Origin of the sequence: Rathayibacter sp. AY1A2, from assembly GCF_002930935.1 — a bacterium.
Taxonomy (GTDB): domain Bacteria; phylum Actinomycetota; class Actinomycetes; order Actinomycetales; family Microbacteriaceae; genus Rathayibacter.
This window is the reverse complement of record NZ_PSTP01000015.1, coordinates 1-56032: the sequence shown is the minus strand read 5'-3', so window position 1 is coordinate 56032 and position 56032 is coordinate 1. Positions and strand designations below refer to the sequence as shown.

The window sequence follows — 56032 nt, the reverse complement described above, 5'->3', positions numbered from 1 at the left end:
CGACGTCGTCACGCGCATCGAGCGCGAGGCGCTGATGGCGATGCTCCAGCTTCCGCAGGCGATGGGTCCGGAGCTCCTGGCCCGGGCGGCGCACGCGGCGGTCACCAACGAGACCCTCCGCGTGGTCCGCGACGCCGTGGTCGCGAACCTCGAGCGGGCGGAGGACCGCGACTGGGTCGAGCACGTCGCCGACGACGTCCCCGGCCCCTTCGCCTCGCTGGTGCGCCAGCTCGCGGTGGCGCCGATCCCGGCCGCCGACGAGGAGGGGCTCGCCCGCTACTCCCGCGACGTGGCGATCTCGCTCATCGAGCGCGATCTGCTCCGCGAGATCGCCGAGCTGCGCGGGGCGCTCCAGCGCGCGTCCGCCGATCCGGTGATGGCGCGCGCGGTGCAGGTGCGCCTGGTCGAGCTCGAGCGCGAGAAGCGGGCGCTGCGCACGGAGTGAGCGTGTTGCGGTCGTGTGAAGAAATCGGCCGCACGCCCGTGCCGGTTCGGAGAGCGCTTCCAACTGTGTTACCCATGAGGAACAGCAATGCGGGCGTCCAGTGTCGTGACGCCACAGCCCACAGGAGATCTGTGTGCCGAGAGTCCGCGCGCCCGGAGCGCGCCCGCATCCCATCCTTGACAGGAAGAGGCAGACGGAGATGAATTCCGCATCCACTCGCGGCACCCGTGCACTGGCCGCCGCCGCAGGCTTCGCCGCGGTCGCGCTCGTGCTGACGGGCTGCGCCGCCGGCGGGAACGACTCGTCCGGCGGAAGCGCCGGAGGGGCCCTGACCATCGGCACCACCGACAAGATCACGACGCTCGACCCCGCGGGCTCCTACGACAACGGCTCGTTCGCCGTGATGAACCAGGTGTTCCCGTTCCTGATGAACACCCCCTACGGCAGCCCGGACGTCGAGCCCGACATCGCCGAGTCGGCGGAGTTCACCGCTCCCACGGAGTACACCGTGAAGCTGAAGGAGGGACTGAAGTGGGCCAACGGCCACGACCTCACCTCCTCCGACGTGAAGTTCTCCTTCGACCGCCAGGTCGGCATCGCGGCCGAGAACGGCCCGTCCTCGCTCCTGGCGAACCTCGACAGCGTCGCGGCTCCGGACGACACGACCGTGGTCTTCACGCTCAAGTCCGAGAACGACCAGACCTTCCCGCAGATCCTCTCGAGCCCCGCCGGCCCGATCGTGGACGAGGAGGTCTTCTCGGCCGACGAGCTGACCGCGGACGCCGACATCGTCTCGGGCGACGCCTTCGCCGGCCAGTACACGATCGCGAACTACGACGTGAACAACCTCATCCAGTACAAGGCGTACCCGGACTACCAGGGCGTTCTCGGCGAGGCGAAGACGGACACCGTCAACGTCAAGTACTACGCGGACTCGTCCAACCTCAAGCTGGACATCCAGGAGGGGAACATCGACGTCGCGTTCCGCAGCCTCTCGGCGACGGACATCGACGACCTCCGCGGCAACGACACGGTCAAGGTCGTGGACGGCCCCGGCGGCGAGATCCGCTACATCGTCTTCAACTTCGACACCCAGCCCTTCGGCGCGACGACCGGTGAGGCCGACAGCGCCAAGGCCCTCGCCGTGCGCCAGGCCGTCGCCGACCTGATCGACCGCGACGAGATCGCCGACCAGGTCTACAAGGGCACCTACACCCCCCTCTACTCCTACGTCCCCGCCGGCCTGACCGGCGCGGTCGAGCCGCTCAAGTCGCTCTACGGCGACGGCAACGGCGCGCCCGACGCGGACAAGGCGAAGGCGACCCTCGAGGCCGCCGGCGTCACCGCTCCGGTCACCCTGAACCTGCAGTACTCGAACGACCACTACGGTCCGTCCTCGGGCGACGAGTACGCGCTGATCAAGGACCAGCTGGAGTCGACCGGCCTCTTCACCGTGAACCTGCAGACCACGGAGTGGGTGCAGTACTCGAAGGACCGCTCGAGCGACGTCTATCCGGCGTACCAGCTCGGCTGGTTCCCCGACTACTCCGACGCCGACAACTACCTCTCGCCGTTCTTCATCAAGGAGAACTTCCTCGCGAACCACTTCGACGACGCCGAGGTGCAGAGCCTGATCGCGCAGCAGGTCTCGACCACCGACGCCGACGCGCGCACCGCGCTGATCGAGCAGATCCAGGAGAAGGTCGCGGCGCAGCTCTCGACCGTCCCCTACCTGCAGGGCTCGCAGGTCGCGGTCGTCGGCAGCACCGTGAGCGGAGCCGAGGACACCCTCGACGCCTCGTTCAAGTTCCGCTACGCGGCACTCAGCAAGGGCTGATCCACCCCCCTCGCGGCCGGCGCCTCCCCGACAGGAGGCGCCGGCCGTTCTCCACGAAAGGCATCACGTGACGACAGCCACGACGGCTGCGGCGACGGCGCCCACCCGGCGACCGCGCGGCTCCGGGGGCGGACTCGGGCGCTACCTGCTCGTCCGCTTCCTGCTCATCATCCCCACCGTCTTCATCCTCGTGACGCTGGTGTTCCTCCTCATGCGCAGCACGGGCGACCCGATCACGGCGGCCCTCGGCGGCCGCCTGACCGCGGACCAGCTCGCCGAGCGCGTAGCCGCCGCCGGCTACGACCGGCCGCTGATCGTGCAGTACCTCGAGTACCTCGGCAAGCTGCTGACCGGCGACTTCGGCACCACCCTGAGCGACAACCGCCCCGTCACCGAGGTGCTCCTCACCTACGGCGCTGCGACGGTCGAGCTCGCCTTCTACGCCCTGATCGTGGCGTTCCTGGTCGGCATCCCGCTCGGGATGCTCGCCGCCTACCACCGCGACCGCACGCCCGACGCGGTGCTGCGCATCTTCGCGATCCTCTGCTACGCGACCCCGGTGTTCTTCGCGGGCCTGCTGCTGAAGCTGGTGTTCTCCGTCTGGCTGAAGTGGTTCCCCGTCGCCGGGCGCGCCTCGACGAGCACCGAGCTCTCGCTCCAGTTCCTCGAGAACAAGACCGGCATCTATCTGATCGACGCGATCCTGACCGGCGACCCGGCCGCGATCTCGGACGTGCTCTCTCACGCGGTGCTCCCCGCCGTCGCGCTGGGCCTGCTCACCGCGGGCATCTTCCTGCGCCTGGTGCGCACCAACGTGATCGGCACGCTCGGCACCGACTACGTGGACGCGGCGCGCTCGCGCGGCGTCAGCGAGTTCCGGCTCGTCCGCACCCACGCCTACCGGCCGGCGCTGATCCCGATCATCACCGTGATCGGCCTGCAGATAGCCCTGCTGCTCGGCGGCGCCGTCCTCACCGAGACCACCTTCGAGTGGAAGGGCCTCGGCTTCCAGCTCGCCGAGTACCTCCAGGCCCGCGACTTCGTGGCCGTGCAGGGCATCGTCGCCCTGCTCGCCGTCATCGTGGCGCTGACCAACTTCATCGTCGACGTCATCGCGGCGCTCATCGACCCGCGAGTGAGGTACTGAGCATGAGCACCACCTCCCCGGCGCGTCCGCGCCGCCGCCTCGTCGACCGCCTGCCGGTCGTCCACCAGCTCCGGCAGAGCGTCGGCCTCCAGCGGGGGATGCTCGTCACCGGCCTGATCATCACCGGCGCGTTCCTGCTGGTGGCCCTGTTCGCGCCCCTCATCGCGCCCTACGGCTACTCGCAGCTGCGCTCGGGCGGCGAGTCGTTCGGCGCGCAGGAGCCGCCGAGCGCGGAGCACCTGCTCGGCACCACCGTCGGCGGCTACGACGTCCTCTCGCGAGTGATCTGGGGAGCGCAGACCGCGTTCCTCGTGATCGTCGTCGCCGTGGTCCTGTCCATCTTCCTCGGCGTCTTCCTCGGCCTCGTCTCCGGCTACCTCGGCGGCTGGCTCGACCGCGTGCTCGTCGTGATCTGCGACGCGATCTACGCGTTCCCGACCCTGCTGCTGGCGATCGTGATGTCGATCGTCATCTCCGGCGGGCAGTCGAACCTCTGGGCCGGCATCTTCGCCGCGGCGGTCTCGATCACCGTGGTCTACATCCCGCAGTACTTCCGCGTGATCCGGGCCGAGACAGTGCGGATCAAGGGCGACGCCTTCGTCGAGTCGGCGAAGGTCATCGGAGCGTCGACGCCGCGGATCATGTTCCGCCACGTCCTGCGGAACGCGACGCGCACGCTGCCGCTGATCTTCACGCTGAACTCCTCCGAGGCGATCCTGACCCTCGCCGGCCTGGGCTTCCTCGGCTTCGGCATCGAGCCGACGTCGGCCGCGGAGTGGGGCTACGACCTCAACAAGGCGCTGTCGGACGTCACGAGCGGCATCTGGTGGACCTCGGTCTTCCCGGGCCTGGCGATCGTGCTCGTGGTGCTGGGCATCACCCTCGTGGGCGAGAGCCTGAACGATCTCGCCGACCCGCGCCTGCGCGGTCGGCGCGCGGTGGCCGCCGGTGCCGGCGACGTCGCCGCGACGTCCGTCGTGCCGGGCGGCGTCCTCGCCGCCGACGGCCTGGAGACGCCGGGGCACGACCCCGTCGCCGGAGTGGAGGAGACGCGATGAGCGACCAGCGCATCGTCCGGGACGCCTCAGCGCGTCCAATCGTGGACATCACCGACCTGGAGGTCGCCTTCGCGAGCGACCGCGGCGCCGTCCGCGCCGTCGCCGGCGTGAGCCTGCGCGTCGAGCGCGGCGAGGTCCTGGCGATCGTCGGAGAGTCCGGCAGCGGCAAGACCGTGACCGCGAAGACCATCCTCGGCCTCCTGCCCGAGACGGCCACCGCCTCCGGAGTGGTCCTGCTCTCGAAGAAGGACGGCAGCGCGGCGACCGATGTCGTCTCCGTGCCGAAGGCCCGCCTCCGGGAGCTGCGCGGCACCGACGTCGCCATGGTCTTCCAGGAGCCGGGAACCGCCCTCAACCCGGTCTTCACGGTGGGCTGGCAGATCGCGGAGGGACTGCGCGCTCACGGCTCCGTCTCGAAGAAGGAGGCGCGCAAGCGCGCGATCGACGTCCTGCGCACCGTCGGCATCCCGGAGCCGGAGAAGCGGGTCGACTACTATCCGCACCAGTTCTCGGGCGGCCAGAAGCAGCGCGTCGTCATCGCGATGGCCCTGGTTCTGGATCCCGGCCTGATCGTCGCGGACGAGCCGACCACCGCGCTCGACGTGACCGTGCAGGCCGAGATCCTCGACCTGCTCCGCCGGTGCCGCGACGAGTTCGGCACCTCGATCGTGCTGATCACCCACAACATGGGCGTCGTCGCCGATCTGGCCGACCGCGTCGCCGTGATGTACCAGGGCGAACTGGTCGAGGAGGCGACGGTCTCCGAGCTGTTCTCGGCGCCGAAGGCCGAGTACACGAGGAAGCTCCTCGCCGCCGTCCCGCACGTGGGTCAGGGCGTCGAGCGCGCCCGCGTCCGCGCCGTCGAGCGCGCCGAGGCCCCCGAGGCCGAGACGCTCGTCGCCGCCGAGGGCCTGCGGATCCAGTACCCCGGCCGGCTCGGCCGTCCCGGCTTCGTCGCGGTCGACGGCGTCTCGCTGCGCATCCGCGCGGGCGAGGTGCTCGGCCTCGTCGGCGAGAGCGGCTCGGGCAAGACCACCATCGGGCGCGCCATCGCGGGCCTGACGCCGGTGACCGGCGGGTCGCTGAAGGTCCTCGGCAAGGAGATGCGCGGCATCCGCGAGCGAGCCTTCCGGCCGGTCCGCGGCGACATCGGCTTCGTGTTCCAGGACCCGGCGTCGAGCTTCAACCCGCTGCTCACCATCGCGGAGTGCGTCGCCGAGCCGCTGATCGTGCACGGACGGGCCGGCGACGCCGCCGGGGCGCGCTCGCGCGTCGACGAGCTCCTGGAGGCGGTGCAGCTGCCCCGCTCCTACGGTGACCGCTACCCGCACGAGCTCTCCGGCGGCCAGCGCCAGCGCGCCAGCCTCGCCCGGGCCCTCGCCCTCGAGCCGAAGCTGCTGATCGCCGACGAGCCCACCTCGGCGCTCGACGTGTCGGTGCAGGCCCGCGTGCTCGAGCTGTTCGCCGAGCTGCAGCGCGAGTTCGGCTTCGCCTCCCTGTTCATCAGCCACGACCTCGCCGTGGTCGACCTGCTCGCCGACCGCATCGCGGTGCTCTACCGCGGCGAGCTGGTCGAGGAGGGGACGGGGGCCGAGGTGCTCGCTGCGCCGAAGCACCCCTACACGCAGCGCCTGCTCGCCTCCCTGCCCGTGCCCGACCCGGTCGAGCAGGCCTCGAGGCGCGAGCTCCTGCGCAGCATCGTCGAGGCGGAGCGCCGGGCGTGAGCCGGACCGCCGAGGATCAGGCCCCCATCGTCGTCGACGACCTCAGCGTCGAGTACCCGCCGCGCGGCATCAGCCGACGGTGGACGGCACTGCGGGGAGTGAGCCTCCGCGTGGAGCCGGGGGAGGTGCTCGGGATCCTCGGCGGCAGCGGCTCGGGCAAGTCCACGCTCGCGCGCGTGCTCGGCGGCGACGGCCTGGGGCACGACGGCGGCCGCACGCGTCCGGTGATCATCGGAGGGGACGCGACGGTCGCGGGGCACCGCCTCCGCTCGCTCCCCGCCCGCGAGCTCAAGCGCTTCACCGTCGACGTCGCGCATCTCGCGCAGGACGCCGGTGCGGCCCTCCGCCCCGAGCTGACCGTCTCGGAGCTGATCGCCGAGCCGATCTTCCTCCGCGACCGCCACTACAACCCGAAGGCCGCGGCGGTGCGGGTGGCGACGCTGCTCGACTCCGTGCACCTGCCGCTGTTCCTGCTCGACCGCTACCCCTACGAGCTCTCCAGCGGCCAGCGCCAGCGCGTGGCTGTGGCCCGCTCGCTCGTGCTCGGGCCGAAGGTGCTGATCGCCGACGAGCCGACCTCGGGCATCGACGCGACGGTGCGCGAGTCGATCGTGGACCTCCTCGCCGACCTGCGGCGCCGGGAGGGCTTCGCCGCCGTCGTGGTCAGCCACGACATCGACGTGCTGAGCCGGGCGACCGACCGGATCGCCGTGCTCGTCGGCGGCGAGGTCGTCGCGTACGGGCCGCTGCTGGAGGTTCTGATCGAGGCCCGGCACCCCTACGTGCGCGAGCTCGGAGCGGCCTTCGCCGAGTACGAGCGCTTCGACGCCTCCCGAGCGCAGCGCGTCGAGGCGGCCGACCAGTGACCGTCCCGCGCGTCGCGGTGCTCCCGCGGCCGAAGCCGGTGTTCGCCGAGGCGGTGGAGTCGGGCGGTGGAGTGGTCGTCGGACTCGACGAGAGTCCGGACGCGCTGCTCTGGCTGTCCTACGGCCGCACGGACGAGCTGGCCGCTGTGCTGGAGGAGCACCCGTCGATCCGCTGGGTGCAGCTGCCCTGGGCCGGCGTCGACGTCTTCGCGCCCGTGCTCGCCGCGTCCCGCGCGGACGTCGTCTGGACCAGCGCCAAGGGCGCCTACGCGGAGCCGGTGGCCGAGCACGCGCTCGCGCTGGTGCTCGCCCTCCTGCGCTCGCTGCCGGAGCGGGCGCGCGCCGTGTCGTGGGGGCCGAAGAAGGCGGTCACGCTGCACCGCGCCTCCGTGGTGATCGTCGGAGCAGGAGGGATCGCTCGCGAGCTCCTGCGGCTGCTCGCCGTCTTCGACTGCCGGGTGACGATCGTCCGCCGCGGAGACGAGCCGGTGGAGGGCGCCGCCCGCACCCTGCCGGCGTCGCGGCTCGCCGAGGCCGCGGCGGACGCCGACGTGCTGGTCCTGGCCGCCGCCGCCACCGCGGGCACGGAGCGGATGGTCGACGCGGGTCTGCTCGCGCGGCTCCCCGCCCACGCCGTGCTCGTCAACGTCGCCCGGGGGAGCCTCGTCGACACGGACGCGCTCGTCGCGGCCCTCGCCGAAGGCCGTCTCGCGGGCGCCGCGCTCGACGTGACGGACCCCGAGCCGCTGCCGGACGGGCATCCGCTCTGGAGCGAGCCCCGGTGCCTGATCACGCCCCACAGCGCGGACACCCCCGAGATCACCGCGCCGCTCCTGGCCGAGCGCGTGCGCGCCAACGTGGCCGCCTGTGCCGCCGGCGGGCCGTTCGTCGGCCGCGTCGACCCGGGCTCCGGCTACTGAGTGCGCGCCCGATTTTGCGTTCGCGGAGAGTTTGCTAAAGTAGTACCGCGCTGATCGCCTCCGGGTGGTCGGATGATCCTCGATAGCTCAATTGGCAGAGCAATCGGCTGTTAACCGGTAGGTTCTTGGTTCGAGTCCAAGTCGGGGAGCGAAGGGTCCGGGACTCCACTCTCGGGCCCTTTTTTCGTGCCCGCGAGCGGTCGCCCTCGAGGGCCCACCCGCTCGGACCGACGATCGGAGGGGCGATGCGCGAGGACGTGCTCGCTCTCCTGCGCCGCCGCCCCGACGTCGAGGCGGCGGATCTCGTCGCCGTCGACGCCAGTGACCGTCTGCTGCTCGACCTCGCCGCCGATCGCGGCCGCCTCGCCGTGATCGGGGACGCCTACGGGGCACTGAGCCTCGGCCTCGCCGCCGACGGCCGTGCCGTACGCGTCGTGCAGGACTCGATCACCGCCGAGCGCGCTCTCGCGCAGAACCTCGAGACGGTGCGGGGATCGGGCGTCGATCTCGCGCCGATCGAGATCGTCGACTCCGTCGCGGAGGCCGTCCGCGACGCCGACGCGGTGCTCCTGCGCCTGCCGCGCTCGCTCGACGCGCTGGCCGCCGTCGCGGCCGGGACCGCACTCGCGAACCCGGCGGCGACCCTGATCGGCGCCGGCCGCATCAAGCACATGACCCGCACGATGAACGACGTGCTCGCCGTGCGCTACGAGCGGATCGACGTCTCCCTCGCCCGGCAGAAGTCGCGCGCCCTGCTCGCGAGCGGCGCGCTCCCCGACCAGCCGCCCGCGCCAGGGCCCGAGCGGCGCCGTCTGGACGAGCTCGACCTCGAGGTCGTCGCACTGCCGGGAGCCTTCGCAGGTGCACGACTGGACCTCGGCACCCGCGCCCTCCTCGCCGCCCTCGATCTCGACTCCCTCCCCGCGGGCACCGCACTCGACCTCGGCTGCGGAACCGGCGTGCTCGCCGCCGTGGTGGCTAGGGCCCGCCCCGACCTCGCCGTGATCGCGACGGACACCTCGCGTGCCGCGGTCGAGTCCGCCCGGGCGACCGCGGCGGCCAATGGGCTGGCCGTCCGCGTCCTCCGCGACGACAACGCCTCGACTCTGGAGGCGTCCTCCGTCGACGTCGTGCTCTGCAATCCGCCGTTCCACTCCGACGGAGCCGTCACCGACCTCGTCGCCCGGCGCATGCTGCGCGCGGCCGGCCGCGTGCTGCGCCCCGGAGGCGTGCTGTGGACGGTCTTCAACTCCCACCTCGCGCATCCGGCCGAGCTGCGCCGCGCGGTCGGGCCGACCTCGGTGGTGGCGCGCGACCGCCGCTTCACCGTCACCCGCTCCGTGCGCTCCGACGGCTGAGTCCGGCTCCGCAACCCCCTCCGCGGCCTCAGGTCCGCTGTCCGCGGCGCGGGTACGATCTCTCTCCGGCGCTCCTGTGCCGAACCCGTCCCGTCACCCCGGAGGCCGTCGTGCTCGAAGTCGTCCTCGTCCTCGCCCTGATCGCGGTCGTCGTGCTGTGGCGTCGCGCCGTCGGCGCCGAGCGCCGTGCCGCCGAGAGCCGTGCGGAGGAGGCGGCGCGCGTCGTCCGCCTCGAGCTGGCGGTCGGCGAGCAGGAGGCGAGGCTCCGCATCGTCGGCGAGCTCGAGCAGCTCGCGGTCCGCAGCGCCGCGCACGTCGTCGAGGAGGCCGAGAGCGTCCGGCTCACGATCGACCGCGACCCCGCCGCAGCCGCGCGGTCGGCGCAGCGGGCAGTGCGGGCGGCCGAGGCCTCGCTGGCGCAGCTGCGCCGCATCGCGACCGTCGCCTCCGTCGATCCGGGGGAGCTGCCGCGCACCGGCGGCTCCGTCCCCCTGATCGAGGGCGCCCGCGAGCGAGGCCTGAGCGTCCGCGAGGAGTCGTTCGGCGAGCCGTTCCCGCTGCAGGACGGCGCCGAGGTGGCTGTGCTCCGGGTGCTCGAGTACGCCTTCGACTCGGCGCTGGAGACCGGCGGCGCGGGGACCGAGGTCCGCATCAGCTCCCGATGGACGACCACGGGCCTCCGGGTGGAGGTCGACGACGACCGCGAGCAGCACGGCGCGGCGGAGCAGGACGCCAGCGCTCTCGAGGCGGACCTGCGCTCGCTCACCGAGCGCATCGACAGCCCCGCGCTCGCCGAGCTGCGCGAGCGGGCCGCCCTCTTCGGCGGCGACGTGACCGAGAAGCGGACGCCCGGCGTCGGCCGGAGCGTCACCGCCTCGTTCCCCGCGATCCGCCACCACAACGGCGTGCACGGGGTCGACCTGGCCTGAGTCAGTCCTCGAGGTGCTCCACGCCGGGCAGCCACGAGACGCCGGGGCCGCCCCAGCCGCGCTTGCGGGTGATCTTCGCGACCGGCTTGTGATAGTCGTGCTCGAGACGGTCGATGTAGAGCACGCCGTCGAGGTGGTCGAACTCGTGCTGGAACACGCGGGCGAACCAGCCGTCCGCGACGATCTCGAACGGCTCCTGCTCGAGGTCGACCGCGCGGAGGATCGCGCGCTCGGAGCGGCGGAGCGGGAAGCGCTCGCCGGGGAAGGAGAGGCACCCCTCCGACTCCGTGTCCTCGTCCGCCTCGCCGAGCGGGGTCGGCGTGACGAACAGCTCGGGGTTGATCGCGACGCCGCGGCGGGGGGTGCCGTCGTCGTCGGCGTAGTCGTAGACGAACAGGCGCAGCGGGACGCCGACCTGCGGGCCGGCGAGGCCGACTCCGGGGGCGGTGTCCATCGTCTCGAACATGTCGGCGACGAGGGTGCGCAGCGCATCGTCGAACTCGGTGACGGGGGCGGCGGGGGAGTGCAGGACGGGGTCGCCGGCGATGCGGATGGGGAGGACGGCCATGGGGGACAGGGTACCGCGGGGCCGTCGACCGGGTCCGCGAGGATCATCCGCTGGGCTCAGCCCCTCACCCGTGCGTCGGAGGACTCCCGGAGGCGTTCTGGGTAGGGTCGACCCCATGCCCGCCGATCTCGCCGAACTCCTCAACGACCCGGCGAAGTTCATCGGCATCCCGATCGCTCTCGTGGGCGCGGTGTTCCTCTCCCTCGGCGCGCAGTTCCAGCACCGGGGAGTGGCGAAGGTGGAGCGGTTCTCGAAGCGCTCCGGCTCCTCCGGGCTCAGCGGCGGCCAGCTGGTCGCGCTGCTCTCGCGCCCCTCGTGGGTGATCGGCACCCTGCTCCTCGGCCTCGCGATCGTCTTCCAGCTGACGAGCCTCGGCTTCTCCCCGCTCATCGTGGTGCAGCCGCTCGGAGCGGTGGCGCTCGTGATCACCGCGGTCGTCAACGCGCGGGTCAGCCGGGTGCGCCTGAACGCGGCGTCGATCCGGGCGATCGTGCTCTGCGTCGGAGGCGTCGGCACGTTCGTCCTCGTGGCGGCGTTCAACGCGGTCGACAAGTCCATCCAGACGCCCGAGCTCATCACGATCCTCGTGATCCTCGCCGTGGTGCTCACGGTCTTCGTCGTCGCCTTCCGCGTCTTCCGCCGCGGAGCGAAGGCGATCTTCTACATCGTGGGCGCGGGAGTGGTCTACGGCTTCGTCGCGACTCTCGCGAAGGTCGTGCTCAACCGCATCAAGTACGGCGAGTTCGACCCGCTGACGGTGGTCTGCATCGTGGCGCTCCTGGCCGCGACCGCGCTCGGCGGGTACTTCGTGCAGAACGCCTACTCCTCCGGCCCGCCGGACCTCGTCGTCGCGGGCCTCACCGTCATCGACCCGCTGGTCGCGGTCGCGATCGGCATCGTCGTGCTCGGGGAGGCGCAGTACGCGGCCCCATGGGCGATCCCGCTCTTCATCGCGGCCGGGGCCGTCGCCATCTACGGCGTCTTCCTCCTCGCCAAGCACCACCCGCAGGCGCGCTGACGGCGCGGGATCCCGAGTGGTGAGGACTCCTCTGCCTACAATGGGTCCGCGCCGAGAGCCACGAAACCGACCGACCTCCGCCGATCGCTCCCTTCTCTCCCCGAGCGGCACGACACCGATAGGACCTCCCGTGTCAGATCCCCGCGACGCGTCCCGACCGGGATCGCCCGACTCCCGACCGCTGACGGTCGTGATCGGCTGCGACACCTTCGCTCCCGACGTGAACGGAGCCGCGAAGTTCGCCGAGCGCCTCGCCGCCGGTCTCGCGCAGCGCGGCCACGAGGTCCACGTCGTCGCCCCCTCGGCCGACGGCTGGAGCGGCACCCGGGTCGAGACGCACGAGGGCCAGCGGATCATCGTGCACCGGCTCTACAGCTGGCGCTGGTACCCGCACGACTGGCTGCGCTTCGCGATGCCGTGGCGCATCCGGCAGAACAGCGCGCGCATCCTCGACGAGGTGAAGCCCGACGTCGTGCACTTCCAGTCGCACATCATCGTCGGCCGCGGCCTCGGGATCGAGGCGGCCAAGCGCGGCATCCGCATCGTCGGCACGAACCACTTCATGCCCGAGAACATGCTCGAGTTCACCCTCCTGCCGAAGGCCGTGCAGGCCAAGGCCGTGGCGATGGCGTGGCGGGCCGCGCGCCGCACCTTCGGCCGGGCGGAGGCGGTCACCACGCCGACCCGCAAGGCCGCGCAGTTCCTCGAGAAGTACACGGGCCTCCGGGGCGTCCACGCCATCTCCTGCGGCATCGACGCCGACAACTACACGCCCGACTTCTCGGCCCGCGCCGGCGACTCGATCCTCTTCGTCGGCCGCGTGACCGGCGAGAAGCACATCGACGTCCTGCTCCGCGCGGTGGCCCTGCTCGATCCGGCGCTCGACGCGAAGCTCGAGATCGTCGGCGGCGGCGACCAGATGCGCAACCTCCAGCAGCTCGCCGCGACCCTCGGCATCACCGACCGCGTCCGCTTCACCGGCTACGTCTCGGACGCCGAGCTCAAGGAGGCGTACACCCGCGCCACCGTGTTCGCCATGCCGTCCATCGCCGAGCTGCAGAGCATCGCGACGATGGAGGCGATGGCCTCGGCCCTCCCCGTCGTCGCCGCCGACGCGATGGCCCTCCCGCACCTCGTGCACGACGGCGAGAACGGCTACCTCTTCGCGCCGGGCAGCGCCGAGGCCCTCGCCGAGCGCCTCACCGCCGTGCTCACGGCCGACCAGGAGGACCTCGAGGCGATGAAGCGCGCCTCCCTCCAAATCGTCGCCGCGCACGACATCAACCGCACGATCAGCACCTTCGAGAGCCTGTATCGTGGGGAGCCGGTGGCCGATCCGGCCTCCGACGCAGCGTCCGCACCCGCCGCCACCTGACGGCCGCTCGGACGGGCGCCGCGGGGCGTTAGCTCAGCCGGTCAGAGCAGCGGACTCATAATCCGTCGGTCACGGGTTCAAGTCCCGTACGCCCTACTCCGCTCCACCCGCGGTGGTTCCTCCTCTCCAGCGCCGGGTCGGGCCTCCACCTGATGTCGTTCTCGTCGGAGCGGACGGTCCGGCCCCTTCAGGCCGACGGGCCGTGCCTCAGGACGCCGCCGACGCGGTCCTCGCCGGCACGCCGACCGCGGACGAGTCGGAGGCGACGTCGCGGACGACGACGGCGCCGGCTCCGACCCGCACACGGTCGCCGACGGTCACGTCCCCGACGATCGTCGCGCGGGCGCCGATGTAGACGTCGTCGCCGATCACGGGCGTCCGACCCTTCGACTCGCCGATGGTGACGCCGTGGTAGATGAACGCGTTCCTCCCGATGACCGTGCGCGGGTGCAGGATCACGCCGCGGCCCCAGTGGGGGAGCCGCAGGCCTGGCCCGACCTGAGCGGTCGGCGGCAGCTCGGCTCCGACGATCATGCGGGTCCAGACGAGATCGACGAGGCGGTAGACGAGGTGGAGGGGGAGCCGGGTCCTCCGAGAGCTCGAGTACTGCCCGAGTCGGAGGACGAGGACGGTGAGCCGGTCGGAGGCGTGGCCCTTGGCGGCCAGGTCCGCGCGGACGACGGCGCGGAGGTCAGCGAGATCCATGCTCCCAGTCTGAGTGGGAGCCTCGCGGGTGAGTCCGGGCCGTCGGAGATCGTCCGGGGCGTGGCGAGCATCCGCGAGCGGACGACACGGTGGCTCGATGCGCTAGCACGTCCCGACGCGCCGCGCCCGTACTGGCCGGTCTCCGCTCGACGTGATTGCCTGAACCCGTGCCTGATCTTCCGATGTTCCCGCTCGGCTCCGTGCTCCTGCCGCACATGCCGCTCCCGCTCCGGCTGTTCGAGCCGCGGTACCTGCGGATGCTCGGCGACGTCCTCGAGGACGAGACCCTCGCGTTCGGCGTCGTGCTCATCGAGCGCGGCCAGGAGGTGGGCGGCGGCGACCAGCGGTTCGCGGTCGGCGCCCGCGCGCGCATCCTGAACATCGACGGGGCGGAGTCGTTCGTCACGCTCGACTCCGTGGGCGAGGAGCGCTTCGAGGTCGTCCGCTGGTACGAGGACGACCCGTACCCGCGCGCCGAGGTCCGCCTGCTGCCCGATCTGGAGTGGGACGAGAAGCACGCCCCCGCGCTGGCTGCGGCGGAGTCGGCGGTCCGCACGGCACTGGCGGTCGCGAGCGAGTTCGTCGAGCAGCGCTACGGCGCGGTCGTCGAGCTCGCCGAGGATCCGGCCGCGCACGCCTGGCAGCTCGCCGGCGTCGCACCGGTCACCGAGCTCGACCGCCTCGCGTTCCTCCGCAGCTCCACCATGGAGGAGCTGCTGGAGTCGGTCCGGGAGCGCTCCGCCGAGGCGACCGAGTCGTTCCGCGCCGGCTGGGCCTGAGCCCGGTCCCGGCGTCCCCCGACGAGCCCGTCAGTCCTCGAGACTGACGCCGCGCTCCTCCGCCAGCTTGACCAGGTCGTCGACGACCACGAGCGCCATCCGCACCGAGCGGTCGCGGCGGTACTCCTCGTCGTCCGGGTCGATCCGCGAGGTGCGGTCGAGGGTCTCCTCGATCGACTGCGCGAGCTCGCGCCACGCGTCCTGACGGGCGTCGTCGACGAGCGTCGCGAGGTACTCCTCGTCCTGCGCCCGCCTGTGGAGGGAGTCGGCGACCAGGAGCGAGAGCCGCTCGCGGTGGTCGAGGTTGTCGACGTCGGCCGAGCGGTAGTCGTGCACGTGGTCGGAGCGGCCGCCCACCGAGGTCACGTCGGCGGCGATGCCGCGCAGGCGCTCAGCGGCTGCCTCGGACTCGCGCGCCAGCTTCTCGAGCTCCTCCGCGGCGACGACGGAGTAGCGGCCCGAGTCGAAGGGGACGTCAGCACCGAGGCCGTCCATCAGCACACGGTTCTTCACGGCCATCCGGCTCGCGTACTGCGCGAGCATCAGGCCCTCCTCGGCGGCCTCCTCGACGGAGGCGGGCTCGCGCGACGGGTTCTCATCGGGGTCGTACGGCTCCATCTTGAACCTGCGTCGACGCCGGAACCACACGTGCGTCACCTACATCCCGGAGCAGGCGCCCCGCCCGCCGGAGCACCTCTTCGAGAGTACCCGGCGGGCGGGCGCCGTGGTCGGCGGCTCAGGCCTCGCGCCAGTCGTCCTGCCGGAGGTGGGAGCCGGCCTGCGGCCCCATCTGCAGCATCCCGCCGTCCACGACGTACGAGGATCCGGTGATGGAGGAGGCGGCGGGAGAGGCCAGGAAGGCGACCACCGCCGCGATCTCGCGGGCGTCGCCGGGGCGGCCGAGGGGGATGCCGGGGCGGTCGATCGTGACGGGGTCCACGTTTTCGGCGTCGTTCATCGGCGTGGCGATCTCTCCGGGGGCGACGGCGTTGACGGTGATGCCGAGGGAGCCGAGCTCGAGTGCGGCGACCTTCAGCAGGCCGCCCAGCCCGTGCTTGGCGGCGGTGTAGGCGACGGAGCCGACCCGCGGCTGGTGCTCGTGGACGCTGGTGACCGCGATGATCCTGCCGCCCGTGCCCTGGGCCGCCATGCGCCGCGCGGCGCGCTGGAGGCAGACGAACGCTCCGTCGAAGTTCAGGGCGACGGTCGAGCGCCAGCTGTCGAGGCTCTGCTCGAGGAAGGGCTCGCCTCCGCCTCCGCCCGCATTGCTGACGGCGACGTCGAGCCCGCCCAGTCGATCCGCGAGGTCGTCGATCACGTCGCCCGCGCCCTCCAGATCCGTCGTGTCGAGGCGCGCGATCTCGGCGCGCCGACCGAGGGAGCGCACCTCCTCCGCCGTGCCCTGCGCGCCCTCCTCGTCGCTGTGCCAGGTGATGCCGACGTCCATGCCCGCCTCGGCCAGTGCCACCGCGGTCGCCCGGCCGATGCCGGAGTCCGAGGCGGTCACCAGTGCACGGGTGGGCCGGAAGTCTCGAGGTCCCTGGGTCATGTCGTCTCCTGTCTCGATCGGGCCGCCGATCCGGCGGACACGGGTCGATCCCATCAGCGGATCCGGCGCGCTCGGGAGCCGGTTGACAGGTCCGGGCTCGCGCGAGCCGCGTGGCGGTGTCCCCGCTGAGCGCCCCGATCGCGTTGACTGGGCGGATGGATCACCGGCGCATCTCGGTCGTCGTCCCCGTGAAGGACGACGCCCGCCACCTCGAGCAGCTGCTCGAGCTCCTCCGCGAGCAGACGCTCGCTCCGTTCGAGATCGTCGTCGTCGACGACGGGAGCACCGACGACAGCGCCGCCGTCGCGCGAGCGGCGGGCGCGCGGGTGGTGCGGCACGACGGAGCCGGGATCCCGGCGAGCACGGCGCACGGCTTCGACGAGGCACACGGCGACGTCCTCGCACGGCTCGACGCCGACTCCCGCCCGGGACCCGACTGGCTGGCGCGCCTGGCCGGCCACTTCGCCGATCCCGAGGTCGGAGCGGTGACCGGTCCCGGACGCTTCGACGAGCTCGGCCCGATCGCCCGGGTGATCGCGCGGGTCGCCTACATGGACGCCTACTTCGTGCTGATGGGGTCGGCGCTGGCCAACTGGCCGCTCTTCGGCTCCAACTGCGCCGTCCGCCGGTCGGCGTGGGAGGAGATCGCGGAGGAGATGCACCGGCACGACGCCTACGTGCACGACGACGTCGAGATCAGCGTGCACCTGGGACTCCGGCACCGGATCGTGCTCGACCGCCACCTCGAGGTCGGCATCTCGGCCCGCCCCTTCGGCGCCTTCGCCGACATGCTCCGCCGGTTCGACCGCGCTCTGCACACGCTGGCGCGGCACCCCGGGATGGGGTCGTCCCTGCAGCGCTGGACGCACCGGGTGCGCCGCACCCACCGCGACCGCCTGCGAGCGACGGCCGCGGCGCGCCGCTCCGGCTGACGACGAGAGCCGACGGCGCCGCCTGACGGCTAGGGCTGGGCCGCGTCCGGCCGGGCCGCGTCGGGCTCGGCCTCCGCCGCCCGATCCTCTCCGGGCGCGGTGCGCCCCTCCTTAGGCATCGCCCAGACCGCGGCGAGCATGCCCACGGCGAGGACCGTGAGCGCGATGCAGACGAAGCGGGTGCCCTCGGCGAGGTCCGCCGGTGCGGGGACGCCGCCGCCCGCCTTCGCGTTCACGATCGCGCCGAACACGGCCACGGCGACGGCGCTGCCGATGTTCCGGGCGAAGAAGTTGGTCGAGGAGACCACTCCGCGCTCGTTCCAGTCGACGCTCGACTGCGCCCGGATCAGCGTCGGAGTCGCCACGAGCCCCATGCCGGCGCCGATCAGCACGCAGAAGCCGGCGATCTCCCACAGCGTCGAGGAGGCGCCGAGCAGGACGGTCAGCGCCGTGCCGATCACGACGAGCCCCGCTCCGAGGAAGCCCGTGTTGCGGAAGCCGATGCGCAGGTAGAGCCGGCCCGACAGGCTCGCCGCTACCGGCCAGCCGAGCGTCATCGCCGCGACGGCGAAGCCCGCGCCGAGGGCGGAGCTGCCGAGCACGCCCTGCGCGAAGGTCGGGAAGTACGAGGTGACGCCGAGCGTGATCGCGCCGACGGTCACCGAGACCAGGCTGGTCGAGATCAGCACGCGCCGCGTGAGGACCCAGAGGGGGAGCACCGGGGCGGCAGCTCGCCGCTCGATCGCGACGAAGCCGGCGAACGCGAGGGCCGAGACGACGAACACGCCGACTCCGGCGGGGGAGAGCCACGGCCAGGCGCTGCCGCCCTCGAGCAGCCCGAGGATGAGCAGCGCGGTGCCCACGGCGAGCACGGAGGCGCCCGCCACGTCGATCCGCTGCTTCTCGCCCCGCGTGGTCTCGCGGAAGCTGCGGATCAGGAGGAACGCCGCCAGGAGGCACAGGGGGATGTTGACGAGGAAGATGCCGCGCCAGGCGCCCAGGTCCGAGAGCACGCCGCCGAGGGTCGGCCCGACGACCGAGGAGATGCCCCAGACGCTCGCGAGGTAGCCCTGGGTCTTCGCACGCTCGGCGACCGTGTAGATGTCGCCGGCGATGGTGATGCCCATCGGTTGGATCGCTCCGGCCCCCAGGCCCTGCAGGGCTCGGAACGCGATCAGCGCGGGCATGCTCCAGGCGAGGCCGCACAGGAGCGAGCCGACCAGGAACAGGGCGATGCCGATCAGCATGATGGGCTTGCGCCCGATCACGTCGGCGAGCTTGCCGTAGAGGGGGACCGAGACGGCCTGGGCCAGCAGGTAGATCGAGAACAGCCAGGGGAACTGCTCGAAGCCCCCCAGGTCGGCGACGATGGACGGCACGGCCGTCGAGAGGATCGTGGCGTCGAGGGCGACCAGAGCGGTCGAGATCATCAGGGACAGCAGGATCGGGCCGCGCTCCGAGCGCAGTCCGACACTCGCGCGGGTGGGGGCGTCGGTCACTCTGCCCAGGCTATTACGTAGCCGGGGGATGGAAGCGGGGAGGAGAGGATCCGCTCCGGGGCTCGGTAGACTGGTGGCATGGAACTCGTTCTCTGGCTCGTCGTGTCCGCCATCGCCGGTGTCGGCCTCGTCTCCGGAGTCGCGGCTCTCATCGCCATGACGCGGGCGCCCTGGTCGGCCGACAAGTAGCCGCCCGGCCGGCCTCGCGCCGGCACTACTCGTAGATCCGCACCACGCTCCACTGCGGCTCCGTCGACGCGACCACGTCGAGCATGAACGCTCCGCCGGTCGCGAGGTCCGTCGCCTGGAAGCGCCAGCCGCCGATGCTCACCGGTGTGCGCCCGAACGTCGGCGGGAACCCCTCGAGGGGCGCCCACCACTCGCTCGTGCAGGTCCACACCGTCGGCCGGTCGGTCACCCGGTAGCTCCCGCCCCGCCACTCGAGCGCGATCGGCACTCCCTCGCCGTCGGTCGAGACCAGCGCCGTCTCGTCGATCACCGCCATCGTCGTGCTCCCGTTCACTCGCCGGACCCGGTTGGCCGTTCGAACATGTGTTCGATAGTCTGCGAGTGTACGCCGCGGCGCTCGTGCTCGCCACGGCCGCGGATCGACCGGTGGGAGGCGCGATGATCGAGTGGAGTCCGCTCCAGATGCTGCGCAGCAGCGGGCAGGACGAGTGGGTGATGGTCGACGCCCTGCGCACAGGCCGGATCGGCCTGGTGCGCCGCATCGAGACCGGCCCGTACCGCGAGACCTGGTTCCGCGCGGTGACCTGGGCGGCCGAGCCGGAGAGGCGGACGCTCGTGGGCTACTCCCGCTCGATGGACACCATCGCGGCCGCCCTATGGGCCCATCAGCCGCCGACGGCGCAGGAGAAGCCCTTCCCCGGCTACCCGCCCTCGCGGCCGTCGCCGTGACTCCTTCAGCGAGAGGGGGCCCGGCCGTCCCCGCGACGGCGGCCTCCGTGTCCGCCACGGGGGAGAATGGCCCGATGCTCCTCGCACTCGTCGGCGGCCCCACGGGGGCGTGGCGGGCGGTCGACCCCGTCGGCGGCGCCGAGGCCGGGAGCGGCAGGGGCCCGGCCGAGCTGGCGGCGTTCGTCCGGGAGCGGGAGCCGGAGCGCCCGCGCTGGGTCTGGGACGACACCGCGCGCTGGTACCCCGCACTGCTGTCGGCCGGCGTGGTCGTCGCCCGGTGCCACGACCTCCGGCTGGCCCGCGCGATCCTCCGCCGCTCGGTCTCCGCCGCCGCATCGGCTCTCGCGCGCTCGCCCCTCGACCCGTGGGACGCGGGAGCCGCGGCCCCCGCCGCGCAGGACACGCTGATCGGGTTCGAGGAGGCGGCGGGCGGCTCCGACGAGCTCGACCCCGTCCTCGAGCTGGCCCGGCAGGAGGAGGCGCTCTCCGGCGTCGCCGAGGCCGGCCGGCTCCGCCTGCTGCTCGCCGCCGAGTCCGTCGGCGCCCTGATCGCTCGCGAGATCGCCCACGCGGGGCTGCCGTGGCGCGCCGATGTGCACGACCGGGTGCTCACCGGGATGCTCGGCCCCCGCCCGCTCTTCGGCGGCCGCCCGGCCCTGCTGGAGGCGCTGGCCGTCCGTCTGCGCGACGAGCTCGGCGCGCCCGAGCTCAATCCCGACTCGCCGGCCGAGCTCCTCAAGGCGCTGCGGCGCGCGGGGCTGCCGGTCGAGTCGACGCGCTCCTGGGAGCTGCAGTCCCTCGAGCACCCCGCGGTGCCGCCCCTCCTGGAGTACAAGAAGCTCTCCCGGCTGCTCACCGCCAACGGCTGGGCGTGGCTCGACGCGTGGGTGCGCGACGGCCGGTTCCGGCCGGAGTACGTGGTGGGCGGCGTCGTCACCGGCCGCTGGGCGACCTCGGGCGGAGGGGCGCTGCAGCTGCCGCGGCAGATCCGCGCCGCGGTCACCGCGGATCCGGGCTGGAGCCTCGTGGTCGCGGATGCCGCGCAGCTCGAGCCGCGCATCCTCGCCGCGCTGTCGGGCGACTCGGCCATGGCCGCCGCCGGGCGGGGCCGCGACCTCTACCAGGGCATCGTCGACGCCGGCGTGGTCCCCGACCGGCCGAGGGCGAAGGTCGCGATGCTGGGGGCGATGTACGGGGCGACGAGCGGCGAGGCCGGGCGGCTGCTCCCGAGGCTCGCCCGTGCCTACCCGCGCTCGGTCGCGCACGTCGAGGCGGCGGCTCGAGCGGGCGAGCGCGGCGAGAGCGTCTCGACGTGGCTCGGGCGCAGCTCGCCTCCGGGCCCCGAGGGGCTCTCGGCCGATGCGGCCCGGGCACGCGAGTGGGGACGCTTCACCCGCAACTTCGTGGTGCAGGGGACCGCGGCCGAGTGGGCGCTCTGCTGGATGGGCGAGCTGCGGGCGCGACTGCGCGCCGAGGGCGGCGCGGTCGGCCGGGCGCACCTCGTCTACTTCCTGCACGACGAGGTGATCCTGCACGCTCCCGCCGACGTCGGCGAGCGGGTCGCCGCGATCGTCCGCGAGGCGGCGGTGCGCGCCGGACGCTCGCTCTTCGGAGAGGGCGAGGTCGACTTCCCGGTCACCGTCGCCGTCGTCGACTCCTACGACCAGGCGAAGTGAGACGCGGGATCAGTACCAGTGCGGCGAGCGGTTGTTCCAGCTCGACCACGCGTTGCAGGGCGAGCCGTAGGCGCTCTTGATGTACGAGAGCCCCCAGTCGACCTGCGTCGCCGCGTTCGTCTGGTAGTCGGCTCCCGAGTTGGCCATCTTGCTCGCCGGGAGGGCCTGCGGGATGCCGTAGGCGCCGGAGGAGCGGTTCAGCGCGTTCCAGCGCCACCCCGACTCGCCGTTCCACAGCGGGATGAGGCACCGGTCGACCTGGTCGGCGCCCCAGCCGAAGCGGCCGACGGCGGTCCGGGCATAGGCCTGGGCCTGCGCGGGGGAGAGGCCGTCCGTGCGTCCGGCGTAGGTGCCGAGGGCGGCGATGGTCTTGGCGGAGCTGTTGCGCGCGCCGGTCGGGTCGTCGTCGCCGAGTTCGACCGGGCCGCCTCCGCCACCTCCGCTGTTGGAGGGCGCTGCCGGAGCAGCGGCCGCGGCGGGAGCCGACGCGGCGCGCTGGCGGGCGGCCTCGGCCTCGGCGGCGAGGCGGGAGAGGCGCTGCTGCTCCTCGAAGGCCGACTTCGCGTCCTGGCCGTCGGCGTACTCCCGCTCGATCTCGGCGGTGGTGTTCTTGAGCGAGGCGAGCTGGGTGTAGAGCTCCTGGCTGTACTTCTCCTGGTCGGCGACCTTGGCGTCGGCCTCGGCCTGCGCGGAGCGGGCGGCCGAGAGCGCGTCGGCCGCGGCGGTGGCGAGGGAGACGCGCTCGCCCCGGGCCTGCTCGGCCTGCGCGGCGAGGGAGACGGCCTGGTTCTCGGTCGACTGCGCCGCGGTCTGGAGCCGGCTGGTCTGCTGGGTGAGCTGCGTCATGGTGCCGAGGCGGTAGAGCAGCTCGCTCGACTCGTCGCCGCCGATGAGGAGGTTGAGCGTCGCATCGGTCCCGCCGTTGCGGTAGAGCTGCGCGGCGAGACGGCCGGCCTGCTCCTTCGCTGCGTCGGCGTCCGAGCGGGCGGCGGAGGCGCGCTCCTCCAGGGCGCTCACGCGCTGGGTCGCCTCGTCGAGAGCGCTCTGCGCGGCGTCCGCCTCGGCGGCCCGGCTGATGGCGGCGTCGGTGAGGGCGGCGGCCTGGTCGCGCAGGTCGGCGAGGAAGGCGGTGATGCGGTCGACCTCGGCGGCGGTGGCGCTCTCGCTCGACTTCGCGGCCTCGACATCGGACCACGAGGGGTAGTCGGACGGGTCGTAGGCGGCGGACGCGGAGAGCGGGGCGGCGAGGGCGGCGCACAGGACGAGGACCGTGCCCGCTCCGGCGGCGACGAGGCGCCGGCGCGCCCGGGAGGGGACGCGGAGACCGAGGGGGGTGCGGGACATGCGAACCACCCTAGGCGACGGCACCCGCGCCTGTCTCGTCCTAGCTCGAGGCTCGACGGCCCCGGCGGGGACGCTCGAGAGCGTATCCGCGGACGCCCCGTCCCGGCCCGTCGCCCGTGAGCTCGTCGCGGGCCGCCTCGAGGAGGCGCCGCAGGGCCTCCTCCCGCACGCGGGCGGCGATCGCGGCGAGGCGGCGCTGCGGGTGCGCGTCCTCCTCCTCCGCCTGCTCGTCGGCGGTGGCGGGCAGCGAGCTCTCGTACGCGTCGAGGACGGCGGCGAGGTCGGCGCCGGACATGCTCGAGGCCAGCAGCACCCGGTCGAGGACGTCGTCCCAGTCCTCCTCCGGGGACGCTCCGTCACCCGTCAGCCAGGCGGCCGCCTCCGCGCGGCCATCGTCGGTGAGCGCGTGCAGGGGGAGGCCGTCGTCGGTGGACCCGGCCGAGACGACGAGGCCCCGCTCGCGCAGGCGCTCGAGCGTCGAGTAGATCTGGCCGACGTTGACCCGGGGCCGGTGCGCGGCACGGTCGAGGAGCTCGGCGTGCAGCTGGAGGCCGTAGGCGGGGCCGAGCGTGAGCAGGGCGAGCAGGCCGTCGCGGACGGACACGGTGCTCCTCCCGGCGGGCGTCTGGCGGTGTGCGGCGTCCGGCGGCGCGGACGACCCGAGTATAGGCAGGAGCCGCCCACGGCCGGTCGAGCAGGCGCGGCGAGCCGCCTTGACGGAGGTCCGCCGCTCCTGCATGATCGGGCGTGGTGGCACGTCCACCGTCATAATCGAAGAAGGCGCACCGCAGAGTGTTCCGTGGTCCGGGTCGTTGGGGAAGACGCACCGGGACGAACGGAGGACACCATGGTGGCGCAGCAGACTCGGGGTGTGCTCTTCGTGCACTCCGCCCCCCGCGCGCTCTGCCCCCACCTCGAGTGGGGGACAGGTCGCGCCCTTGGTCGTGCCGTGAACTTCGCCTGGATCGAGCAGCCCGTGCTCCGCAGCACACTGCGCGCCGAGTTCGCTTGGGAGGGCCCGGTCGGAACCGGTGCCGTCATCGCGTCCGCTCTCCGCGGCTGGGCCGACGTCCGCTACGAGGTCACCGAGGAGCCCTCTCCCGGCGTCGACGGCGGCCGCTGGATGCACACGCCCGAGCTCGGCATCTTCTACGCCCAGACCGACAGCGCGGGCAACACCGTCGTGCCCGAGGACCGCATCCGCTCCGCCATGGAGCTCGCCGGCGCCGATCCCATCGAGCTGCACCGCGAGCTGCGCCTCGCCCTCGGCCAGGCCTGGGAGGACGAGCTCGAGCCCTTCCGCTACGGCGGCGACTTCGCCCCCGTCGTCTGGATGCACGGGGTCGGCTGAGCTCATTCGACGCCGCTCCTCGCGCGGCGTCGCGCAGTCGGCTCGGTCGGGTGGTCGGGTTCCGTGGAGCGGCCGGCGTCCGGCGACGCCGATCCGCTGGCACGCGGATCGGCGGATACGCCTCGCGGGGACCGCTCGCTCCCGCCTCCCTGAACCAGGCGGCCAGCGGACCCCCCGTTCCGGCAGAGGTCCGCCTCGAAGCCGCGTCGTCACCTCGCGGTTGCCGCTCGCTGGCACGTCGACCAGACGGTCGGCGGAGCACCGCGTTCCGGCGGAGGGCGTCGGAAGACTCGCGGAGCCGCCCGCACCTCTGTCGCGCACGACACCGACGGTCCGAGTATTGGCGAGTCGCACGCTCCCCACGAGCGAAGCCGCCCTGATCCGAGCATCCGACCCGAGTCGCGGCGAAGCCCGCGCTCCCCTCGAGCACAGCTGCTTGAACCGAAGCTTTCTACCCGAGTCGCGGCGAAGCCCGCGCTCCCACCCGGACAGCTTCCGCGATCGGAGTATCCGACGCGAGTCGCGGCGAAGCCCGCGCTCCCACCCGGACAGCTTCGTTGATCCGATCATCCGACCCGAGCCGCGGCGAAGCCCGCGCTCCCCACCAGCACGGCGTGCTCACCAGCCCGCACCAGACGGCGGCGCAGCTCCCTCGCGGCACGAGGCGTATCCGGGGATCCGCGTTCCAGCGGATCACCGTCGCCGCACCGCACCGGCCCTCGGGAACCCCGCCCCCCTCCCCAGCGGACGCGCCTGCGCCGCGCAAGGAGCGGCGCAGCCCGCTTACCGCACGGTGTAGCGGGGCTACGCCCCGCTACACCGTCCGGAAAGCGGCAACAGCATTGTGCCCCCCGAACCCGAACGAGTTCGAGATGGCGACCAGCGGTCCGTCGCCGAGGGCGCGGGGGCTGGTGACGACGTCGAGGGGGATCTGGGGGTCCTGCTCGAAGAGGTTGATGGTGGGGGGTGCGGTGCGCTCGTGGAGGGCGAGCACGGTGAAGATGGCCTCGAGCGCGCCGGTGCCGCCGAGGAGGTGGCCGGTGGACGCCTTGGTCGCGGAGACGGCGATGTTCGGGAGGTGGTCGCCGAAGACGCGCAGCAGGGCGCGGTACTCGGCGATGTCGCCGACCGGGGTGCTCGTCGCGTGGGCGTTGACGTGGGTGACGTCGGTGAGCGCGGCTCCGGCCTGCTCGAGGGCGCCGATCATGGCGCGGGCGGCGGCGGAGCCCTCGGGGTCCGGCGCCGTGATGTGGTACGAGTCGCTGGTGACGGCGCCGCCGGCGAGCTCCGCGTAGATGCGGGCTCCGCGGGCGAGGGCGTGCTCCTCGGTCTCGAGGATGAGCGTCGCGGCGCCTTCTCCGAGGACGAAGCCGTCGCGGGAGACGTCGTAGGGGCGCGAGGCGGTCGCCGGGTCGTCGTTGCGGCGCGAGAGGGCCTGCATCGACGCGAAGGCGGCGATCGGGAGCGGGTGGACGACCGACTCCGTGCCGCCGGCGACGACCACGTCGGCGAGGCCGAGCTGCATGTGCTCGTAGGCGTTCGCGAGGGCCTCGGTGCTGGAGGCGCAGGCCGACACGTCGGTGCGGGCGTAGGCGCGGGAGGGGATGGCCATGCTGATCGCGGCGGCGGCCGCGTTGGGCATGAGCATCGGGATGGTCATCGGGAGGACCCGGCGGGGACCGCGCTCGCGGAGGGTGTCCCACGCGTCGACGAGGGTCCAGAGGCCGCCGATGCCGGTCGAGTAGTCGACGCCCACGCGGAGCGGGTCGACGTCGGTGATGCCGGAGTCGGCCCAGGCCTCGCGGGCCGAGATGAGCGCGAACTGGCTGGAGGGGTCGAGGCGCTTCGCCTCGGGGCGGGAGAGCACCTCCTCCGGGCGGACCTTGGCCTGGGCGGCGAAGGTGACCGGGATGTCGTACTGGGCGACCCAGTCCTGCTCGAGGGAGCGGACGCCTGATTCGCCGGCGAGGAGTGCGTTCCAGGACTCCCGGGCGGTCCCGCCGAGGGGAGTGCTGGCACCGATTCCGGTGACGACGATCTTCTTGGTCATGACGAGCTTCTCTGTTCCGTGTGGGTGGGTGCCGGGCTCACCCCGGCCGACGATCGCCGGCCGGGGTGTCCGCCACGAGGACGGGGTGCGCGGGCGACGACTACTCGGACGCCTTGACGATGAAGCGGACCGCGTCGCCGACCGTCTTGAGGTTCTTGACCTCGTCGTCGGGGATCTTCACGTCGAACTTCTCCTCGGCGTTGACGACGATGGTCATCATCGAGATGGAGTCGATGTCGAGGTCGTCGGTGAACGACTTGTCCATCTCGACGGAGTCGGTGGCGATGCCCGTCTCGTCGTTGACAAGCTCGGCCAGGCCGGCGAGGACTTCTTCGTTGGACAGTGCCATGGTTCTCTCCTTGGGGGTTCTTCGGGTGTTCGTCAGTGACCGTAGGTCAGTTTAGGGGTGGGGTCGCGCCGGTCACGGGAGCACCACGACCTGCGCGCCGAACACCAGTCCGGCGCCGAAGCCGATCTGCAGCGCGAGTCCGCCGTGCAGCTCCGGGTGCTCCTCGAGCAGGCGGTGGGTGGCGAGCGGGATCGACGCGGCGGAGGTGTTGCCGGTGGTCTCGATGTCGCGGCCGATAGCGACGGTCTCGGGGAGCTTCAGCTGCTTCGCGAGCTCGTCGATGATGCGCATGTTCGCCTGGTGGGGGATGAACGCGGCGAGGTCCTCGGGCTGGACGCCCGCCTCCGCGAGCGCCTGCTTGGCGACCTTGGCCATCTCCCAGACCGCCCAGCGGAAGACCGACGGGCCGTCCTGGCGGAGGGTGGGCCATTCAGCGGTGCCGTCGCGGTAGGCCGCGAGCGGGTTGTCCATGCCGACGGTGTCCCACTTGGAGCCGTCGGATCCCCAGACGGTCTTCGAGATGCCGGCGGTGTCGCTGGGGCCGACGACCGCGGCGCCCGCGCCGTCGCCCAGGAGGAAGGAGATGCTGCGGTCGGTCGACTTGACCAGCTCGGACAGCTTCTCGGCTCCGACGACAAGCACGTACTCGGCCAGGCCGGAGCGGATGAAGGAATCGGCCTGGGCGATCCCGTAGGTGTAGCCGGCGCAGGCTGCCGAGATGTCGTACGCCGGGGCGGGGTTCGCCCCGATGCGGTCCGCGAGGAGCGCGGCCAGCGACGGGGTCTGCACGGTGTTGCTGATCGTGGAGACGAGCACGACGCCGATCTGGTCCGGGCGGATGCCCGCCTTCTCGATCGCCTCGAGGGAGGCAGTGGTCGCGAGGTCGACCGCGTGGATGTCGGCGGAGGCCCGGCGGCGCTCGATGATGCCGGTGCGCTGGCGGATCCACTCGTCGGAGGAGTTGATCGGCTCGATCAGGTCGTCGTTCGGGACGACGAGGTCGCCGCGGGCCGCGCCGATGCCGAGGATCCGGGTGTAGGCGCTGCCGCTGGACTGGGTGAGGGAAGGGGTCGTCATGGGGTCTCTCCTGCTAGGCGGCGTGCTCGTCGAGGAAGGCGCGGGCGGCGTCCACGTCGTCGGGGGTCGTGATGGCGATGCTCGGCACGCCCTTGAGGCCGCGCTTGGCGAGGCCGACCAGCGCGCCGGCGGGTGCCAGCTCGATGATCCCGGTGACGCCCGCGTCGGCGAAGGCCGCCATGCAGAGGTCCCAGCGGACGGGGGAGGCGACCTGGCCGACGAGCAGCTCGAGGAACGCGGCACCGGAGTCGACGACCGACCCGTCGCGGTTCGTCCAGAGCCGGAGCGTCGGGTCGGAGGGGGTCAGCCCGGCGGCGACGCCGGCGAGGGAGTCGCGGGCGGGCGCCATGTAGCGGGTGTGGAAGGCGCCGGCCACCTGCAGGGGGATCACGCGGGTCCCGCGGAGCGGCTCCGCCTTGAGCGCCTCGAGCGCGTCGACCGCGCCGGCGACGACGATCTGCCCGCCGCCGTTGTAGTTGGCCGGCTCGAGGCCGAGCTCGTCGAGACGGGCGATCAGGGCCTGCTCGTCGCCGCCGAGGACCGCGCTCATCGCGGTCGGTTCGGCGGCGGCCGCAGCGGCCATGGCACGGGCGCGCTCGCGGACGAACACCAGCGCGTCGGCCTCGGTGAGGACCCCGGCTCCGGCAGCCGCGGTGATCTCGCCGACGGAGTGGCCGGCGATGCCCGCGATGCGCTCGCGCCGTCCGCCCTCGAGGAGGGCGGCGAGGCTCACGAGTCCCGCGGAGACGATCAGGGGCTGGGCGACCGCGGTGTCGCGGATGGTGTCCGCGTCCGAGACGGTGCCGTGCGCGGCGAGGTCGATGCCGACCGCCTCCGAGTGCGCGGCGACCTGCTCGGCCACGGAGGGGATCTCGAGCCAGGGGGCGAGGAATCCGGGGGTCTGGGAGCCCTGACCCGGGGCGACGACGACGATCACGGTATCCAGTCTTCCGATCTGCGCTCGCACGTGCGGCGCGTGGAGCCACTGACAAAGCACAAAGAGCTTGTCGCGGGTCTACAAGTGTTCAGGGGCGGGAGGGATTCGGCGAGCAGACGGCCTCAGCGGCGGGACGGCTTCCGGCGGACGGCGCCGTCCGGGTCGCTCATGGAGCCGAGGATGAGGGCGGACTGGAGGATGAGCGCCTCGCGGGCGCCCGTCGCGTCCCAGCCGATCACCTCGGCGACCCGCTTGAGGCGGTAGCGCACCGTGTTCGGGTGCACGAACAACTCGCGGGCGGTCGCCTCGAGGGAGCGGCCGTTGTCGAGGTAGGCCCACAGCGTGGTCAGCAGCTCGGTCGAGTGCTTCTGCAGGGGCCGGTAGATCTGCGTGATGAGGCTCTGGCGGGCGAGCGGGTCGCCGGCGAGGGCGCGCTCGGGAAGGAGGTCGTCGGCGTTGACCGGTCGCGGCGCGTTCCGCCAGGAGCGGGCGACCGCGAAGCCGGCGAGGGCCGCGCGGGCGCTGCGGGACGCCTCGACCAGGGTCGGCACCTCGTGGCCGAGGACGAGGTGGCCCGTTCCGAAGCCGGGCTCGAGCGCCTCCGCGATCTCGAGGAACGCGACCGGCGGGCCGGTCTCCTCCGTGGCGTTCTCGCTCGGCTCGGCGCGGCCGATGACCAGGACGAGCCGGCTGCCCTGCACGCCGATCAGCACGTCGGCGTCCATGTGCCGGGCCGTGCGGCGCAGCTGGTCGACGTCGAGCATCTTGGGGGCGGTGCCCACCAGGACGGCGACCTCGCCGTGGCCGTGCCAGCCGAGGGCGGCGATCCGGCTGGGCAGCTCGTCGTCGGCCTCGCCCGTGAGGATCGAGTCGACGACCAGCGCCTCCAGGCGCGCGTCCCAGAGGCCTCGGGCCTCGGCGGCGCGCGCGTAGACGTCGGCCGCGGCGAAGGCGATCTCGCGCGAGTAGAGGAGGATCGCCTCGCGGAGGTCCTCCCCGCCGTTCTTGATCCGGTCCTCGACGACCTCGACCGTCACCTTGATCAGCTGCAGCGTCTGCGTCAGCGAGACGGAGCGCAGCAGCTCGCGGGGAGCGGCTCCGAACACGTCCGCCGCGATCCACGGCGTGGCCGACGGGTCGTCGAACCACGAGATGAACGAGGTGATGCCGGCCTGGGCGACGAGGCCGACCGCCGAGCGCCGACCCGGGGGCATGCTGCCGTACCAGGGCAGCGTGTCCTCGAGGCGCTTGATCGTCTGCGTCGAGAGCTCACCGGCGAGGGTGCGCAGCCAGGCGAGGGTCTGCTCCTTCGTGCGGGGAGCGCCCGGCCGGGTGGCCGGACGCTCCGCCGCAGGAGCAGGACCCCGCGCACTCGACGGTGCGGGTTCCTGCGAGAGCACGGACTCGTCCGTCAGCTCTCGCCGCCCGCGTTGCCGGTGGTGCCGGCGTTGACGTCGAGGAGGCGGTACTTCTCGATCGCCTGGACGGCGAGCGAGGGGTCGACCTCGCCGCGCTTGGCGAGCAGCTGCAGCGTCCGCACGACGACCGAGGGGCCGTCGATCTGGAAGTAGCGCCGCGCCGCCGCACGGGTGTCCGAGAACCCGAAGTCGTCCGCGCCGAGCGTCGCGAAGTCGCCCGGGATGAACTGGCGCAGCTGGTCGGGGACCTGGTGCGAGAAGTCCGAGACGGCGACGAAGGGGCCCTTCGCGTCGGCCAGCTTCTGCGTCACGTACGGCACCTGCTCGGCGTCCTCGGGGTGGAGGAAGTTGTGCTGCTCGGCCTTGATGCCGTCGCGGCGCAGCTCGTTCCACGAGGTGACCGACCAGACGTCCGCCGAGACGCCCCAGTCCTCGGCGAGGAGCTTCTGCGCCTCGATCGCCCACGGCACGGCGACGCCCGAGGCGAGGAGCTGGGCCTTCGGCCCGTCCCACTGACCCCAGGAGATGCGGTGGATGCCGCGGACGATGCCCTCGACGTCGACGTCCTCCGGCTCCTTCGGCTGCACGATCGGCTCGTTGTAGACCGTGATGTAGTACATGACGTTGGGGTCGGTGTGCTTCCCGCCGTACATGCGCTCGAGACCGGACTGCACGATGTGCGCGATCTCGTACCCGTAGGCCGGGTCGTAGCTCACGACGGCGGGGTTGGTCGCCGCGAGGATCGGGGAGTGCCCGTCCGCGTGCTGGAGGCCCTCGCCGGTCAGCGTGGTGCGTCCTGCGGTGGCGCCGATCATGAAGCCGCGCGACATCATGTCGCCGGCCGCCCAGATCGCGTCGCCCGTGCGCTGGAACCCGAACATCGAGTAGAAGACGTAGACCGGGATGAGCGGCTCGCCCTGCGTCGAGTACGAGGTGCCGATCGCGGTGAACGCCGCGAGGGCGCCCGCCTCGTTGATGCCGACGTGGAGGATCTGACCCTGCGGGCTCTCCTTGTAGGCCAGGAGGAGCTCGCGGTCGACCGACGTGTAGTGCTGGCCGCGCGGGTTGTAGATCTTCGCGTTCGGGAAGAACGCGTCCATGCCGAAGGTGCGCGCCTCGTCCGGGATGATCGGGACGACGCGGTTGCCGAAGTCCTTCGAGCGGAGGATGTCCTTCAGGATGCGGACGAACGCCATGGTGGTGGCGATCTCCTGCGTCCCGGAGCCCTTCTTGCCGACCGCGTAGGCCGAGTCCTCGGGGAGGTTCAGCTGCGTGTACTTCGAGCGGCGCTCGGGGAGGTAGCCGCCGAGCGCGCGGCGGCGCTCCTGCAGGTACTCGATCGCCTCGTCGTTCTGACCGGGGTGGTAGTACGGCGGGAGGTAGGGGTTCTCCTCGAGCTGCGCGTCCGTGATCGGGATGCGCATGGTGTCGCGGAACGACTTGAGGTTGTCCAGCGTCATCTTCTTCATCTGGTGGGTCGCGTTGCGGCCCTCGAAGCTGCGGCCGAGACCGTAGCCCTTGATGGTGTGGGCGAGGATGACGGTGGGCTGGCCCTTGTGCTCCGTCGCGGCCTTCATGGCCGCGTAGATCTTGCGGTAGTCGTGGCCGCCGCGGCGCAGGCCCCAGATCTGCTCGTCGGAGTAGCCCTCGACGAGCTTCTTGGCGCGCGGGTCGCGGCCGAAGAAGTTCTCGCGGACGTAGGCGCCGTCCTCCGTCTTGTAGGTCTGGAAGTCGCCGTCGGGCGTCTTGTTCATCAGGTCGAGCAGCGCGCCCTCGGTGTCGCGGGCGAGCAGGTCGTCCCACTCGCGGCCCCAGATGAGCTTGATGACGTTCCAGCCCGCGCCGCGGAAGTACGACTCGAGCTCCTGCACGATCTTGCCGTTGCCGCGGACGGGTCCGTCGAGGCGCTGGAGATTGCAGTTGACGATGAAGTTCAGGTTGTCGAGGCCGTCGTTCGCGGCGACCTGGAGCTGACCGCGCGACTCGACCTCGTCCATCTCGCCGTCGCCGAGGAACGCCCAGACCTGCTGGTCGGAGGCGTCCTTGATGCCGCGGTTGGTGAGGTACTTGTTCGCCTGCGCCTGGTAGATCGCGTTGATCGGGCCGAGGCCCATCGACACGGTCGGGAACTGCCAGAACTCCGGCATGAGCCGCGGGTGCGGGTAGCTGGAGAGCCCGCCGCCCCGGTGCGACTTCTCCTGGCGGAAGCCGTCGAGCTGGTGCTCGCTCAGGCGTCCCTCGAGGAAGGCGCGCGCGTACGGGCCGGGGGAGGCGTGGCCCTGGATGAAGACCTGGTCGCCGCCGCCCGGGTGGTCCTGGCCGCGGAAGAAGTGGTTGAAGCCGACCTCGTACAGCGAGGCGCTCGACGCGTACGTCGAGATGTGGCCGCCGACCCCGATGCCGGGACGCTGCGCGCGGTGCACGAGGATGGCCGCGTTCCAGCGGATCCACGCGCGGTAGCGGCGCTCGACGTCCTCGTCGCCCGGGAAGTCGGGCTCGTTCTCGGGCGCGATGGTGTTGATGTAGTCCGTGGTGGGCACCATCGGCACGCCGAGGTGGAGCTCCTTGGAGCGCTTGAGGAGGCTGAGCATGACGTCGCGCCCGCGACCCCGGCCCCGCTCCTCGACGAGCGCATCGAGCGACTCGTTCCACTCCGACGTTTCCTCGGGGTCCGAGTCCACGTGACCGACGGAATACGGGTCCTGATCGTTAACAGTCACCCTCGACCTCTCTCTGGGGGCAGATCGTGCCCGAGACATCACTCTCATGAAGCGGTGCGGATCCGCGGATCCGGGGCTCGGATGACGAGCCGCGCGCGGGCACCTCCGTCAGCCTAGCGATTCCCGTGCCCCGAACCTGGAACCGCACTGTGGCGATCCACGACGGATGGGCGCCGGCGACTGTAGGAGAGCGCCAGACGGGACGCTCCGACCGGCCCGCGATCGGGGGAGACGGGCTGTTCCTTGGAGTCTGCGCGGAGCGGGTCTAGCATTGCCCCTCGTGCTCGCGCGACTCTCGTGCGCACGGAAGGACATCGGACCGATGGCTCTCGAGAAGCTGACCCTGGCTCCCGACTTCGAACTCGCGAACCAGTACGGCGAGCGCATCCAGCTGGGCGACTTCCACGGGCGGCGCAACGTCGCCCTCGTGTTCTTCCCCCTCGCCTTCTCCGGCACCTGCACGGGCGAGTTCTGCGCGCTGCGCGAGAACCTCTCCCTCTTCGAGCACGCCGACGTGGAGCTGATCGGCATCTCGGTCGACTCCAAGCACACGCTGCGCGCCTGGGGCGAGAAGCAGGGCTACGACTTCACGCTCCTCTCCGACTTCTGGCCGCACGGCGACGTCGCCAAGCAGTACGGCGTGTTCACCGAGGCGAAGGGCTACGCGACCCGCGCGACCTTCCTCATCGACAAGGCCGGCGTCATCCGGGACACGTTCATGACCGCCCCGGGCGAGCCGCGCTCGATCGACGCCTACCGCGCCGCGATCGACGCGCTCGCCCCCGCGCGCGTCTGACCCTCCGGAGGCGGACCGCCCCGGTCGTCAGCTGAGGATGTTGACGGCCCGCGAGATCACGAGGGCCAGCAGGACGAATCCGGTGAACGCCTCGGCGATCATCAGGAGCTTCATCCGGCTCGACAGCGGCATCGTGTCGGTCGGGCTGAACGCCATGGTGTTCGTCGTCGAGACCGCGAGGTAGTCGACGAATCCGGGCCGCCAGTCGGCGCGCTCGGAGGAGGTCGCGGCGACCTCGGGCGCGGTGTCGCGGTAGGTGTCCTGCGGGAAGGCGAAGTCGGCCGCCGGCAGCTCGGTGCGGGGGAGCGTTCCGCGGGCGACCGGACCGCCGCGGTCGAGCTCCCAGAACAGCAGCGCGTACGCGACGACGTTGGTGACCCAGACCTGGAGCGCGGTGAGCAGCAGCGGCGGGCCGTCGGCCGTCCCGTCGACGAGGTCGATCACCACGGCGACCACGTTGACCTGGTTCGCCACGGCGAGCACGACCGCCAGGGCGATGGAGACCCCGCGCGACCAGCGCGTCTCGCTGTCGAGCCGGTGGGGGTTGACGACGAACAGCGGCACGAGCAGCGCGAGAGTGATGCCGGCGGCGACGAGGCGGACCACCGAGGTGTCGGCGCTGTGGCCGGCCACGTTCAGTGCGACGGCCACCAGGATCGCGGCGGAGGCGGGCCAGCGGCTCTCGGCGCGCCGCCTCGCCCGGGAGTCGCTGTCGGCGGTCATGTGCCGAGGCTAGTGCCCGCAGGGGGCCGCTCCGCCTGCCGTAGGATCGAGTCGATCGTCCGCGGGTGAGACCGCGACGGGGGCCTTTAGCTCAGTTGGTAGAGCGCCACGTTTACACCGTGGATGTCATCGGTTCGAGCCCGGTAGGGCCCACCACGTCCGGCGATCGGACACTGCGCGTCAGCGGGACTGGCGGCGCTTATAGGGCTTGGGCTGGCCCTTGACGATCGGCGCGCGCCCGGTCCCCTTGGAGGCCTTGGCCTTGCCTCCCGACTTCGGGGCCGCCTCCGGCTCGTCGCCGAGCGCGGCGAGCTCCTCGCGGGCCGAGGCGAGGCGCTGCCGCCCGGCCGCGGTGAGGGTCGTGGCGGCGGCACCGGGCTCGAAGAGCGGCTTGCCGAGGTCGAGCTCGACGGCGGCGACGGAGGAGTCGAGCTTCTGCCGCGAGATACCGAGGCGCTCGGCGGCGCGCACGAAGTGCAGCTCCTCGGCGACCGCCACGAAGTGGCGCAGCTGGCTGATCTTCATCCCGAACCCTTCACGGCCGCTCCCTGCGGCACGACCACGGTACGCGGTCCGGGAGGGGGCGCCGACCGCCGGGAGCGCCACCAGGAGCAGCGGCGACCCGTCGATCCGCGCCAGAGGACCCGGCGGACATTGCCGGACGGAGGCGGGAGGCCTACGGTCGCGCCCGTGGGCGGTCCCGAAGCCGGCCACGGAGAGAGGCCGACGTGGGCGCGCTCATCTACAGCTCGATCGCGTCGCTCGACGGCTACGTGAACGACGCGGACGGCGGATTCGCCTGGGCGGAGCCGCGACCCGCCGTGCACCGCTTCATCACGGAGCGCGAGGGGCGGGTGCGCACGTACCTGTACGGGCGGCGCATGTACGAGGTCATGCGCGCGTGGGAGCAGACCTGGGCCCTCGCGGCGGAGTTCGCGTTCATCCGCGACTTCCAGGAGATGTGGCGGGCGGCCGACAAGGTCGTGTACTCGACGACACTGGAGTCGGCCGAGACCCGCCGCACCCGCGTCGAGGGCGGGTTCGACCCGGTCGTCGTCGCCGCGCAGGTAAGGGCCGCCGACCACGACGTCTCGATCGGCGGGCCGACCCTCGCCCGGCACGCGCTGCTCGCCGGGATCGTCGACGAGGTGCAGGTCTACACGGTGCCGGTGGCGGTGGGCGGCGGGACCCACTTCCTCCCGTGCGGGTTCCACGCGCGCCTCGACCTGCGCGAGGAGCACCGCTTCGCCGACGGCACGGTCTTCACGCGCTACAGCGTGCGGCGCTGAGACCGGCTACTCGGCGCCGACCAGCGCGGCGATCCGCGAGGCGAGCCGGGCGCCCTGAGCACGTCCGGCGCGGGCGGAGGCGGCGCGGACGGCCGGGTCGAGCGAGTTCGGGCCGAAGGCGCGCACCGACTCCTCGTCGGCGTAGAGCACCTCGACCCGCGAGTCCGCGAGGGCGTCGAGCTCGCCGGTCGGGATCAGGCCCGCGCCGGGCGTGCCGACTCCCGGCAGCGGAGTGACGATCAGGACCCAATCGGCTCCCGCGGCGAGGTCGGCGTTGCTGCCGGAGCGCACGCCGCCGTCCATGTAGCGGACGCCGTCGATGCTGACGGGAGGCCAGACCCCGGGGACGGCGCAGCTGGCGGAGATCGCGTCGACGAGGCCGACACCACTCTCGCGGTCGAACACGCGCAGCTCACCGGTGGCCGTGTCGACCGCGGTGATGAGCAGACGCTGCTCGGGCCAGTCGGCGTCGCCCACGCGGGCCGAGATGACGGCCCGGCGCGTGTCCTCGGGGAGCGTCTCGGCCTCGAGCGCGAGGGTGCCGATGCGGCGCCGCGCGTCCTGGGGCGAGGTCGCGCCCTCGACGGCCGCGGCGAAGAGGGCCTGGAGGCGCTCACCGTCGACGTCCGCTCCGATCTCGGCGGACTCCTCCTGGAGCTGGGCCTCGTACGACTCGTCGAGGCCGGTGCCGGTGCTCAGCTGCGCGGCGACCGCGGAGCCCGCGGAGGTGCCGATGAAGGTCGTCGACGGATCGAGCAGGAGGCGGGCCGCCTCGGGGGAGGCGTCGGCGAGGCCGCGGAGGACGCCGAGCTCCCAGGCGATTCCGGCGAGGCCGCCGCCGGCGAGGACGAGTGCACCAGGCATGGGGGAGGTCCTTTCGATCAGGATCAGGAGGGGGCGGGCGCTGCGGAGCGCCGCAGCACCAACGCTGTCACATCGTCGTGCGCGTCGTCTGCGAGAGCGTGCAGACGCTCGAAGAGAGCGGGGTCGTCGTTGCTCCGCACCAGCTCGGCGAGACGGTCGAGCGCGTCGAGGCGCCCGCCGAAGACGTCGAGCAGGCCGTCGCTGCAGGAGAAGAGCGCGTCGCCGGGGGCGAGCACGCGCTGCTCCTCCTCCCAGGAGACGTCGGCGGCGATGCCGAGCGGGACGCCGGTGGAGGCGAGCCGCTCCGAGGTGCCGTCGGCGCGCAGCAGGAGGGTGAGGCCGTGGCCGCTGTCCACGAACGCGACGGCGCCGCTCGCGAGGTCGACCCGGGCGATCAGCGCGGTCGCGAACATCCCGGTCGCGGTCAGGTCGGGCAGGAGCTGGCGGTTGACGGCCTCGACGGCTGCCGCGGGAGGGAGCTCCGGCCGCGCCTGGAACGCGGAGCGGATCGCGGAGGCGACGATCGCCGCCGAGACCCCCTTGCCCATCACGTCGACCAGCTCGAGGGAGAGGTCGTCTCCGCTGCGGCGCCACGCCGTGTAGTCGCCGGCGACGTCGTGCAGCGGCGTGGTCAGCGAGTCGAGGCTCCACTCGCCGAGGTCGAGGCGCTGGGGCCGGAGCCGCTCCTGCGTGTCGCTCGCGCGTCCGGAGAAGGCGATCTCGCGCAGCTCCCGCTCGGCCCACCGGCCGAGGTCCTCGAGGATCTCGCGCTCCTCCTCCGAGAAGCCGCGCACCTCGCTGTCGATGATGCAGATCGTGCCGACGCGGAGGCCGTCCCCGACGACGAGCGGGCGGCCCGCGTAGAAGCGCACGTGAGGGGATCCGGTGACGACTCCGCGGTCGGCGAACCGCGGATCGGCGGTGGCGTCCTCGACGACGAGGATGTCGCCCTGCTGGACCGTGACGTCGCACATCGAGTCGGCGCGCAGCATCCTGCTCGCCCGCGCCGAGCGCTGGGGCGACTTCGTGAACTGCGTCGACTCCTCGAGGATGTTGATCTCGGCGAGGGGGACGCGCAGGAGCCGGCGGGCGATGCGGGTGATCCTGTCGAAGCGCTCCTGGGGGGTGCTCAGGCCGATCCCGAGCTCGGCGATCGCGGCGAGGCGGGCGCGCTCGGTCGGCTCGCTCACGTGCGGGTCCGGGCGAGTGCCCAGAGGTTCTGCCCGTCGACACGGCGGTAGGAGAACTCGGTGACGAGGGCGTGGATGAACGGGATCCCGCGGCCTGCCTCGTCCCACTCGTCCGGCATGTCGCGGGGGTCGGCGACCTCGGCGGGCGCCTCCTCGGCGGAGTCGTTGAGCGAGGCGCGCAGCTCGGTCGCGTCGACGCGGATCTCGACCAGGCAGATGATGTGCCGGTACGACCGGGCGTGCTGGACGATGTTCGAGGTCAGCTCGACCAGCGCGGTCTCGAACGACATCCGGTCGACCGGCGCGACGCCCGGCTCCTCGAGCCACAGCTCCTCGAGCGCCTCGTGGACGGCGGTGACGCCGTCCTCGGGCGGCGTGCGCACGACGAAGGAGCGCTCAGGCACGGTAGGCCTCCTCGACGGTCTCGGCGCTCCCGAGCAGGCGGTCGAGGTTGGACAGGCCGAGCACCATGGCGGGCTGCTCGCCGGCGGCGGCCACGCGCAGCTCGCCGCCCGCCTTCCGCGCCTCCTTGAGTCCGGCGACGAGGACGCCGAGCCCGGACGAGTCGAGGAACTCGACGGCCGCCAGGTCGACGACCACGCGGACCTCTCCCGCCTCGAGCGCACGCTGGAGGACCGCTTCGAGCTCCCACGCCGTGGACAGGTCGAGCCGGCCGACGGGGCGGATCACCACGATGTCGGGCTCGATCCGCTCGGTGCTGATCCTCGAGCTGCGCTCCATGGTTTCCTCCTGACGGGACGGCACGCGGTTCCGCAGGGCTCGGAGACGTGGTGAGGACGCGGTCCGGGGGCGCGACCGAGGGATTCCGGGTCCGGTGCGGGGGTGAATCGGGGAGTTCGTCCGCCTCCGACCGTACAAGGGAACGGGGCGCCCCGTGGGAGGCGTGACCGCAACCGCGCTGCGACACGCGGTCCGCGGCCCCGGGAGGAGGCTCCGCTCAGCCCCTCGCGGCGGCGAGAGCGTCGGCGGCGAGCCGCACGGAGGCGTCCCGGCCGGTCAGCCAGAGCGGCACGGAGCGGGCGCGGAGCCCCGCCGACTCGAGCGCCGGGACCGCGTCCGCGTCCTCCTCGCCGACGAGCCAGGCGTCGAGGAGGCCGCCCCCGCTCCGGGCTCCGTAGTGCCGGCCGACGGCCTCGGCGGAGGTCTCGACGCCGATCGCGGCGAGGCAGGCGTCGGCCATGCCGCGCACCACCGCGCCTCCGATGACGGGGGAGACGCCCACGACGGGTGCGGAGGTCCGGCGGAGGGCGTCCGCGATCCCGGGCACTCCGAGGATCGTGCCGATCGAGACGACGGGATTGGAGGGGGCGACGAGCACCGCGTCGGTGTCGGCGATCGCCTCCAGCACGCCCGGGGCGGGGCGGGCGCTCTCCACCCCCTGCTGGACGAAGCGGCGCGCGGGCGCTGACGCCCGAAGCCGCACCCACCACTCCTCGAAGTGGAGGAGCCGCACGCCCTCGCCGGGAAGGTCGACCTCGACGTGGGTCTCGACGTCCTGGTCCGACATCGGCAGCAGGCGGACCCCCAGCGGCCAGCGGGCGGTGATCCGCGCGGTCGCCTCCGAGAGGGTGAGGCCGTCGCGCAGCATCGAGCTGCGGGCGATGTGGGTGCCGAGGTCGAGGTCGCCCAGGGTGAACCACGGCCAGCCGACGCCGAAGGCGGTGAGCTCGGCCGAGACCCGCTCGCTCTCGCCGGCCCGCCCCCAGCCGCGCTCCGTGTCGTTCACTCCGCCGAGCGCGTAGGTGATCGAGTCGAGGTCGGGGCAGACCTTGAGGCCGGTGAGCCACATGTCGTCGCCGGTGTTGACGACGACGGTGATCTCGCTCGCCTCGCCGCCGGCGGCCTCGAGATCGCGGAGGTGCTCGCGGACCGCCGAGGTGAAGCGGGCGCCGCCGACGCCTCCGGCCAGGATCGTGATGCGCATCCGCCCACGCTAGCGGCACCGACGGATTCCTCCCCCGGCGAGCCTTAATGCTGCGGATCCGCGCCGGAAACACCGGGGAAACGTCGAACCCCGACGATGAAGCCCTGTCCCCGGAGCCGGACGGTCCGTCATTGCCTTCGGGCCCGGCGGGGACCACAGTGGGTCCACGTCCCCGGCTCCGCACCGCCCGGCGGAGCACACCGGAGCCGGACAGGGACGCCCGAGCATGGAGGTACCGATGACCATCGTCCGCGCAGCGATCACCCAGACGACCTGGACCGGCGACAAGGAGTCGATGCTCGACAAGCACGAGCGGATGGCCCGGGACGCCGCAGCCGACGGCGCGCAGATCGTCTGCTTCCAGGAGCTGTTCTACGGCCCGTACTTCGGCATCACCCAGGACAAGAAGTACTACCGCTACGCCGAGCCCGCCGACGGGCCGATCGTGCAGCGCTTCGCGGCCCTCGCGAAGGAGCTGGGCGTGGTGATGATCCTCCCGATCTACGAGGAGGAGCAGACCGGCGTCTACTACAACACCGCGGTCGTGGTCGACGCCGACGGGACGATCCTCGGCAAGTACCGCAAGCACCACATCCCGCACCTGGACCGCTTCTGGGAGAAGTTCTACTTCCGGCCCGGGAACCTCGGCTTCCCGGTCTTCGACACCGCGGTCGGCAAGGTCGGCGTCCACATCTGCTACGACCGCCACTTCCCGGAGGGCTGGCGGGAGCTGGGCCTGAACGGCGCCCACCTCGTCTTCAACCCCAACGCCACCAAGCCCGGCCTGTCGAACCGCCTCTGGGAGGTCGAGGGCCCGGCGGCCGCGGTGGCGAACGGCTACTTCGTGCTGCAGCCCAACCGCGTCGGCCGGGAGGACAACGAGTACGGCGACCTCGCGGTCGACTTCTACGGCACCAGCCAGATCATCGATCCGCGGGGGGAGTTCGTCGGGGAGCGGGGCTCGGGCGAGGCCGAGGAGATCCTGATCCGCGACCTCGAGATGGACATGGTGCAGGAGATGCGCGACGACTGGCAGTTCTACCGGGACCGCCGGCCGGAGTCGTACACCAGCATCCCGAAGCCGTGACCGCAGACCGAGACGGGGAAGACCGATGAAGACCCTCATCACCGGCGGGACGGTCGTCAACGCGACCGGCACCGGAGCAGCAGACGTCCTGATCGACGGCGAGACCATCGCCGCCGTCCTCGCCCCCGGCTCCACGCTGCTGGGCTTCGACCTGGCGGCCCACGTCGACCGGGTGATCGACGCGCGCGGCAAGTACGTCATCCCGGGCGGGATCGACGCGCACACGCACATGGAGATGCCGTTCGGCGGCACCTCCGCCTCGGACACCTTCGAGACCGGCACGCGCGCCGCGGCCTGGGGCGGCACGACGTCGATCGTCGACTTCGTGGTGCAGTACTCGGGCGAGAGCGTCGTCGACCGGTTCCAGGCGTGGCAGGAGAAGGCGGCCGGCAACTGCGCGATCGACTACGGCTTCCACCAGATCCTCTCGGACGTGCAGGACTCCTCGCTCGTCGCGATGGACGAGCTGATGCGCGAGGGGGTGACCAGCTTCAAGCTGTTCATGGCCTACAAGGGCGTGTTCCTCTCGGACGACGGGCAGATCCTCCGGGCGTTCCAGAAGGGCGCGGAGAACGGCGCGATGATGATGATGCACGCCGAGAACGGCGCCCTCATCGACGAACTGGTGAAGCAGACCCTCGCCGCCGGGACCACCGCGCCGTACTTCCACGGCACCTCTCGCCCCTGGCAGGCGGAGGAGGAGGCGACGCACCGGGCGATCATGATCGCCGACCTCACCGGCGCGCCGCTGTACGTGGTGCACGTCTCCGCGAAGCAGGCGGTGGAGCAGATCGCCCAGGCCCGCGACCGCGGCATGAACGTCTTCGGGGAGACCTGCCCGCAGTACCTCTACCTCTCGCTCGAGGAGCAGCTCGGCGCGCCGGGCTTCGAGGGCGCGAAGTGGGTGTGCTCCACGCCGCTGCGCTCGAAGGCGGAGGGGCATCAGCACCACATGTGGCAGTCGCTCCGCACCAACGACATCCAGATGGTCTCGACCGATCACTGCCCCTTCTGCATGAAGGGCCAGAAGGACATGGGGATCGGCGACTTCTCGAAGATCCCCAACGGCATCGGCTCGGTGGAGCACCGGATGGACCTGATGTACCAGGGCGTGGTGTCGGGGCAGATCTCCCTGCCGCGCTGGGTCGAGCTCACCTCGACCACCCCGGCGCGGATGTTCGGGATGTACGGGAGGAAGGGCGTCATCCAGCCCGGGGCCGACGGCGACGTCGTCGTCTACGACCCGAGCGGGCACACCTCGATCGGGATCGGCGAGGGCCGCAGCCACCACATGAACATGGACTACTCCGCCTGGGAGGGCTTCGAGATCGACGGCCACGTCGACACGGTGATCTCCCGCGGCAGGGTCGTCGTCGACGACGGCTCCTACGTCGGCACGAAGGGCGACGGGGCGTACATCCCGCGCGGTCTGAGCCAGTACCTGATCTGAGCCGGCACCCGATCCGAGCCAGCACCTGATCGAGCAGAAGGAACCCCATGGACTTCGGAGTCGTCCTCCAGACCAACCCGCCCGCCTCGCGCACCGTCCTGCTCGCCGTCCTCGCGGAGACGCACGGCTTCGACTACGCGTGGACCTTCGACTCGCACCTGCTCTGGCAGGAGCCCTACGTGATCTACTCGCAGATCCTCGAGAGGACGCACCGGATCACGGTCGGCCCGATGGTCACCAACCCCGCCACGCGCGACTGGACGGTCATCGCCTCGCTGCACGCGACGCTCAACGAGATGTACGGGAACCGCACGGTGTGCGGGATCGGCCGCGGCGACTCCGCGGTGAGGGTGACCGGAGGAGCTCCGACGACGCTCAAGACGCTGCGGGAGTCGATCCACGTCATCCGCGAGCTCGCCAACAGCCGTCCGGTCGAGTACAACGGCCAGACGCTGCAGTTCCCGTGGAGCCGGGGCTCGTCCCTGGAGATGTGGGTGGCCGCCTACGGCCCGCTCGCCCTGAAGCTCGCGGGCGAGGTCGGCGACGGCTTCATCCTGCAGCTGGCCGACGTGGACATCGCGCGCTGGATGATCGGCGCCGTCAAGGAGGCGGCGGCGAACGCCGGCCGGGATCCCGAGTCGCTGCAGTTCTGCGTCGCGGCGCCGATGTACATCGGCACCGACCGGGAGCACATGCGCGACCAGTGCCGCTGGTTCGGCGGGATGGTCGGCAACCACGTGGCCGACATCGTGGGCCGCTACGGCGCCTCCGGAGCGGTGCCGCAGGCGCTGACGGACTACATCGCCGGGCGCGAGGGCTACGACTACAACGAGCACGGCCGCGCGGGCAACAGCCACACCGCCTTCGTGCCGGACGAGATCGTGGAGCGCTTCTGCGTGCTGGGCACGGCGGACGAGCACATCGAGAAGCTCCGGGCGCTCGCCGACATCGGCGTGACGCAGTTCGCGGGATACCTCCAGCACGACAACAAGGAGGAGACGCTGCGCGTGTACGGCGAGCGGGTCATCCCGGAGCTGCGCGAGCACATCGTGGCCCGCGCATGAGACCGGCCCTCGCGCGCGGGCTCGTGCTCGGCGCCGGCGGGCTCCTCCTGCTCGCGCTCGTGTGGGAGGGCTGGAAGGCGCTCGGGCCCGAGGCCGGGGTGGTCGTCGGAGGAGTCACGGTGCTCCCGCGCACGAGCGCCATCGCGATGCCCCACCTCTGGGAGATCGCGGCCCGGCTCGGCGAGCCGGTCACCGGAGCGCGGAACGCCCCGGCGCTCTGGTCGGCCGTCCTGGGGGCGAGCGCCTTCTCGCTCGGGATCGCCGCGGTCGGCTGGGTCGTCGGCACGGTCGTGGGGCTGCTCCTGGCTCTCCTGATGCAGCGGTTCCGCACGGCGGAGTCGGCGGTGCTGCCCTGGATCGTGCTGAGCCAGACGGTGCCCCTGATCGCGATCGCCCCACTGGTGCGGCGCTGGGGGTCGCAGCTCGAGCTCGGACCGCTGACCTGGGAGAACTGGATGTCGGTGGCCCTGATCGCCTCCTACCTCGCGTTCTTCCCCGTCTCGATCGGGGCGCTCCGCGGGCTCGGCTCGCCGACGGCCCACCAGGTCGAGCTGATGCACGTGTACGGCGTCGGCTGGTGGAAGACGCTGGTGCGCCTGAGGCTCCCGGCGAGCGTGCCCTACCTGCTGCCGGCCCTCCGGCTCGGAGCGGTCAGCGCCGTCGTCAGCACGATCGTCGCCGAGGTCTCGATCGGCCTGCGCGGCGGGATCGGCCGCATGATCATCGAGTTCGCCTCCGCTGCCGGAGGCGACCCCGCCAAGCCCTGGGCGCCGATCCTCGGGGCGGTGCTGGTGGGCCTCGCGGCCGCCGGCGCCGTCGCTCTGCTCGGCACCCTCCTCCGTCCGTACCGCCGAGGGGAGCAGCCCGCATGAGCCCTGCAGGATCCGCGGTCGTCGTCGACTCCGTCACGAGGACCTTCACCACCGCTCGCGCCGCGAGCGTCACGGCGCTCCAGGACGTCTCGCTCGAGGTGGCCGCGGGGGAGTTCGTCTCGCTGATCGGCCCGTCCGGCTGCGGCAAGTCGACGCTGCTGCGGCTGATCGCCGACCTCGACGAGCCGGACTCCGGCTCGATCGCCGTGTTCGGCAAGACGGCCCGGCAGGCGAGGCTCGACCAGGACTACGGGATCGCGTTCCAGCAGGCGGGCCTCCTGCCGTGGCGCACGATCCGGGCGAACATCGCCCTGCCGCTGGAGCTGCACGGCGTCGCCGCGACCGCCCGGCGCTCGCGCGTCGACGAGCTGCTGGCGCTGGTCGGGCTCGGCGACTTCGCCGACTCCTACCCGGACCAGCTCTCCGGTGGGATGCAGCAGCGCGTCGCCATCGCGCGGGCGCTCGCCGAGAGCCCGCGCCTGCTCCTCATGGACGAGCCGTTCGGGGCGCTCGACGAGATGACCCGCGAGCGGATGCAGACGGAGCTGCTGCGGATCCGGCGCGAGACCGGCGCCGCCGTCGTCTTCGTCACCCATTCGATCCCGGAGGCGGTGTTCCTCTCGGACCGCGTCGTGGTGATGTCGCCGCGGCCGGGCAGGATCCGCGACGTCCTCCCGGTCGGACTCCCCGGAGCATCCGAGCGCGACGCGGCGGTCAGGGAGGACACGGCGTTCTTCCGCGACGTGAGCGCCGTGCGCGAGCTGCTGCACGGGGATCCCGCCGCCGTGCCGCGCGGAGTGGAGAACCGGTGAGCACGACGGCGCTGGCGCGCAGCGTGCTCGCGCCGCTCGTGCTCGGGATCGCCGCGGTCCTGCTCTGGCAGGCCGGGGTCACCGCTCTGGCGATCCAGCCGTTCGTGCTCCCGTCGCCGCTGGCGATCGGACGGGAGTTCGCCGCGAACCTCGGCTCCGTCGCCGAGGGCAGCGCGGTGACCGGCCGCAACGCGCTGGTCGGCCTGCTGGTCGGCGCGGTGCTGGCGGTCGTGGTCGCCGGGCTCTCGGCGCTCGCGCGGGTCTTCGACGGACTGGTCGCGCCGATCGTGGCCGCGGCCGCCGTCGTGCCGATCGTCGCCCTCGCTCCGGTGCTCTACACGATGTTCGGAGCGAACGCCGAGACCGCGAGGCAGCTCGTCGCGGCGCTCGCCGTGTTCGTGCCGGTGTACGTGACGACGCTGCGCGGGCTGCGGCAGGCCGCTCCGGTGCACCGCGACCTGCTGAAGGCCTACGCGGCGACCCCCTGGCAGACCGCCCGCACGATCACGCTGCCGGGAGCGGTGCCCTACGTCTTCACGGGGCTCCGCATCGCCTCTTCGCTCGCGGTGATCTCGGCGCTGGTCGCCGAGTACTTCGGCGGACCCGTGGGCGGGCTCGGCAAGTCGATCACGACGGCGGCCTCGGGCAGCGACTACGCGCTCGCCTACGCCTACGTCCTGGGCGCCGTGCTCGTCGGCCTCGCGTTCTACTGCGTGACGGCCGCGCTCGAGGCGTTCGCGCTGCGCCGCAGCCGGCTGCGCTGAGCGCGGCGCCGCGCGTCCCCGCACCCTCCTCGATCCTCCCGATTCCCGACTCCCGATTCCCGACTCCACCCGACGCACCATCCGCACCGCCCGCATCATCAGCGCCACCTGCACCACAGCACCACCTGCACCGCCGCACCACGGGGCGCGCCGCACCGGCGACCCCGCAGACCGCACCAGGAGGACCCGTGACCAGACGCACCCGCATCACCCTGACGACGACCGCCGCCTTCGCGGCCGTGGGCCTCGCGCTCACCGGCTGCAGCGCCTCCGGCGGCTCCGACCCGGGGTCGGACTCCGGCTCCGGCGGCCTCACGCCGGTCACCCTGCAGCTGCAGTGGGTGGCCCAGGCGCAGTTCGCCGGGTACTACGCCGCGCTCGACCAGGGCTACTACGAGGACGAGGGCCTCGACGTGACGATCGCCGAGGGAGGCGGCGACATCGTCCCCCAGGACGTGCTCGCCTCGGGCGACGCGGACTACGCGATCTCCTGGGTGCCCAAGGTCCTCGGCTCGATCGAGCAGGGGGCCGGGATCACCGACGTCGCGCAGATCTTCGAGCGCAGCGCCACCACGCAGATCTCCTTCAAGGACAAGGGGATCACCTCGCCGGCCGACCTGGCCGGGAAGAGCGTGGGCAGCTGGGGCTACGGCAACGAGTGGGAGCTGTTCGCCGGCATGCAGAAGGACGGCGTCTCCCTCGACGACATCTCGCTGGTGCAGCAGCAGTTCGACATGAACGGCTTCCTCGCGGGCGACATCGACGCGGCCCAGGCGATGACCTACAACGAGTACGCCCAGGTCCTCGAGACCGTGAACCCCGCCACAGGCGAGCTGTACCGGCCGGACGACCTGAACGTCATCAGCTGGAACGACGTGGGCACCGCGATGCTCCAGGACGCGATCTGGGCGGACGCGGGCAGGCTCGCCGACGATGACGCGTACGCCGAGCAGACGGTCGCCTTCATCAAGGCCTCGATCAAGGGCTGGATCTTCGCGAAGGACGACCCGCAGGCGGCGGCCGACATCGTCACCGCGGCCGGATCCACGCTCGGCACCAGCCACCAGCTCTGGATGACCAACGAGGTCAACAAGCTGATCTGGCCCTCGACGAGCGGCGTCGGGATGATCGACGAGGCAGCGTGGCAGCAGACGGTCGACATCGCGAAGGAGACGGAGAACGAGACGGGCGCGACGATCATCAGCGCGGACCCGCCCGCCACCGCCTACTCGAACGAGTACGTCGAGAAGGCGCTCGCGGAGCTCGCCGAGAAGCGAGTGGACACGAGCGGTGCCGACTACGCGCCGATCGACGTGACGCTGGAGGCCGGCGGCGCCTGAGCCCGGACTCCGCCCCTCCCGGCTCCTCCCGGCCCCTCCCGCCCCGGAGGGGGGCGGGAGGGGTAGGCTGGACCCTCGTGACTACTTTCAAGAAGACGCCGTTCACCGTGAACGTGCGCGACCTCGTGAGGCGGCCGGGCGAGATGCGCGAGCACCGCCTCGAGCTCGAGGCGCCGGAGCAGTTCGGCGAGGGGATCGTCGCGGTCCGCAAGGGATCCGCCGTCGATCTCGACGTCCGGCTCGAGTCCGTGCACGAGGGGATCCTGGCCAGTGTCGAGGTGTCGGCGAGGGCCGACGGCGAGTGCAGCCGGTGCCTGACCGACATCTCCCTGCCTGTCGATGTCGAGTTCCAGGAACTTTTCGCGTACTCTTCTGACGAAGCTTTCGACTATGAGGTTCACGACGACCACGTGGATCTTGAACCTCTGGTCAGGGATGCGGTGGTTCTGTCGCTGCCGTTCCAGCCGGTCTGCCGGCCGGACTGTCCGGGCCTCGACCCCGTCACGGGGGAGCGGCTGGCCGATTCCTCCACGCCCGAACCCGAGGCGCCGCGCGACTCCCGGTGGGCCGCGCTCGCAGGGTTGAGCGAGGAGGACGGCGGGGCCGCAGCGCCCGGAGCTTCCACCGACAGAGCTTCCGCAGACAGCGGTGAGGGCGCGACCGCCCGCACCGAATCCGACTAGAGGTAGAGAAGAGAGAATCATGGCTGTTCCCAAGAGGAAGAAGTCCCGCGCGAACACCCACGCCCGTCGTTCGCAGTGGAAGGCCGAGGTCCCCACCCTCGTCAAGACCATCGAGAACGGCAAGGTCGTCTACAGCCTTCCCCACCGCGCCAAGGTCGTCGAGGACTCCGCGGGCACCGCGCTGTTCCTCGAGTACAAGGGCCGCAAGGTCGCCGACGTCTGATCCCGCTCCTGGTCCGCACGGCGCGGGGCGCACCGCCTCTCGACGAACGGACCGCGGTCCATGGTGAACCAGACCTCCGCACGACCCTCCAGCGACGACCGGTCGCGTCTGGAGGCCACGCTCGGCGTGAGCCTCGACGGTGAGCTCTTCGAGCTCGCCCTGACGCACCGGTCGTTCGCTTTCGAGCACGGCGGCATCCCGCACAACGAGCGCCTCGAGTTCCTCGGCGACTCGATCCTCGGGCAGGCCGTGACCGTCATGCTCTACACCGAGTACCCCGCCCTCAGCGAGGGCGACCTGGCCAAACGCCGGGCGAGCCTCGTCTCGACCGTCGCGCTCGCCGAGATCGCCCGCGGCATCGGCCTGGGCGAGTTCCTCCGCCTCGGACGCGGCGAGGAGCTGACCGGCGGCCGCGACAAGGCGTCGATCCTCGCCGACACCGTCGAGGCCATCATCGGCGCCGTCTACCTGGGCACCGGTCCCGACGCGGCCCGCGACCTGGTGCTGCGCCTGATCGCACCTCTGCGGGCCGATCCGCTCCGCTTCGGCGTCTCGATGGATCCGAAGACGAGCCTCCAGGAGGCGGCCGCCGAGCGCGGTGCGCCGGCCCCGCGCTACGAGATCGCCGCCACCGGCCCCGACCACAACAAGGTGTTCGTCGCCACCGTGATCGTCGGCGGACTCGTCACGGCCCGCGGCGAGGGGACGAGCAAGAAGGCGGCCGAGATGGCCGCCGCGCTCGACGCGTGGACGCGTCTGGCGGCCCCCAGCGCACCCGCCGCTCCCGCGGTGTCGGACTGACCGTGCCCGAGCTGCCCGAAGTCGAGGTGGTGCGGGCGGGTCTCGCTCCCGCGGTCACCGGCTCGCTGGTGACCGGCGTCGAGATCGTCGACGAGCGCTCGCTGAAGCGGCACGTGCATCCGCACGGGACCTTCGAGCGCCTGCTCGTCGGGCGTCGGCTCGAAGCGGCGGTGCGGCGCGGGAAGTTCCTCTGGCTGCCGGCCGGCCGCGACGAGGCGCTGCTGGTGCACCTCGGCATGAGCGGTCAGGTGCTGCTGCGCACGGCGGATGCGGCGCTGCCGCGGCTGGCGCGCATCCGGATCGGGATCGAGCACCCCGAGCACGGCGAGCTCGCCCTGCACTTCGTCGACCAGCGGATCTTCGGCTCGATGGCGGTCGACGCTCTGGTGCCGACCCCGGACGGAGCGCCGGGCGGCTACGCGGGCGAGGAGGTCCGCGGAGGCGGCTGGCTGCGCGCCGTGCCCTCGCAGGTCGCGCACATCGCCCGCGATCCGCTCGACCCCTCCTTCGACCTGGGCTCGGTCGTCGCATCGCTGGCGAGGAGGAGCAGCGGGATCAAGCGGGCGCTGCTCGACCAGACGCTCGTGAGCGGCATCGGGAACATCTACGCGGACGAGTCGCTGTGGGCGGCGGAGCTGCACCCGGAGCGGCCGAGCTCGTCGCTCGGCGAGGCGCGCATCCGCCGCCTCTTCGCCGAGGTGCGCTCGGTGCTCGAGCGGGCGCTGGCCGAGGGCGGCACCAGCTTCGATGCGCAGTACGTGAACGTGAACGGCGCCTCCGGCTACTTCTCGCACAGCCTGCACGCCTACGGGCAGACGGGGAAGCCGTGCGCCCGGTGCGGCGCGGCGATCGTGCGGGTGCCGTTCATGAACCGCTCCTCGCACCTCTGCCCGCACTGCCAGCAGCTGCCGCGCTGACGCGCCGGGAGGCGCCGCCTCAGGCGGCGGCGTCGGCGGGTGCCGGAGCGTACCGGGAGTGGACGACGAGCTCGCCCAGCAGCGTCGCGACGAGCGTGATGACGGCGGCGATCGCCAGGCCGAGCCAGAGTCCGACCAGCAGGGCGAGCGCGCCGACTCCGGCACCCGCGGCGATCAGGACGATCGCCGCCGCGCGGCGGAACCACGGCTGACCGGAACCACCCGCCAGGCGGGAGTCCGCAGCGAGGCCCGTGATCGTCGAGGTGACGACGACCGTCGTGACGTCCTTGACGGCGAGGTGGCGGGCGGTCGCGGCCTGGAGGCCCATCGCCCCGCCCAGCACGCCGGTGACGGTGAAGGCGAGCGGCTCGGGGTGCTCAGGCACGACCGCGAGCACGATCGCCAGGACGCCGAGCAGGATGCCGACCACCGCGAAGAGCCAGGTCGAGCGCGAGGTCCAGCCCTTCTTCACCGGGCGGAGCACCCGGCCGCCGATCACGGCGCCGATCATGAAGGCGCCCAGCGCGATCAGGGGGCCGACCACGGGCAGGTCGGCCGCGCCGGAGAGGGCCATGCCGAGAATGACGACGTTGCCGGTCATGTTGCCGGCGAAGACGCGGTCGAGCCCGAGGTACCCGACGGCGTCGATGATGCCGGTCGAGAAGGTGAGGGCGAGCATCAGGCCGAGGGTCGCGCCCTCGGAGCGGGTGCGCAGGCGTCGGAACACGGGAGTCCTGTCGTCGGGGGCGGGTCTGGAGAATCGTGGCACACGCGTGCACATGCTCGAAACACGGCGCGGTTAGGGTCGGACGGCGCGGACGGGCCGCGCGGGAGGCGGACGCGCATGCGGTGGACGGAGTGGGCGGTGCAGCCCGGTGAGGGAGTGCCGCCGGGGGTGGACTACCTGCCGGCCGAGCCGGGTTCGGTGCTGTGGGGGCGCCTGCCGTGCGCGGCGGACGCCCCCGTGCTCACCGTCGACTCGGGGGCCGAGGTCGTCATCGACACGCTCAGCCACGAGGGCGTGCTGGAGGATCAGGGCCGCGATCCGGTCGCCTTCTTCGGCCGCCACGGAGTCGCTCCGGAGGGCGTGCTGCGCGACGCGGTCGCGCTCGCCGCGGACGGGCCGTTCCGCGACGGCGAGACGGACGGGCCGCACGTGGTCACTGGGCCGATCGCGGTCCGGGGAGCGCTGCCGGGGGACCTGCTCCGGATGACCCTCCTCGAGGCCGAGCCGCGCGTGCCGTACGGAGTCGTCTCGAACCGGCACGGCCGCGGGGCGCTGCCGGGCGAGTACCCGCTGCAGGAGGGGCCGTTCAGCGTCTTCGCGCGCGTCGACGAGGACGCGCAGGGCGGTCTCCGCGGCGTGATCCCGCTGGTGCCGGGAGGAGAGCGGGCAGCCCGGTTCCCGCTCCGGCCGTTCCTCGGGATCATGGGCGTCGCCGTCGCAGGGGAGGAGCGCCCGCACTCCGTGCCGCCCGGTGCGCACGGGGGCAACATCGACATCGCACTGCTGACCGTCGGAACCAGCCTCTACCTTCCCGTGCAGGTCCCGGGCGCGCTCGCGTACGTCGGCGATCCCCACTTCGCGCAGGGCGACGGCGAGGTGGCGCTGACGGCGATGGAGGCGAGCCTGCGCGTCCGGGTGCGCCTGGAGGTCGTCCCGCGCGCCGAGGCGATCGCGGCGTTCGGGGAGCTGCTCGGGCCGATGGGGGAGACCGGCGAGTTCCTCGTGCCCACCGGGATGGACGAGGACCTGGACGTCGCCGTGCAGAAGTGCGTCCGCGCGGCCATCGCGCTGCTGGCGGCCCGCTACGGGATGGACCCGGCTCACGCCTACGCCTACCTCAGCGCGGCGACCGACTTCGACATCTCGCAGGTCGTCGACCTGGTGAAGGGCGTGCACGCCCGCGTCCGGACGGCCGACTTCGATGACTGACCCGCGGGTGACGACGCTCGAGGGCGACCTGCCGGACGGGCTGGTGGACGCGGTCCTGGCGTACGAGGCGGCGCTCGGGGCGGACGACGTCGCGGCGCTCGCCGACGCGTTCGTGGACGCGCCGACGACGCTCCGGGGCGACGCCTCCGGGCTGCTCGTCGGCCACGCGGTGATCACCGGCTTCCGGGGTCGTCGCGGCGGGGCACCTGTGCGGGAGCTGGTGGAGCTGCACGTCAGGGCGGTCGATGCGGGCACGGCGCTCGTGGTGAGCGTGAACACTCCGGCCCGTGGCGGGCGCGGGCTCGTCACGCAGCTGTGGTCGCGCGAGGGCGGGACCTGGCGGGTGCGCGCTGCGCAGGTGCAGGCGCCCTCGCCCGCGCTGGACCCCCGCGTCTGGCGGGCCGTCGGCGCGCCGCTCGTGCCGGCCGCCGGCTCCGGGACCCTCGACGGACTGGACGTCGCAGTCAAGGACCTCTTCGCGATCGAGGGCCAGCGGATCGGCGCGGGAGTGCCGGCCCGCCTCGCCTCCGCGCCGATCGAGGCGGCGACCGCTCCGGCCGTCGCGCAGCTGCTCGCAGCGGGAGCGTCGGTGCGCGGGATCGCTCAGACCGATGAGTTCGCCTACAGCATCGCCGGCCGGAACTCCGGCTACGGGACGCCGCCCAATCCGGCCGTGCCCGGAGCGATCCCGGGCGGATCGTCGAGCGGACCGGCGACCGCCGTGTCGCTCGGGCAGGCAGCCGTCGGGCTGGCGACCGACACCGCGGGATCGATCCGGGTACCCGCCTCCTACCAGGGCCTGTGGGGGCTGAGGACGACCCACGGTGCAGTGCCCGTCGAGGGGCTGCTGCCGCTGGCGCCGAGCTTCGACACCGTCGGGTGGCTGACGCGGGACCTCGGCACGCTGAGGCGGGTGGCCGAGGTCTGCCTGCCGTCCGGCCCGCCGGTGCGGAGTCTCGCGGTGGCGCCGGCACTGCTGGGCGGGGTGGACGCGGCCGTCCGCGCGGCGTTCCGATCGGCCGTCGAGGGGCTGAGCGCCGACGAGGTGGCGCTGCCGGCCGTGGCGGAGATGCTCGAGGCGTTCCGGCTGGTGCAGGCCGCGGAGGCGTGGCGGTCGAGCGGCTCGTGGGTCGCGGCGCATCCGGGAGTGCTGGCGGCAGACGTGCAGGCGCGCTTCGACGCGGCCTCGCTCGTCGACGAGCAGGAGGAGACGGCCGCGCGGGCGCGGGTCGCGGGTTTCCGGCAGGCGCTCGACGGCGCGCTCGACGGGCGGGTGCTGCTCCTGCCGTCGGCGTCGTCGGTCGCGCCGACCCTCGACGCGTCGGCCGAGACGATCGACGCGGCACGGTCGGCGACGCTCGGCCTGACCTGCGTCGCGGGGATCGGCGGGTATCCGGCGCTGTCGGTGCCGCGGCTGAGCGTCGACGGTGCTCCGGTGGGGCTCTGCCTGGTCGGGCCACGCGGATCGGACCTCGCGCTCCTGGAGCTGGCCGGCGCGCTCTGAGGGCGCGCTCCGAGTGCGGGTGGGGGGCATCCCGCGCCCGCAGGAGCGCAGCATGTCCCGCGGTCAGAACGGCGGCGGCGCATCGCTGAAGCTCGGCCTGCGCGGTGGCCGCGGTGGCGCGGGCGGATCGGGGGGACGGGTGACCACGCGGCGGCCGGTGGGAGTGGTCCAGTCGGCCGAACCGTCGGGGTGGAGCGTGTAGGTCCAGCGGTCCCCGTGGCGGACGTGGTGGTGGCCGACGCAGAGCGACGCCAGGTTGTGGAGTGCGGTGTCGCCTCCGTGGCGCCACTCCAGCGTGTGGTCGGCCTCGGCCGTCGCCGCCGGCCGGGTGCAGCCGGGAAAGCGGCAGGTCCGGTCGCGCAGCTGGAGTGCGAGGCGCATCCGCGGGGGAGGGAGGCGGTGCGTCCTGCCGACCGAGACGACGGCACCCGACCCCGGGTGGATGAGCACCGGGGTGACGGCCGAGCAGGGTCCGAGGAGCTCGCGCGCGACGCCGGCCGGGACGAGGCCGTAGCCGTCCAGTTCTGCCGGCGTCTCGTCCTGCCCGGCCGCGGTGCTCGCGGCCACGGTCAGACGCACCTCGGCCCGGATGCCGCGAGCATACGTCCGCGGCCTCTCGTCGCCTGGCGCCGTACCGGACACGTCGCCGTCGCAGAGCAGGTCGACGAGCGCGTCGGCCCGCAGCTGCGCGAGCGTGCGCTCCTGCGCCGGACCGCTCCCGCCGCCCGTCCTGTCGCCGTTCCCGTCGCGGAGGGTGCGGGCGATCCGGTCGAGCCGCGCGAGCGCGCCCATCGCGGCCGGAGCGGGGAGGGTCGCGCAGAGCGTGGCCATGCCGTCCTGCTCGGGTGAGACCCAGACGGCCCGGTCCTCCCGGGCGCGAGCGTGGCGATCGGCGAGGGGCACGTCGTGCAGTTCGTCGCGCAGTCGGACGAGGCGTCCCCGCAGCTGGGTCGGCGTCATCGAGGCGGCGAGTCCCGCAGCGCGCTCGTCGAACTCCCGGAGGGAGGCCGGCGGCAGGGTCGCGGCGACTCCGCAGATGATCTGCCCCGCCTCCCAGCGCAGCCGCGCCTCGGCCAGCGCGGCGCGCGTGCACGGGAGGTGCGCGACCAGCAGGCGGGCGTGCTCGAGCTCCCGGGCGGCCACGCGCTCGGACACGGCCAGCGCTACGGCGAGCTCGGCCCGCACCGAGCGCTCCACGAGGTCGCGCGACTCGCTGGGTGACCCGCCGCGAGCGAACGCCTCGGGGCGGCGGAGCGCAGCCCTGTACGCCTCGTGCAGCGCCTCGGCGGAGGCGAGGTGGAGCGGAGCCGCGGACCGGGCGAGCAGCGCCGCACGGTCGCCGAGGGCGCGGACCTCCTCGAGTCCCTGCCGCATCCCATCCGCCATACGCGTATTGAACCAGTGACCACCGACATGCGGGCCGCAGGTGCGTCCGATCGGGAGAACCCGCTCGCCGGACGGCCCTGTGGAGGAGGCTCGCCGCACCAGCGGACGTCGAGCCGGCTCCGATCAACCGGATCAGGACGATCCGCACAGGTCCGACGTCGCCGTCAGCAGGACCACGAGGACGCCGATGACGACGAGGAGAGCTCCGCCCGCGGCCGTCAGGAACGGCGACTGCCCCGAAGGCCGGGCCCGTTGCCCGTGCTTCCGCAGCTGATCCCGGGCCCGCGCAGAGATCCGCTCGCTCTGAGTGATGAACACCACACCGAAGATGATCGCGATCGACGCCTAGGTGGGGGCGACGATCCGGTCCTCGATCACCGTCCGGAGGCCCTTCCCTCCCTCACGGCCCTCCTGCCGACCAGCGTCTCGCGACCCTCCCCGACGACCCCCGCCACACCGCGAAACACCGGCGAAACGTCCGTCGCATAGGCTCTGCGGGTGAAACGACTGTTTCTCTCCCGCTCGTGAAGAGGTGGCCCATGACCGCGCCCGCACCGTTCCTCCCCGTCGATCCGCCGCCGCGCCTGCTGATGGGGCCGGGCCCGATCAACGCGGATCCGCGCGTCCTGCGTGCGATGTCGGCGCAGCTGGTCGGGCAGTACGACCCGTTCATGACGGCGACGATGACGGAGACGCAGGAGCTGTACCGGCAGGTGTTCCGCACCCGCAACGAGAAGACGATGCTCGTCGACGGCACGAGCCGTGCGGGCATCGAGGCGGCGCTGGTCTCGATGCTGGAGCCGGGCGACCGCGTGGTCGTGCCGGTCTTCGGGCGGTTCGGGCACCTCCTCCGGGAGATCGCGGAGCGCTGCGGCGCGGAGGTGCACGTGATCGAGGCCGAGTGGGGGCAGGTCTTCCCCGTCTCGGCGATCGCCGAGGCTCTGGCCCGGGTGAAGCCGAAGATGCTGGCCGTGGTCCACGGCGACACGTCGACCACCATGGCGCAGCCGCTGGAGGAGCTCGGCGCCCTCTGCGAGAAGCACGGCGCCCTCTTCTACACCGACGTCACCGCCTCCCTCGCGGGCAACGCCTTCGCGACCGACGAGCTCGGGCTCGACGCGGTCACCGCGGGGCTCCAGAAGTGCCTGGGCGGCCCGTCCGGATCGGCTCCCGTCACCTTCTCGGAGAAGGCCGTCGCGGTGATCGAGTCGCGCAGGAGCATCGAGGCGGGGATCCGCGACGAGGGCGACACCGTCAGCGCCCGCCGCGTCCGCTCCAACTACTTCGATCTCGGCATGGTCTTCGACTACTGGGGGCCGCGCCGCCTCAACCACCACACCGAGGCGACCACGATGCTCTACGGCGCGCGCGAGTGCGCCCGCATCGTCGTCGAGGAGGGCCTGGACGAGACGGTCGCCCGCCACGCGCTGCACGGGTCGGCGATGCTCGCCGGAGTCCGCGGCCTCGACCTCGAGGTGTTCGGCGACGTCGGGCACAAGATGACGAACGTCGTCGCGGTGCGCATTCCGCAGGGCGTGAACGGGGACGCGGTGCGCGGGGAGATGCTCGCCGACTTCGGCATCGAGATCGGCACGTCCTTCGGGCCGCTGCACGGGAAGGTCTGGCGCATCGGCACGATGGGCTACAACGCCCGGACGGACGCGGTGCTGACCACCCTGGCGGCGCTGGAGGCGGTGCTGCGCCGCGCGGGCGCCTCCGTGCCGGTGGGCGGCGGAGTCGCGGGGGCCTACGAGGTCTACGGGGCGGCACGCGCATGACCGGCACCACCACGGACCCCGCCACCGCGCCCCCCGCCGCCACCGCCGCCCACCGGCAC

General features: G+C 72.6%; 55 protein-coding genes and 3 tRNA genes (1 of these 58 cut by a window edge). 35 read left to right on the top strand and 23 right to left on the bottom strand.

The genetic code is table 11. From position 1 onward, the window contains the following. The 10 genes from dnaG to C5B93_RS12575 form a co-directional block, all read left to right on the top strand. A protein-coding gene (dnaG, locus tag C5B93_RS12620) for a DNA primase (protein WP_104292601.1) crosses the window boundary here: on the top strand, nt 1-445 show its final stretch. The gene continues 1427 nt to the left of window position 1, outside the view; 445 of the gene's 1872 nt are visible here — the last part of the coding sequence; the start codon falls outside the window, past its left edge; it ends in the stop codon at nt 443-445. A gap of 199 nt (nt 446-644) precedes the next feature. Further along, complete coding sequence (locus C5B93_RS12615; RefSeq protein WP_104223443.1) at nt 645-2282, top strand: ABC transporter substrate-binding protein; 1638 nt, start codon at nt 645-647, stop codon at nt 2280-2282. Between the two features lie 67 nt (nt 2283-2349). Next, nucleotides 2350-3429, top strand: coding sequence for an ABC transporter permease (locus C5B93_RS12610; RefSeq protein WP_104292600.1), 1080 nt, complete (start codon nt 2350-2352; stop codon nt 3427-3429). A 2-nt stretch (nt 3430-3431) separates the two neighbouring features. Then, entirely contained in the window at nt 3432-4487 is a 1056-nt protein-coding gene (locus tag C5B93_RS12605; RefSeq protein ID WP_104226685.1) for an ABC transporter permease, read from the top strand. Next, complete coding sequence (locus C5B93_RS12600; RefSeq protein ID WP_104226684.1) at nt 4484-6211, top strand: ABC transporter ATP-binding protein; 1728 nt, start codon at nt 4484-4486, stop codon at nt 6209-6211. The genes C5B93_RS12605 and C5B93_RS12600 overlap by 4 nt, the downstream gene beginning before the upstream one ends. Next, nucleotides 6208-7077 (top strand): ATP-binding cassette domain-containing protein, encoded by an 870-nt coding sequence (locus C5B93_RS12595; protein WP_258068222.1) that lies wholly within the window; start codon nt 6208-6210, stop codon nt 7075-7077. Before C5B93_RS12600 ends, C5B93_RS12595 begins: the two co-directional genes overlap by 4 nt. After that, nucleotides 7074-7997 (top strand): NAD(P)-dependent oxidoreductase, encoded by a 924-nt coding sequence (locus tag C5B93_RS12590; RefSeq protein ID WP_258063520.1) that lies wholly within the window; start codon nt 7074-7076, stop codon nt 7995-7997. The genes C5B93_RS12595 and C5B93_RS12590 overlap by 4 nt, the downstream gene beginning before the upstream one ends. Before the next feature lie 76 nt (nt 7998-8073). Further along, nucleotides 8074-8146, top strand: a tRNA-Asn gene (locus C5B93_RS12585). Between the two features lie 96 nt (nt 8147-8242). Then, nucleotides 8243-9355, top strand: a complete 1113-nt coding sequence (locus tag C5B93_RS12580; protein WP_104292599.1) for a class I SAM-dependent methyltransferase — start codon at nt 8243-8245, stop codon at nt 9353-9355. A gap of 110 nt (nt 9356-9465) precedes the next feature. Next, nucleotides 9466-10284 carry a hypothetical protein gene (locus tag C5B93_RS12575; protein ID WP_104292598.1) on the top strand — a complete coding sequence of 273 codons (819 nt, stop codon included), beginning with the start codon at nt 9466-9468 and terminating at the stop codon, nt 10282-10284. Between the two features lies 1 nt (nt 10285). Here C5B93_RS12575 and def read toward each other — a convergent pair whose 3' ends face one another. Continuing rightward, entirely contained in the window at nt 10286-10852 is a 567-nt protein-coding gene (gene def / locus C5B93_RS12570; RefSeq protein ID WP_104223450.1) for a peptide deformylase, read from the bottom strand. Nucleotides 10853-10967: 115 nt separating this feature from the next. On the opposite strand from def, the gene C5B93_RS12565 reads away from it, so the two are divergent. From C5B93_RS12565 to C5B93_RS12555, 3 genes are all read left to right on the top strand, one after another. Further along, nucleotides 10968-11870, top strand: a complete 903-nt coding sequence (locus tag C5B93_RS12565; RefSeq protein ID WP_104234188.1) for a DMT family transporter — start codon at nt 10968-10970, stop codon at nt 11868-11870. Between the two features lie 130 nt (nt 11871-12000). Then, the gene (locus tag C5B93_RS12560) at nt 12001-13245 is read left to right on the top strand and encodes a glycosyltransferase (protein ID WP_258068221.1); all 1245 of its coding nucleotides are present in this window, start codon (nt 12001-12003) and stop codon (nt 13243-13245) included. A gap of 22 nt (nt 13246-13267) precedes the next feature. Then, nucleotides 13268-13341, top strand: a tRNA-Ile gene (locus C5B93_RS12555). 111 nt (nt 13342-13452) lie between these two features. On the opposite strand, the gene C5B93_RS12550 is transcribed toward C5B93_RS12555, so the two are convergent. Further along, on the bottom strand, nt 13453-13950 hold the full coding sequence (locus C5B93_RS12550) for a DapH/DapD/GlmU-related protein (protein ID WP_104257921.1): 498 nt from the start codon (nt 13948-13950) through the stop codon (nt 13453-13455). A gap of 167 nt (nt 13951-14117) precedes the next feature. On the opposite strand from C5B93_RS12550, the gene C5B93_RS12545 reads away from it, so the two are divergent. Then, nucleotides 14118-14729, top strand: coding sequence for an LON peptidase substrate-binding domain-containing protein (locus C5B93_RS12545; RefSeq protein ID WP_244229436.1), 612 nt, complete (start codon nt 14118-14120; stop codon nt 14727-14729). 30 nt (nt 14730-14759) lie between these two features. On the opposite strand, the gene C5B93_RS12540 is transcribed toward C5B93_RS12545, so the two are convergent. Further along, on the bottom strand, nt 14760-15347 hold the full coding sequence (locus C5B93_RS12540) for a hypothetical protein (RefSeq protein WP_104223455.1): 588 nt from the start codon (nt 15345-15347) through the stop codon (nt 14760-14762). 118 nt (nt 15348-15465) lie between these two features. Then, nucleotides 15466-16278, bottom strand: a complete 813-nt coding sequence (locus tag C5B93_RS12535; protein ID WP_104292613.1) for an SDR family oxidoreductase — start codon at nt 16276-16278, stop codon at nt 15466-15468. Between the two features lie 155 nt (nt 16279-16433). Between C5B93_RS12535 and C5B93_RS12530 the strand changes: the two genes are divergently transcribed. Further along, complete coding sequence (locus tag C5B93_RS12530; RefSeq protein ID WP_104223456.1) at nt 16434-17210, top strand: glycosyltransferase family 2 protein; 777 nt, start codon at nt 16434-16436, stop codon at nt 17208-17210. 29 nt (nt 17211-17239) lie between these two features. Here the strand turns inward: C5B93_RS12530 and C5B93_RS12525 are convergent, their stop codons facing one another. Both C5B93_RS12525 and C5B93_RS12520 read right to left on the bottom strand, forming a co-directional pair. Then, a complete protein-coding gene (locus C5B93_RS12525; RefSeq protein WP_104250985.1) occupies nt 17240-18640 on the bottom strand; it encodes an MDR family MFS transporter in 1401 nt (466 codons plus the stop codon). Nucleotides 18641-18923: 283 nt separating this feature from the next. After that, complete coding sequence (locus tag C5B93_RS12520; RefSeq protein ID WP_181068396.1) at nt 18924-19208, bottom strand: hypothetical protein; 285 nt, start codon at nt 19206-19208, stop codon at nt 18924-18926. 71 nt (nt 19209-19279) lie between these two features. Between C5B93_RS12520 and C5B93_RS12515 the strand changes: the two genes are divergently transcribed. Both C5B93_RS12515 and C5B93_RS12510 read left to right on the top strand, forming a co-directional pair. Further along, nucleotides 19280-19627: a hypothetical protein gene (locus C5B93_RS12515; protein WP_104223458.1), complete on the top strand. Its 348-nt coding sequence runs from the start codon at nt 19280-19282 to the stop codon at nt 19625-19627. A gap of 74 nt (nt 19628-19701) precedes the next feature. Next, a complete protein-coding gene (locus C5B93_RS12510) occupies nt 19702-21303 on the top strand; it encodes a bifunctional 3'-5' exonuclease/DNA polymerase (RefSeq protein WP_104234194.1) in 1602 nt (533 codons plus the stop codon). A 9-nt stretch (nt 21304-21312) separates the two neighbouring features. Here C5B93_RS12510 and C5B93_RS12505 read toward each other — a convergent pair whose 3' ends face one another. Continuing rightward, a complete protein-coding gene (locus tag C5B93_RS12505) occupies nt 21313-22647 on the bottom strand; it encodes a hypothetical protein (protein WP_104267569.1) in 1335 nt (444 codons plus the stop codon). Between the two features lie 40 nt (nt 22648-22687). Beyond that, on the bottom strand, nt 22688-23251 hold the full coding sequence (locus tag C5B93_RS12500; RefSeq protein WP_181068395.1) for a PadR family transcriptional regulator: 564 nt from the start codon (nt 23249-23251) through the stop codon (nt 22688-22690). Nucleotides 23252-23494: 243 nt separating this feature from the next. Here C5B93_RS12500 and C5B93_RS12495 point away from each other — a divergent pair, with 243 nt between their 5' ends. Continuing rightward, on the top strand, nt 23495-23998 hold the full coding sequence (locus C5B93_RS12495; RefSeq protein WP_104226674.1) for a DUF3145 domain-containing protein: 504 nt from the start codon (nt 23495-23497) through the stop codon (nt 23996-23998). Between the two features lie 814 nt (nt 23999-24812). Here C5B93_RS12495 and C5B93_RS12490 read toward each other — a convergent pair. From C5B93_RS12490 to aceE, 6 genes are all read right to left on the bottom strand, one after another. Then, a complete protein-coding gene (locus C5B93_RS12490) occupies nt 24813-26048 on the bottom strand; it encodes a beta-ketoacyl synthase (protein WP_104226673.1) in 1236 nt (411 codons plus the stop codon). A gap of 100 nt (nt 26049-26148) precedes the next feature. Beyond that, nucleotides 26149-26397, bottom strand: coding sequence for an acyl carrier protein (locus C5B93_RS12485; protein ID WP_104223463.1), 249 nt, complete (start codon nt 26395-26397; stop codon nt 26149-26151). Between the two features lie 72 nt (nt 26398-26469). Further along, nucleotides 26470-27474 (bottom strand): beta-ketoacyl-ACP synthase III, encoded by a 1005-nt coding sequence (locus C5B93_RS12480; protein WP_104223464.1) that lies wholly within the window; start codon nt 27472-27474, stop codon nt 26470-26472. 13 nt (nt 27475-27487) lie between these two features. After that, on the bottom strand, nt 27488-28411 hold the full coding sequence (locus C5B93_RS12475) for an ACP S-malonyltransferase (protein WP_104226672.1): 924 nt from the start codon (nt 28409-28411) through the stop codon (nt 27488-27490). A 122-nt stretch (nt 28412-28533) separates the two neighbouring features. Continuing rightward, nucleotides 28534-29700: a CdaR family transcriptional regulator gene (locus tag C5B93_RS12470; protein ID WP_181027189.1), complete on the bottom strand. Its 1167-nt coding sequence runs from the start codon at nt 29698-29700 to the stop codon at nt 28534-28536. A gap of 122 nt (nt 29701-29822) precedes the next feature. Then, a complete protein-coding gene (aceE, locus tag C5B93_RS12465; protein WP_104247522.1) occupies nt 29823-32549 on the bottom strand; it encodes a pyruvate dehydrogenase (acetyl-transferring), homodimeric type in 2727 nt (908 codons plus the stop codon). A 322-nt stretch (nt 32550-32871) separates the two neighbouring features. On the opposite strand from aceE, the gene C5B93_RS12460 reads away from it, so the two are divergent. Continuing rightward, complete coding sequence (locus C5B93_RS12460) at nt 32872-33345, top strand: peroxiredoxin (RefSeq protein WP_104292595.1); 474 nt, start codon at nt 32872-32874, stop codon at nt 33343-33345. Nucleotides 33346-33372: 27 nt separating this feature from the next. Here C5B93_RS12460 and C5B93_RS12455 read toward each other — a convergent pair whose 3' ends face one another. Continuing rightward, nucleotides 33373-34068 (bottom strand): hypothetical protein, encoded by a 696-nt coding sequence (locus C5B93_RS12455; protein ID WP_104238202.1) that lies wholly within the window; start codon nt 34066-34068, stop codon nt 33373-33375. An 80-nt stretch (nt 34069-34148) separates the two neighbouring features. Here C5B93_RS12455 and C5B93_RS12450 point away from each other — a divergent pair. Next, nucleotides 34149-34224: transfer RNA gene (locus C5B93_RS12450), tRNA-Val, on the top strand. Nucleotides 34225-34248: 24 nt separating this feature from the next. On the opposite strand, the gene C5B93_RS12445 is transcribed toward C5B93_RS12450, so the two are convergent. Beyond that, on the bottom strand, nt 34249-34593 hold the full coding sequence (locus C5B93_RS12445; RefSeq protein ID WP_104223469.1) for a LysR family transcriptional regulator: 345 nt from the start codon (nt 34591-34593) through the stop codon (nt 34249-34251). A 203-nt stretch (nt 34594-34796) separates the two neighbouring features. Here C5B93_RS12445 and C5B93_RS12440 point away from each other — a divergent pair, with 203 nt between their 5' ends. Further along, a complete protein-coding gene (locus C5B93_RS12440) occupies nt 34797-35357 on the top strand; it encodes a dihydrofolate reductase family protein (RefSeq protein WP_104292594.1) in 561 nt (186 codons plus the stop codon). Nucleotides 35358-35363: 6 nt separating this feature from the next. On the opposite strand, the gene C5B93_RS12435 is transcribed toward C5B93_RS12440, so the two are convergent. The 5 genes from C5B93_RS12435 to cofD form a co-directional block, all read right to left on the bottom strand. Continuing rightward, nucleotides 35364-36221 (bottom strand): patatin-like phospholipase family protein, encoded by an 858-nt coding sequence (locus C5B93_RS12435; protein ID WP_104238200.1) that lies wholly within the window; start codon nt 36219-36221, stop codon nt 35364-35366. 23 nt (nt 36222-36244) lie between these two features. Next, on the bottom strand, nt 36245-37411 hold the full coding sequence (locus tag C5B93_RS12430) for a PP2C family protein-serine/threonine phosphatase (protein WP_181068394.1): 1167 nt from the start codon (nt 37409-37411) through the stop codon (nt 36245-36247). Further along, nucleotides 37408-37815, bottom strand: a complete 408-nt coding sequence (locus C5B93_RS12425; RefSeq protein ID WP_104223473.1) for an ATP-binding protein — start codon at nt 37813-37815, stop codon at nt 37408-37410. Before C5B93_RS12425 ends, C5B93_RS12430 begins: the two co-directional genes overlap by 4 nt. Beyond that, nucleotides 37808-38152, bottom strand: coding sequence for an STAS domain-containing protein (locus C5B93_RS12420; protein ID WP_104292592.1), 345 nt, complete (start codon nt 38150-38152; stop codon nt 37808-37810). The genes C5B93_RS12425 and C5B93_RS12420 overlap by 8 nt, the downstream gene beginning before the upstream one ends. Before the next feature lie 217 nt (nt 38153-38369). Then, nucleotides 38370-39356, bottom strand: a complete 987-nt coding sequence (gene cofD / locus C5B93_RS12415) for a 2-phospho-L-lactate transferase (protein ID WP_104234201.1) — start codon at nt 39354-39356, stop codon at nt 38370-38372. A gap of 238 nt (nt 39357-39594) precedes the next feature. Between cofD and C5B93_RS12410 the strand changes: the two genes are divergently transcribed. The 11 genes from C5B93_RS12410 (at nt 39595) to mutM (ending at nt 49369) form a co-directional block, all read left to right on the top strand. Next, nucleotides 39595-40443: a nitrilase-related carbon-nitrogen hydrolase gene (locus tag C5B93_RS12410; protein WP_104223476.1), complete on the top strand. Its 849-nt coding sequence runs from the start codon at nt 39595-39597 to the stop codon at nt 40441-40443. A gap of 25 nt (nt 40444-40468) precedes the next feature. After that, on the top strand, nt 40469-41893 hold the full coding sequence (gene hydA, locus C5B93_RS12405; RefSeq protein ID WP_104292591.1) for a dihydropyrimidinase: 1425 nt from the start codon (nt 40469-40471) through the stop codon (nt 41891-41893). Between the two features lie 47 nt (nt 41894-41940). Next, nucleotides 41941-42957 (top strand): TIGR03842 family LLM class F420-dependent oxidoreductase, encoded by a 1017-nt coding sequence (locus C5B93_RS12400; RefSeq protein WP_104292590.1) that lies wholly within the window; start codon nt 41941-41943, stop codon nt 42955-42957. Beyond that, nucleotides 42954-43829 (top strand): ABC transporter permease, encoded by an 876-nt coding sequence (locus C5B93_RS12395; protein ID WP_104292589.1) that lies wholly within the window; start codon nt 42954-42956, stop codon nt 43827-43829. Before C5B93_RS12400 ends, C5B93_RS12395 begins: the two co-directional genes overlap by 4 nt. After that, complete coding sequence (locus tag C5B93_RS12390) at nt 43826-44641, top strand: ABC transporter ATP-binding protein (RefSeq protein ID WP_104226661.1); 816 nt, start codon at nt 43826-43828, stop codon at nt 44639-44641. Before C5B93_RS12395 ends, C5B93_RS12390 begins: the two co-directional genes overlap by 4 nt. Further along, nucleotides 44638-45405: an ABC transporter permease gene (locus tag C5B93_RS12385; RefSeq protein ID WP_104234206.1), complete on the top strand. Its 768-nt coding sequence runs from the start codon at nt 44638-44640 to the stop codon at nt 45403-45405. The genes C5B93_RS12390 and C5B93_RS12385 overlap by 4 nt, the downstream gene beginning before the upstream one ends. Nucleotides 45406-45593: 188 nt before the next feature. Then, nucleotides 45594-46745 carry an ABC transporter substrate-binding protein gene (locus C5B93_RS12380; protein WP_258068219.1) on the top strand — a complete coding sequence of 384 codons (1152 nt, stop codon included), beginning with the start codon at nt 45594-45596 and terminating at the stop codon, nt 46743-46745. 143 nt (nt 46746-46888) lie between these two features. Next, nucleotides 46889-47428: a DUF177 domain-containing protein gene (locus tag C5B93_RS12375; protein ID WP_104247536.1), complete on the top strand. Its 540-nt coding sequence runs from the start codon at nt 46889-46891 to the stop codon at nt 47426-47428. A gap of 19 nt (nt 47429-47447) precedes the next feature. Then, nucleotides 47448-47651, top strand: a complete 204-nt coding sequence (gene rpmF / locus C5B93_RS12370; protein ID WP_104223482.1) for a 50S ribosomal protein L32 — start codon at nt 47448-47450, stop codon at nt 47649-47651. A 60-nt stretch (nt 47652-47711) separates the two neighbouring features. Continuing rightward, nucleotides 47712-48452 (top strand): ribonuclease III, encoded by a 741-nt coding sequence (gene rnc, locus C5B93_RS12365; RefSeq protein WP_104292588.1) that lies wholly within the window; start codon nt 47712-47714, stop codon nt 48450-48452. Between the two features lie 2 nt (nt 48453-48454). After that, a complete protein-coding gene (mutM, locus tag C5B93_RS12360) occupies nt 48455-49369 on the top strand; it encodes a bifunctional DNA-formamidopyrimidine glycosylase/DNA-(apurinic or apyrimidinic site) lyase (RefSeq protein ID WP_104283536.1) in 915 nt (304 codons plus the stop codon). 19 nt (nt 49370-49388) lie between these two features. On the opposite strand, the gene C5B93_RS12355 is transcribed toward mutM, so the two are convergent. Beyond that, a complete protein-coding gene (locus C5B93_RS12355) occupies nt 49389-50096 on the bottom strand; it encodes a YoaK family protein (protein ID WP_308470741.1) in 708 nt (235 codons plus the stop codon). Between the two features lie 117 nt (nt 50097-50213). Between C5B93_RS12355 and C5B93_RS12350 the strand changes: the two genes are divergently transcribed. Continuing rightward, complete coding sequence (locus C5B93_RS12350) at nt 50214-51305, top strand: acetamidase/formamidase family protein (protein ID WP_104292587.1); 1092 nt, start codon at nt 50214-50216, stop codon at nt 51303-51305. Beyond that, nucleotides 51298-52809 carry an AtzH-like domain-containing protein gene (locus C5B93_RS12345; RefSeq protein WP_104292586.1) on the top strand — a complete coding sequence of 504 codons (1512 nt, stop codon included), beginning with the start codon at nt 51298-51300 and terminating at the stop codon, nt 52807-52809. The genes C5B93_RS12350 and C5B93_RS12345 overlap by 8 nt, the downstream gene beginning before the upstream one ends. A 63-nt stretch (nt 52810-52872) precedes the next feature. On the opposite strand, the gene C5B93_RS12340 is transcribed toward C5B93_RS12345, so the two are convergent. Further along, nucleotides 52873-54195 carry an HNH endonuclease signature motif containing protein gene (locus C5B93_RS12340; protein ID WP_104267578.1) on the bottom strand — a complete coding sequence of 441 codons (1323 nt, stop codon included), beginning with the start codon at nt 54193-54195 and terminating at the stop codon, nt 52873-52875. A gap of 539 nt (nt 54196-54734) precedes the next feature. Here C5B93_RS12340 and C5B93_RS12330 point away from each other — a divergent pair. Continuing rightward, nucleotides 54735-55973, top strand: a complete 1239-nt coding sequence (locus C5B93_RS12330) for an alanine--glyoxylate aminotransferase family protein (RefSeq protein WP_258068217.1) — start codon at nt 54735-54737, stop codon at nt 55971-55973. Nucleotides 55974-56032: the final 59 nt, after the last annotated feature.

Bases quoted from the DNA above. Each gene is read 5' to 3' on its own strand.
- C5B93_RS12615 (WP_104223443.1), top strand. From the start codon at position 645: ATGAATTCCGCATCCACTCGCGGCACCCGTGCACTGGCCGCCGCCGCA.
- C5B93_RS12605 (WP_104226685.1), top strand. From the start codon at position 3,432: ATGAGCACCACCTCCCCGGCGCGTCCGCGCCGCCGCCTCGTCGACCGC.
- C5B93_RS12600 (WP_104226684.1), top strand. From the start codon at position 4,484: ATGAGCGACCAGCGCATCGTCCGGGACGCCTCAGCGCGTCCAATCGTG.
- C5B93_RS12580 (WP_104292599.1), top strand. From the start codon at position 8,243: ATGCGCGAGGACGTGCTCGCTCTCCTGCGCCGCCGCCCCGACGTCGAG.
- def (WP_104223450.1), bottom strand. From the start codon at position 10,852: ATGGCCGTCCTCCCCATCCGCATCGCCGGCGACCCCGTCCTGCACTCC.
- C5B93_RS12565 (WP_104234188.1), top strand. From the start codon at position 10,968: ATGCCCGCCGATCTCGCCGAACTCCTCAACGACCCGGCGAAGTTCATC.
- C5B93_RS12550 (WP_104257921.1), bottom strand. From the start codon at position 13,950: ATGGATCTCGCTGACCTCCGCGCCGTCGTCCGCGCGGACCTGGCCGCC.
- C5B93_RS12540 (WP_104223455.1), bottom strand. From the start codon at position 15,347: ATGGAGCCGTACGACCCCGATGAGAACCCGTCGCGCGAGCCCGCCTCC.
- C5B93_RS12535 (WP_104292613.1), bottom strand. From the start codon at position 16,278: ATGACCCAGGGACCTCGAGACTTCCGGCCCACCCGTGCACTGGTGACC.
- C5B93_RS12530 (WP_104223456.1), top strand. From the start codon at position 16,434: ATGGATCACCGGCGCATCTCGGTCGTCGTCCCCGTGAAGGACGACGCC.
- C5B93_RS12525 (WP_104250985.1), bottom strand. From the start codon at position 18,640: ATGATCTCGACCGCTCTGGTCGCCCTCGACGCCACGATCCTCTCGACG.
- C5B93_RS12510 (WP_104234194.1), top strand. From the start codon at position 19,702: ATGCTCCTCGCACTCGTCGGCGGCCCCACGGGGGCGTGGCGGGCGGTC.
- C5B93_RS12505 (WP_104267569.1), bottom strand. From the start codon at position 22,647: ATGTCCCGCACCCCCCTCGGTCTCCGCGTCCCCTCCCGGGCGCGCCGG.
- C5B93_RS12495 (WP_104226674.1), top strand. From the start codon at position 23,495: ATGGTGGCGCAGCAGACTCGGGGTGTGCTCTTCGTGCACTCCGCCCCC.
- C5B93_RS12490 (WP_104226673.1), bottom strand. From the start codon at position 26,048: ATGACCAAGAAGATCGTCGTCACCGGAATCGGTGCCAGCACTCCCCTC.
- C5B93_RS12485 (WP_104223463.1), bottom strand. From the start codon at position 26,397: ATGGCACTGTCCAACGAAGAAGTCCTCGCCGGCCTGGCCGAGCTTGTC.
- C5B93_RS12480 (WP_104223464.1), bottom strand. From the start codon at position 27,474: ATGACGACCCCTTCCCTCACCCAGTCCAGCGGCAGCGCCTACACCCGG.
- C5B93_RS12460 (WP_104292595.1), top strand. From the start codon at position 32,872: ATGGCTCTCGAGAAGCTGACCCTGGCTCCCGACTTCGAACTCGCGAAC.
- C5B93_RS12455 (WP_104238202.1), bottom strand. From the start codon at position 34,068: ATGACCGCCGACAGCGACTCCCGGGCGAGGCGGCGCGCCGAGAGCCGC.
- C5B93_RS12445 (WP_104223469.1), bottom strand. From the start codon at position 34,593: ATGAAGATCAGCCAGCTGCGCCACTTCGTGGCGGTCGCCGAGGAGCTG.
- C5B93_RS12435 (WP_104238200.1), bottom strand. From the start codon at position 36,221: ATGCCTGGTGCACTCGTCCTCGCCGGCGGCGGCCTCGCCGGAATCGCC.
- C5B93_RS12420 (WP_104292592.1), bottom strand. From the start codon at position 38,152: ATGGAGCGCAGCTCGAGGATCAGCACCGAGCGGATCGAGCCCGACATC.
- cofD (WP_104234201.1), bottom strand. From the start codon at position 39,356: ATGCGCATCACGATCCTGGCCGGAGGCGTCGGCGGCGCCCGCTTCACC.
- C5B93_RS12410 (WP_104223476.1), top strand. From the start codon at position 39,595: ATGACCATCGTCCGCGCAGCGATCACCCAGACGACCTGGACCGGCGAC.
- hydA (WP_104292591.1), top strand. From the start codon at position 40,469: ATGAAGACCCTCATCACCGGCGGGACGGTCGTCAACGCGACCGGCACC.
- C5B93_RS12400 (WP_104292590.1), top strand. From the start codon at position 41,941: ATGGACTTCGGAGTCGTCCTCCAGACCAACCCGCCCGCCTCGCGCACC.
- C5B93_RS12395 (WP_104292589.1), top strand. From the start codon at position 42,954: ATGAGACCGGCCCTCGCGCGCGGGCTCGTGCTCGGCGCCGGCGGGCTC.
- C5B93_RS12390 (WP_104226661.1), top strand. From the start codon at position 43,826: ATGAGCCCTGCAGGATCCGCGGTCGTCGTCGACTCCGTCACGAGGACC.
- C5B93_RS12375 (WP_104247536.1), top strand. From the start codon at position 46,889: ATGCGCGAGCACCGCCTCGAGCTCGAGGCGCCGGAGCAGTTCGGCGAG.
- rpmF (WP_104223482.1), top strand. From the start codon at position 47,448: ATGGCTGTTCCCAAGAGGAAGAAGTCCCGCGCGAACACCCACGCCCGT.
- rnc (WP_104292588.1), top strand. From the start codon at position 47,712: ATGGTGAACCAGACCTCCGCACGACCCTCCAGCGACGACCGGTCGCGT.
- C5B93_RS12350 (WP_104292587.1), top strand. From the start codon at position 50,214: ATGCGGTGGACGGAGTGGGCGGTGCAGCCCGGTGAGGGAGTGCCGCCG.
- C5B93_RS12345 (WP_104292586.1), top strand. From the start codon at position 51,298: ATGACTGACCCGCGGGTGACGACGCTCGAGGGCGACCTGCCGGACGGG.
- C5B93_RS12340 (WP_104267578.1), bottom strand. From the start codon at position 54,195: ATGGCGGATGGGATGCGGCAGGGACTCGAGGAGGTCCGCGCCCTCGGC.
- C5B93_RS12330 (WP_258068217.1), top strand. From the start codon at position 54,735: ATGACCGCGCCCGCACCGTTCCTCCCCGTCGATCCGCCGCCGCGCCTG.